The sequence below is a fragment of the Bordetella pertussis 18323 genome (assembly GCF_000306945.1).
GTDB lineage: Bacteria > Pseudomonadota > Gammaproteobacteria > Burkholderiales > Burkholderiaceae_B > Bordetella > Bordetella pertussis.
In genome coordinates, this window is record NC_018518.1 from 564,189 (window position 1) to 621,301 (window position 57,113).

At 68.3% G+C, this 57,113-nt stretch carries 46 protein-coding genes and 9 pseudogenes (2 of these 55 cut by a window edge); 24 read left to right on the plus strand and 31 right to left on the minus strand.

The features are described 5' to 3' along the window. The 3 genes in view from pxpB to BN118_RS02715 are tightly spaced (each overlapping or abutting the next) and all read left to right on the plus strand, a layout consistent with a single transcriptional unit that may run on beyond the window. Positions 1-302, plus strand: partial view of a 5-oxoprolinase subunit PxpB gene (gene pxpB / locus BN118_RS02705; protein ID WP_010929649.1) — the final stretch only. Its footprint begins 427 nt before the window's first position; the window shows 302 of its 729 coding nt (coding positions 428-729); the start codon falls outside the window, past its left edge; the stop codon is at positions 300-302. Beyond that, the gene (locus BN118_RS02710; protein ID WP_010929648.1) at positions 299-1,279 is read left to right on the plus strand and encodes a 5-oxoprolinase subunit C family protein; all 981 of its coding nucleotides are present in this window, start codon (positions 299-301) and stop codon (positions 1,277-1,279) included. Before pxpB ends, BN118_RS02710 begins: the two co-directional genes overlap by 4 nt. Further along, positions 1,276-2,034 carry a LamB/YcsF family protein gene (locus BN118_RS02715; RefSeq protein WP_014905493.1) on the plus strand — a complete coding sequence of 253 codons (759 nt, stop codon included), beginning with the start codon at positions 1,276-1,278 and terminating at the stop codon, positions 2,032-2,034. The genes BN118_RS02710 and BN118_RS02715 overlap by 4 nt, the downstream gene beginning before the upstream one ends. A 10-nt stretch (positions 2,035-2,044) precedes the next feature. On the opposite strand, the gene BN118_RS20640 is transcribed toward BN118_RS02715, so the two are convergent. Continuing rightward, positions 2,045-2,401 (minus strand): IclR family transcriptional regulator, encoded by a 357-nt coding sequence (locus BN118_RS20640; protein ID WP_230306696.1) that lies wholly within the window; start codon positions 2,399-2,401, stop codon positions 2,045-2,047. Then, positions 2,305-2,883, minus strand: coding sequence for an IclR family transcriptional regulator (locus tag BN118_RS02720; RefSeq protein ID WP_227915039.1), 579 nt, complete (start codon positions 2,881-2,883; stop codon positions 2,305-2,307). Before BN118_RS02720 ends, BN118_RS20640 begins: the two co-directional genes overlap by 97 nt. 118 nt (positions 2,884-3,001) lie before the next feature. Between BN118_RS02720 and BN118_RS02725 the strand changes: the two genes are divergently transcribed. From BN118_RS02725 to BN118_RS02750, 5 genes and pseudogenes are all read left to right on the plus strand, one after another. Next, positions 3,002-3,973 (plus strand): tripartite tricarboxylate transporter substrate binding protein, encoded by a 972-nt coding sequence (locus BN118_RS02725; protein ID WP_010929647.1) that lies wholly within the window; start codon positions 3,002-3,004, stop codon positions 3,971-3,973. A 68-nt stretch (positions 3,974-4,041) separates the two neighbouring features. Next, positions 4,042-5,262: pseudogene (locus BN118_RS20645) on the plus strand (FAD-dependent monooxygenase). Between the two features lie 20 nt (positions 5,263-5,282). After that, a complete protein-coding gene (locus BN118_RS02740; protein WP_003817676.1) occupies positions 5,283-6,095 on the plus strand; it encodes an enoyl-CoA hydratase in 813 nt (270 codons plus the stop codon). 5 nt (positions 6,096-6,100) lie between these two features. Further along, the gene (locus BN118_RS02745) at positions 6,101-7,033 is read left to right on the plus strand and encodes an alpha/beta hydrolase fold domain-containing protein (RefSeq protein ID WP_010929646.1); all 933 of its coding nucleotides are present in this window, start codon (positions 6,101-6,103) and stop codon (positions 7,031-7,033) included. After that, positions 7,017-8,240 (plus strand): CaiB/BaiF CoA transferase family protein, encoded by a 1,224-nt coding sequence (locus tag BN118_RS02750; RefSeq protein ID WP_010929645.1) that lies wholly within the window; start codon positions 7,017-7,019, stop codon positions 8,238-8,240. The genes BN118_RS02745 and BN118_RS02750 overlap by 17 nt, the downstream gene beginning before the upstream one ends. A gap of 87 nt (positions 8,241-8,327) precedes the next feature. Here BN118_RS02750 and BN118_RS02755 read toward each other — a convergent pair whose 3' ends face one another. The 3 genes and pseudogenes from BN118_RS02755 to BN118_RS02765 form a co-directional block, all read right to left on the minus strand. Continuing rightward, entirely contained in the window at positions 8,328-9,110 is a 783-nt protein-coding gene (locus BN118_RS02755; protein ID WP_010929644.1) for a GntR family transcriptional regulator, read from the minus strand. 52 nt (positions 9,111-9,162) lie between these two features. Beyond that, positions 9,163-13,125: a DUF3683 domain-containing protein gene (locus tag BN118_RS02760; RefSeq protein ID WP_041166130.1), complete on the minus strand. Its 3,963-nt coding sequence runs from the start codon at positions 13,123-13,125 to the stop codon at positions 9,163-9,165. Positions 13,126-13,248: 123 nt separating this feature from the next. Further along, positions 13,249-13,776 (minus strand): annotated as a pseudogene (locus BN118_RS02765) (YqaA family protein). Positions 13,777-13,862: 86 nt separating this feature from the next. Here BN118_RS02765 and ilvA point away from each other — a divergent pair. Beyond that, complete coding sequence (gene ilvA, locus BN118_RS02770) at positions 13,863-15,371, plus strand: threonine ammonia-lyase, biosynthetic (protein ID WP_003815155.1); 1,509 nt, start codon at positions 13,863-13,865, stop codon at positions 15,369-15,371. A gap of 48 nt (positions 15,372-15,419) precedes the next feature. On the opposite strand, the pseudogene BN118_RS02775 reads toward ilvA, so the two are convergent. Then, a pseudogene (locus tag BN118_RS02775) lies at positions 15,420-15,695 on the minus strand (porin); the annotation flags it as partial. A gap of 95 nt (positions 15,696-15,790) precedes the next feature. Between BN118_RS02775 and BN118_RS02780 the strand changes: the two are divergent. Beyond that, the gene (locus tag BN118_RS02780) at positions 15,791-16,741 is read left to right on the plus strand and encodes an IS481-like element IS481 family transposase (RefSeq protein ID WP_005012067.1); all 951 of its coding nucleotides are present in this window, start codon (positions 15,791-15,793) and stop codon (positions 16,739-16,741) included. Here BN118_RS02780 and BN118_RS02785 read toward each other — a convergent pair. Both BN118_RS02785 and BN118_RS02790 read right to left on the minus strand, forming a co-directional pair. After that, positions 16,736-17,575, minus strand: a pseudogene (locus BN118_RS02785) (porin); the annotation flags it as partial. The gene BN118_RS02780 and the pseudogene BN118_RS02785 overlap by 6 nt on opposite strands. Positions 17,576-17,796: 221 nt before the next feature. Further along, positions 17,797-18,063 (minus strand): annotated as a pseudogene (locus BN118_RS02790) (DUF4148 domain-containing protein); the annotation flags it as partial. A 243-nt stretch (positions 18,064-18,306) separates the two neighbouring features. Here BN118_RS02790 and BN118_RS02795 point away from each other — a divergent pair. Beyond that, positions 18,307-19,193 (plus strand): annotated as a pseudogene (locus tag BN118_RS02795) (LysR family transcriptional regulator). Positions 19,194-19,205: 12 nt separating this feature from the next. On the opposite strand, the gene BN118_RS02800 reads toward BN118_RS02795, so the two are convergent. The 9 genes from BN118_RS02800 to BN118_RS02840 all read right to left on the minus strand — a co-directional run bounded on the left by BN118_RS02800 (position 19,206) and on the right by BN118_RS02840 (position 28,308). Beyond that, on the minus strand, positions 19,206-19,754 hold the full coding sequence (locus BN118_RS02800; protein WP_010929716.1) for an adenine phosphoribosyltransferase: 549 nt from the start codon (positions 19,752-19,754) through the stop codon (positions 19,206-19,208). A 62-nt stretch (positions 19,755-19,816) separates the two neighbouring features. Further along, on the minus strand, positions 19,817-21,496 hold the full coding sequence (gene cydC, locus BN118_RS02805) for a thiol reductant ABC exporter subunit CydC (RefSeq protein WP_014905495.1): 1,680 nt from the start codon (positions 21,494-21,496) through the stop codon (positions 19,817-19,819). After that, positions 21,493-23,244: a thiol reductant ABC exporter subunit CydD gene (gene cydD, locus BN118_RS02810; RefSeq protein WP_014905496.1), complete on the minus strand. Its 1,752-nt coding sequence runs from the start codon at positions 23,242-23,244 to the stop codon at positions 21,493-21,495. The genes cydC and cydD overlap by 4 nt, the downstream gene beginning before the upstream one ends. Continuing rightward, positions 23,241-23,366, minus strand: a complete 126-nt coding sequence (gene cydX, locus BN118_RS02815; protein WP_003817696.1) for a cytochrome bd-I oxidase subunit CydX — start codon at positions 23,364-23,366, stop codon at positions 23,241-23,243. Before cydX ends, cydD begins: the two co-directional genes overlap by 4 nt. 13 nt (positions 23,367-23,379) lie before the next feature. Further along, complete coding sequence (gene cydB, locus BN118_RS02820; protein WP_004567834.1) at positions 23,380-24,534, minus strand: cytochrome d ubiquinol oxidase subunit II; 1,155 nt, start codon at positions 24,532-24,534, stop codon at positions 23,380-23,382. 15 nt (positions 24,535-24,549) lie between these two features. Then, complete coding sequence (locus tag BN118_RS02825; RefSeq protein WP_010929713.1) at positions 24,550-26,169, minus strand: cytochrome ubiquinol oxidase subunit I; 1,620 nt, start codon at positions 26,167-26,169, stop codon at positions 24,550-24,552. An 83-nt stretch (positions 26,170-26,252) separates the two neighbouring features. Beyond that, positions 26,253-26,798 carry a GbsR/MarR family transcriptional regulator gene (locus BN118_RS02830; protein WP_010929712.1) on the minus strand — a complete coding sequence of 182 codons (546 nt, stop codon included), beginning with the start codon at positions 26,796-26,798 and terminating at the stop codon, positions 26,253-26,255. Positions 26,799-26,971: 173 nt separating this feature from the next. Next, a complete protein-coding gene (locus tag BN118_RS02835) occupies positions 26,972-27,469 on the minus strand; it encodes a TonB-dependent receptor domain-containing protein (protein WP_077274091.1) in 498 nt (165 codons plus the stop codon). After that, complete coding sequence (locus BN118_RS02840; RefSeq protein ID WP_005012067.1) at positions 27,358-28,308, minus strand: IS481-like element IS481 family transposase; 951 nt, start codon at positions 28,306-28,308, stop codon at positions 27,358-27,360. The genes BN118_RS02835 and BN118_RS02840 overlap by 112 nt, the downstream gene beginning before the upstream one ends. A gap of 214 nt (positions 28,309-28,522) precedes the next feature. Between BN118_RS02840 and BN118_RS02845 the strand changes: the two genes are divergently transcribed. The 3 genes from BN118_RS02845 (at position 28,523) to BN118_RS02855 (ending at position 32,190) form a co-directional block, all read left to right on the plus strand. After that, positions 28,523-29,218: a FadR/GntR family transcriptional regulator gene (locus tag BN118_RS02845; protein ID WP_003818947.1), complete on the plus strand. Its 696-nt coding sequence runs from the start codon at positions 28,523-28,525 to the stop codon at positions 29,216-29,218. A 16-nt stretch (positions 29,219-29,234) separates the two neighbouring features. After that, entirely contained in the window at positions 29,235-30,647 is a 1,413-nt protein-coding gene (locus BN118_RS02850) for an FAD-binding oxidoreductase (protein ID WP_014905497.1), read from the plus strand. Between the two features lie 112 nt (positions 30,648-30,759). Next, a complete protein-coding gene (locus tag BN118_RS02855; protein WP_010929684.1) occupies positions 30,760-32,190 on the plus strand; it encodes an aldehyde dehydrogenase family protein in 1,431 nt (476 codons plus the stop codon). Between the two features lie 41 nt (positions 32,191-32,231). Here BN118_RS02855 and thiC read toward each other — a convergent pair whose 3' ends face one another. Beyond that, positions 32,232-34,145: a phosphomethylpyrimidine synthase ThiC gene (gene thiC, locus BN118_RS02860; protein WP_010929683.1), complete on the minus strand. Its 1,914-nt coding sequence runs from the start codon at positions 34,143-34,145 to the stop codon at positions 32,232-32,234. Between the two features lie 318 nt (positions 34,146-34,463). Here thiC and BN118_RS02865 point away from each other — a divergent pair, with 318 nt between their 5' ends. Together BN118_RS02865 and BN118_RS02870 are read left to right on the plus strand one after the other, a co-directional pair. Then, positions 34,464-35,030, plus strand: a complete 567-nt coding sequence (locus BN118_RS02865) for a SecDF P1 head subdomain-containing protein (protein ID WP_010929682.1) — start codon at positions 34,464-34,466, stop codon at positions 35,028-35,030. 91 nt (positions 35,031-35,121) lie between these two features. Then, entirely contained in the window at positions 35,122-36,123 is a 1,002-nt protein-coding gene (locus tag BN118_RS02870) for a HindIII family type II restriction endonuclease (protein ID WP_014905498.1), read from the plus strand. Between the two features lie 12 nt (positions 36,124-36,135). Here the strand turns inward: BN118_RS02870 and BN118_RS02875 are convergent, their stop codons facing one another. From BN118_RS02875 to BN118_RS02890, 4 genes and pseudogenes are all read right to left on the minus strand, one after another. Beyond that, positions 36,136-37,077 carry an IS481 family transposase gene (locus BN118_RS02875; protein ID WP_041166247.1) on the minus strand — a complete coding sequence of 314 codons (942 nt, stop codon included), beginning with the start codon at positions 37,075-37,077 and terminating at the stop codon, positions 36,136-36,138. Beyond that, positions 37,050-38,000 carry an IS481-like element IS481 family transposase gene (locus BN118_RS02880; protein WP_014905499.1) on the minus strand — a complete coding sequence of 317 codons (951 nt, stop codon included), beginning with the start codon at positions 37,998-38,000 and terminating at the stop codon, positions 37,050-37,052. Before BN118_RS02880 ends, BN118_RS02875 begins: the two co-directional genes overlap by 28 nt. 98 nt (positions 38,001-38,098) lie before the next feature. After that, a complete protein-coding gene (locus BN118_RS02885) occupies positions 38,099-38,896 on the minus strand; it encodes an SDR family oxidoreductase (RefSeq protein ID WP_010929700.1) in 798 nt (265 codons plus the stop codon). Then, positions 38,893-39,718: pseudogene (locus tag BN118_RS02890) on the minus strand (N-acyl homoserine lactonase family protein). Before BN118_RS02890 ends, BN118_RS02885 begins: the two are co-directional and overlap by 4 nt. Positions 39,719-39,845: 127 nt before the next feature. On the opposite strand from BN118_RS02890, the gene BN118_RS02895 reads away from it, so the two are divergent. From BN118_RS02895 to BN118_RS20655, 3 genes and pseudogenes are all read left to right on the plus strand, one after another. Then, positions 39,846-40,256, plus strand: a complete 411-nt coding sequence (locus BN118_RS02895) for a carboxymuconolactone decarboxylase family protein (protein WP_003814363.1) — start codon at positions 39,846-39,848, stop codon at positions 40,254-40,256. Between the two features lie 105 nt (positions 40,257-40,361). Beyond that, positions 40,362-40,739: pseudogene (locus tag BN118_RS20650) on the plus strand (NAD(P)-binding domain-containing protein); the annotation flags it as partial. Positions 40,740-40,842: 103 nt separating this feature from the next. Beyond that, positions 40,843-41,259 carry an NAD-binding protein gene (locus BN118_RS20655; protein WP_227915036.1) on the plus strand — a complete coding sequence of 139 codons (417 nt, stop codon included), beginning with the start codon at positions 40,843-40,845 and terminating at the stop codon, positions 41,257-41,259. A gap of 16 nt (positions 41,260-41,275) precedes the next feature. On the opposite strand, the gene BN118_RS02905 is transcribed toward BN118_RS20655, so the two are convergent. Together BN118_RS02905 and BN118_RS02910 are read right to left on the minus strand one after the other, a co-directional pair. Beyond that, a complete protein-coding gene (locus tag BN118_RS02905; RefSeq protein ID WP_229131159.1) occupies positions 41,276-41,920 on the minus strand; it encodes a GntR family transcriptional regulator in 645 nt (214 codons plus the stop codon). Between the two features lie 142 nt (positions 41,921-42,062). Continuing rightward, the gene (locus BN118_RS02910; RefSeq protein WP_014905500.1) at positions 42,063-43,106 is read right to left on the minus strand and encodes a TRAP transporter substrate-binding protein; all 1,044 of its coding nucleotides are present in this window, start codon (positions 43,104-43,106) and stop codon (positions 42,063-42,065) included. Positions 43,107-43,276: 170 nt separating this feature from the next. Here BN118_RS02910 and BN118_RS19265 point away from each other — a divergent pair, with 170 nt between their 5' ends. From BN118_RS19265 to BN118_RS02925, 3 genes and pseudogenes are all read left to right on the plus strand, one after another. Next, positions 43,277-45,379 carry a TRAP transporter large permease gene (locus BN118_RS19265; RefSeq protein ID WP_003814355.1) on the plus strand — a complete coding sequence of 701 codons (2,103 nt, stop codon included), beginning with the start codon at positions 43,277-43,279 and terminating at the stop codon, positions 45,377-45,379. After that, a pseudogene (locus BN118_RS02920) lies at positions 45,376-46,754 on the plus strand (MmgE/PrpD family protein). Before BN118_RS19265 ends, BN118_RS02920 begins: the two are co-directional and overlap by 4 nt. A 26-nt stretch (positions 46,755-46,780) precedes the next feature. Continuing rightward, a complete protein-coding gene (locus tag BN118_RS02925) occupies positions 46,781-47,737 on the plus strand; it encodes a tripartite tricarboxylate transporter substrate binding protein (RefSeq protein WP_003814351.1) in 957 nt (318 codons plus the stop codon). 18 nt (positions 47,738-47,755) lie between these two features. Here BN118_RS02925 and BN118_RS02930 read toward each other — a convergent pair whose 3' ends face one another. Genes BN118_RS02930 through hda form a run of 4 tightly spaced genes read right to left on the minus strand, consistent with a single transcriptional unit; the run spans position 47,756 to position 50,996 of the window. After that, positions 47,756-48,247, minus strand: coding sequence for a 2-amino-4-hydroxy-6-hydroxymethyldihydropteridine diphosphokinase (locus BN118_RS02930; RefSeq protein WP_010929701.1), 492 nt, complete (start codon positions 48,245-48,247; stop codon positions 47,756-47,758). Beyond that, positions 48,244-49,599: a polynucleotide adenylyltransferase PcnB gene (gene pcnB, locus BN118_RS02935; RefSeq protein WP_010929702.1), complete on the minus strand. Its 1,356-nt coding sequence runs from the start codon at positions 49,597-49,599 to the stop codon at positions 48,244-48,246. Before pcnB ends, BN118_RS02930 begins: the two co-directional genes overlap by 4 nt. Then, on the minus strand, positions 49,600-50,298 hold the full coding sequence (locus BN118_RS02940) for an HAD family hydrolase (RefSeq protein WP_010929703.1): 699 nt from the start codon (positions 50,296-50,298) through the stop codon (positions 49,600-49,602). Then, positions 50,295-50,996 carry a DnaA regulatory inactivator Hda gene (hda, locus tag BN118_RS02945; RefSeq protein ID WP_010929704.1) on the minus strand — a complete coding sequence of 234 codons (702 nt, stop codon included), beginning with the start codon at positions 50,994-50,996 and terminating at the stop codon, positions 50,295-50,297. The genes BN118_RS02940 and hda overlap by 4 nt, the downstream gene beginning before the upstream one ends. 252 nt (positions 50,997-51,248) lie before the next feature. On the opposite strand from hda, the gene purM reads away from it, so the two are divergent. Next, positions 51,249-52,298, plus strand: a complete 1,050-nt coding sequence (gene purM, locus BN118_RS02950) for a phosphoribosylformylglycinamidine cyclo-ligase (RefSeq protein ID WP_014905501.1) — start codon at positions 51,249-51,251, stop codon at positions 52,296-52,298. 43 nt (positions 52,299-52,341) lie between these two features. Here the strand turns inward: purM and miaA are convergent, their stop codons facing one another. Next, positions 52,342-53,283, minus strand: coding sequence for a tRNA (adenosine(37)-N6)-dimethylallyltransferase MiaA (gene miaA / locus BN118_RS02955; RefSeq protein WP_003814337.1), 942 nt, complete (start codon positions 53,281-53,283; stop codon positions 52,342-52,344). Next, on the minus strand, positions 53,280-55,169 hold the full coding sequence (gene mutL, locus BN118_RS02960) for a DNA mismatch repair endonuclease MutL (protein WP_014905502.1): 1,890 nt from the start codon (positions 55,167-55,169) through the stop codon (positions 53,280-53,282). The genes miaA and mutL overlap by 4 nt, the downstream gene beginning before the upstream one ends. An 86-nt stretch (positions 55,170-55,255) precedes the next feature. Here mutL and BN118_RS02965 point away from each other — a divergent pair, with 86 nt between their 5' ends. Continuing rightward, entirely contained in the window at positions 55,256-55,894 is a 639-nt protein-coding gene (locus BN118_RS02965) for a VTT domain-containing protein (RefSeq protein ID WP_003814332.1), read from the plus strand. Between the two features lie 142 nt (positions 55,895-56,036). Here the strand turns inward: BN118_RS02965 and BN118_RS02970 are convergent, their stop codons facing one another. Beyond that, a protein-coding gene (locus tag BN118_RS02970; protein WP_019247543.1) for an N-acetylmuramoyl-L-alanine amidase crosses the window boundary here: on the minus strand, positions 56,037-57,113 show its 3' portion. Its footprint extends 309 nt past the window's final position; only the last 1,077 of its 1,386 coding nucleotides appear in the window; its start codon lies off the right edge, out of view; its stop codon occupies positions 56,037-56,039.

A 57,113-nucleotide genomic window follows, 5' to 3' on the forward strand; every position in this document is an offset into this window, starting at 1 on the left:
TGGTCTACATGCTGGGCTTCGCGCCGGGCCATTCCTATATCGGCGTGCACGACGCGCGCCTGGACCTGCCGCGCCGCGCCACGCCGCGCACGGCGGTGCCGGCCGGCTCGGTCGCCATCGCCAACCGGCAGACCGTCATCTATCCCGCGCGCCTGCCCGGCGGCTGGAACATCATCGGCGCCACGCCGCTGAACCTGTTCGACCCGGGCCGCGAACCCGCCGCGCTGCTGCAACCCGGCGACCGCATCCGCTTCGTGCCGATCGACGCCGCCGAGTTCGATCGCCTGCGGGAGGCGCAATGAGCCTGGCCGTCATCAAGCCCGGCATGCTGTCCACCTTCCAGGACGGCGGCCGCCACGGCTACCAGCACCAGGGCATTCCGGTGGCCGGCGCCATGGACCCCCGCGCGCACCGGCTGGCCAACCTGCTGGCCGGCAACGCCGCCGACACCGCCACGCTGGAGATCACCGTGGCCGGTCCCACGCTGCGCTTCGAGGCGCCGGCCTGCGTGGCGCTGGGCGGCGCCGACCTGGGCGCCACGCTCGGCGGCCTGCCCGCGCCCGTGCTGCGCCCGCTGGTGGCGCGCGCCGGCGACGTGCTGTCCTTCGCCCGGCCCGGCCAGGGCGCGCGCGCCTATCTGGCGGTGCACGGCGGCTACGACCTGCCCATGGTCATGGGCAACCAGAGCACCTACCTGCGTAGCGCCTTCGGCGGCTACCACGGACGCGCCCTGGCCAAGGGCGACCAGGTCGGCCTGCGCCGGCCCCTGGCCGACGACGCGGCGCGCCTGGACGCGCTGGCGCAGCAGCTGTGGCAACTGCGCTTCTATCTTGCCGCCACCCTGAGCAGCCCGCCGCGCGACGTGCTGCGCATACTGCCCGGGCCCCACTGGGCGGCTTTCGACGCCGCCTCGCGCCAGGCCTTGCTGGACCAGGCCTTCCGTATCGGTGCGCAATCCGACCGCATGGGCTATCGTCTGGAAGGGCCGCGGCTGCGGCTGTCCGAGCCGCGCGAGATGCTGTCGGAGGCCACCTGCTTCGGCACGGTGCAGGTGCCGGCCGACGGCGCGCCCATCGTGCTGATGGCCGACCGCCAGACCACCGGCGGCTATCCCAAGCTGGCGCAAGCCATGCCGGGGCAGGCGCTGCGCTTTGCCCTCATCGAGCTTGCGCAGGCGCAACGGCTGGACGCGGCCCGCGAAGCCGCCTTCGCCCAATTGACCGGCCAGCTCGACGCCTTGCGCGGCCTGCTGCGCGACTTCCAGGAGCCCACGCCATGAATCCCGCCATCGACCTGAATTGCGACATGGGCGAAAGCTACGGCGCCTGGCGCATGGGCAACGACGAAGCCGTGCTGCAGTTCGTCACGTCGGCCAATATCGCCTGTGGCTTTCACGGCGGCGACCCATCCACCATGCGCCAGACCGTCGCCGCGGCGCTGGCCCATGGGGTGGCGCTGGGCGCTCACCCCAGCCTGCCGGACCTGGCCGGCTTCGGGCGCCGCGCCATGCAGATCACCCCGCAGGAAGCCTACGACCTGGTGGTCTACCAGGTCGGCGCGCTGGCCGGCGTGGCCGCCTCGCAAGGCGCGCGCCTGCATCACGTCAAGGCGCACGGCGCGCTCTACAACATGGCGGCCAAGGATGCGGCGCTGGCGCGCGCGATCTGCCAGGCGGTGCGCGATGTCGACAGCGACCTGGTGCTGTACGGGCTGGCCGGCAGCGCCTTGATCGACGCTGCCCGCGCCATCGGCCTGCGCGCGGCGCAGGAAGTCTTCGCCGACCGGACCTACCAGGCCGACGGCCAATTGACGCCGCGCAGCCAGCCCGACGCCATGATCACCGACCTGGACCAGGCCATCGCCCAGGTGCTGGGCATGGTGCGCGACGGCAGCGTGCGCACGCCCGACGGACAGACCGTGGCCTTGCAGGCCGATACGCTGTGCATCCACGGCGACCAGCCCGATGCGCTGGTATTCGCCCGCGGCATCCGCCTGGCGCTCGAACGCGACGGCATCGCCATCCAGGCGGCGTAGGGCCGCGCCGTCACGCGTACGGCAGGACCGAGGTCATCTCCAGCAGGGCGGGTCCGACCTCGTTTTCCAATTGGCCGGGCTTGACGAACTGCGAGCCGAGCACGCAGTTGAATACATAGAGCTCGCCGCCGGACGACGGCCGGTACGGCACGCCGACCGTCGCGACGTCCGGCCGGTATTCGCCATGCGAATAGCAGAACCCGTGCCGCCCCCAGAACTGGATCATGTCCAGCGCCGATTCGCCCCAGCGCTCCCAGTGCTCGGGCGTCTTCACACGGATCTGGTTGAACAGCGTATTGCGCTCGTCCGCGCTGCACGCGGCGAGATAGGCGCGGCCATTGGACGTGGCGATGATGGGGTGCGACATGCCGATGTCGGAGGATAGGCGCGGCCATTGGACGTGGCGATGATGGGGTGCGACATGCCGATGTCGGAGTAGCGCTGCGCGCGCAGCGAGCGCGACCGGCTGGTCTCCACATACACCATGCTCAGGCGTTCCCGCATGCACAGCGACACCGAGCAGCCCAGCCGTTCGGCCAGTTCGCGCATCGGCGAGCGCACGACCTGCCGCAGCGCGATGTTGGCCAGCAGCGGATAGGACAGCGTGAGCACGGCATTGCCCAGCTGGAACTTGCCGGAAACCGGGTCGACCTTGAGATAGCCCAGTTCGATCAGCGTGTAGGTGTAGCGCGACACCGTCGGCTTGGACAGCCCCGACAGCTCGGACAACTGGCGGTTGCTCAGGACCGCCGCCTCCGGCGTGAAGCATCTGAGCAACTGCAGGCCATGGGCCAGCGTGCTGGCGAACTGCCTGTCCCGCGCTGGGCGACTTGCTTTCGGCGCGCTCATTCTTGTCTCCTGTGCCGCCCTGGGTGTTTTGCATGTCAAAACAGTGTGCAGCATAGCAAGGTTTGTCTCCCATTCTAAACAGGCCGGATTAGCATTCGGGCCTTCGAGGAGACAAACCATGAAACCATTCAGCTTGCTGCGCCGTATCGCCACGATTGCACTGCTCATGGCGGCCTCGTCGGCGCACGCCGATACCTTCCCCAGCCGGCCGATCCGGCTGATCGTGCCATTCGGCCCGGGCGGCATCACGGACCTCATCGCGCGCCAGGCCGCGCTGGGCATGGCGGAGAAACTGGGGCAGCCGGTCATCATCGAGAACAAGCCCAGCGCCGGCCACATCGTGGCCATGCAGACAGTGGCCCAGGCCACGCCCGACGGCTACACGATCCTGCTGGGTTCGAACACCGGTTTTACGGTCGCCCCGCACATGTACAAGAACCTGCCCTTCCGGATCGACACACTGCAGCCGATCGCGCCGATCAACACGGCGCCCACGGTGCTGCTGGCCAGGCCCGACTTCCCCGCCAACAACCTGACCGAACTGATCCAGTACATCAAGGACAACCCCGGCAAGCTGAACTATGGCTCGTTCGGCATCGGCACCAGCGCGCATCTGGGCATGGAGATCATGAAGAGCGATCTGGGCCTGAACATCATGCATATCCCCTACCGCGGCGATGCGCAGGGCCTGCTGGCCCTGAAGGCCAAGGAAGTGGACATCGCCTATATCACGCTGTTCTCGGCCCAGGCGCGCATCCGGGCCGGAGAATTCAAGGCGCTGGGGGTGCTGCAGAACGACCGCCTCACGGCCTTTCCCGACATCCAGACCACCGTCGAAGTCGGCTCGAAGAACTCGGGCATGCCGGTCTGGATCGCCTTCTTCGCCCCGCCCGGCACGCCTGACGCCGTCATGCGCAAACTGGAAAGCGCCACGCGCTCGGCCAGCACCGCGCCCGCGTTCGTGGAATTCCTGCACAACAACGGCGTGGAGCCCTGGAATCCGTCGAACCAGGACCTGATGCGCTTCATCCAGGATCAGCTGAACCGCTCCGGGCCCATCATCCAGGAAATCGGCCTGCAGCCCCAATAGGGCGACTGCGCCCGCGCGGCGGCCCGGCCGGGCCGTCCCCCCCCCCCCCCACACAACAGGACAAGACTATGCGAGTCATCATCGCAGGATGCGGTATTGGCGGCGCCGCGCTGGCCGTCGCCCTGGAAAAATTCAAGATCGATCACGTCGTGCTGGAACAGGCCCCCCGCCTCGAAGAGGTCGGCGCTGGCGTACAGCTCAGCCCCAACGGCGTGGCCGTGCTGCAGCACCTGGGCGTGCACGAGGCCTTGAGCAAGGTCGCCTTCGAGCCCCGGGAGCTGCTCTACCGCGACTGGCAGTCGGGCCAGGTGCTGATGCGCAACCCGTTGATGCCGACGATCAAGGAACACTTCGGCGCGCCCTATTACCACGCGCACCGGGCCGACCTGCTGGGCGTGCTGACCGAGCGCCTGGACCCGGCCAAGCTGCGGCTGGGCAGCCGGATCGTCGACATCGACCAGGACGCGCGACAGGTCACGGCCACGCTCGCCGACGGCACCCGGGTACAGGGCGACATCCTGGTCGGCGCCGACGGCATCCACTCCCTGGTGCGCGGCCGCTTTTTCCAGGCCGACCAGCCCCAGGCCTCCGGCTGCATCGCCTGGCGGGGCATCGTCGACGCGGACGCCGCCCGGCACCTGGACATCTCGCCCAGCGCCCATCTCTGGCTCGGGCCCGAGCGCAGCGCCGTCATCTACTACGTCTCGGGCGGCCGGAAGATCAACTGGATCTGCATCGGCAGCCGTCCGGGCGACCGCAAGGAATCGTGGTCGGCGACCACCACCGTGGACGAGGTGCTGCGCGAGTATGCCGGCTGGAACGAGTAGGTCACCGGGCTCATCCGGTTGACCGACAAGCCCTTCGTCACCGCGCTGTACGACCGCGCGCCGCTGGACTCCTGGATCAACGGCCGCATCGCGCTGCTGGGCGACTCCGCCCACGCCATGCTGCCGTATCACGCCCAAGGGGCGGTGCAGAGCATGGAGGACGCCTGGGTGCTGGCCCGCACGCTGCAGCAGTCCGGCGGCGACATCCCGCCCGCGCTCGAGCGCTACCAGTCCCTGCGCAAGGACCGCACCGCCCGCGTGCAGGCCCAATCGCAGCTGGCGGAAAAACGCTTTCACATGAGCGATCCCGAACAGGTCGCGCGGCGCAACCAGAAGTTCCTCCACTACGACGCCCAGTATCAGGGCACCTTCCTGCCGCAGCAGGAATGGCTGTTCGGATACGACGCCGACAAGGCGGCCCTGGGCACCGACGACGCCTGGCGCGCCCTGCGCGCCTGGTAACCCGACACACGAGAGCAACCATGAACAAATCCGACTCTTTCGAACTCATCGAGTACCAGGCGGCCGACGGCATCGCGCGCATCGCCCACAACCGCCCGCAGGCGCGCAACGCGGAAAGCCAGGGGCTGCTCGAGGAACTGGACCAGGCGCTCGGCCTGGCCGTGCGCGACGCCTCGGTCAAGGCCATCGTGATCTCCGGCAAGGGCGACCACTTCTCGGCGGGCCACGACCTCAAGGAGGCCGCGGCCAAGCGCAGCAATTTCACGGTGGAACAGCGCTGGGAGTTCGAGCAACGCTACTACCTCGGCTACGCGATGCACATCTACGACTGCCCCAAGCCGACGATCGCGCAGGTAAGCGGAGCGTGCATCGCGGGCGGATTCATGGTGGCCAACATGTGCGACCTCATCGTCGCCTCCGACGACGCGTTCTTCTCCGACCCGGTCTGCCAGACGCTCGCCACCGCGGCGGTCGAGGTCATGATCCACCCCTGGGTCATGGGAGCCCGCAAGGCCAAGGAATTCCTGTTCCTGGGCGAACGCATGAGCGCCCGGGAAGCGCTGGCCATCGGCATGGTGAACAAGGTCGTCGCGCGCGCCGAGCTGCAGGCCGAGACCGAGCGCATGGCGCAACGCATCGCCGCGTGCGACCCGTTCGCGCTGCGCCTGGTCAAGCGCTCGATCAACCGCGGCCTGGAAATGCAGGGCTTGCGCAGCGCGATCGACGCGCACTTCGACACGCACCAGCTCAGCCATCTGTCGGAAGGCTTCAACCGCGCGCGCGCCCAGGGCCTGGGCAATGCCATCCAGGCGGCCGCCGCCGGCAGCCGCTGACGGCCATAGCATCGGCACAGCTGGCGACGCTCTCGGCCCAGGTCCGGCAACTGTACGCCGGCTGGGACCCGAACACGGACATCGCGCGGATACGGCGCGACTGGGACGCTTTCTTTGGCGCCGTGCGCCTGCCCGCGCGCGTCACGCCGGTCGATGCCGGCGGCGTCCCGTGCCATTGGATCGAAGCCCCGGCATCGACCCGCGATCGCGTGGTCGTCTTCATCCATGGCGGGGGCTACCAGATCGGCTCGCATCGCTCGCACCACAACCTGATGGCGCGGCTGTCCGCCTGGTCCGGCCGGGCGGTGCTGAGCATCGGATACCGCCTGGCGCCGCAGGCGCGCTGTCCGGCCGCGCTCGAGGACGTCGACGCGGCCCATGCCTGGCTGGCCGGCCAGGGCTGGTCTGCGCGGCAGACCGCCTTGTGCGGCGACTCCGCCGGCGGCGCGCTGGCCGTGCTGCTGCTTGCGCGGCTGCGCGCGCGCGGCGCCGCATTGCCCGCCGCATGCGCCGTGATGTCGCCCTGGATCGACCTGCAGGCCCGGGGCGAGAGCTACACCGCCAATGCCGCGTCCGACCCCATCGCCAACCGCGCCACCGTGCTGCGCATGGCGCGCGCCTACCTCGGCCGCGACGGCGACCCCGAAGCGCCCGCCGTCTCGGCGCAGCACGCCGATCTGCGCGGGTTGCCGCCGCTGCTCGTGCAGGCCGGCTCGGCCGAGGCGCTGCTCGACGACGCGCGGGCGCTGGCCGCGCGCGCCGCAGCAAGCGGCGTCGCGGTGCGCCTGAGCGTGTGGCAGGACATGCCGCATGTATTCCAGCTTTTCGCCGCACGGCTGGATGCCGCCGATGCCGCCATCGCGGAACTCGCGGATTTCATCAATCACCCATTGCGCGCCCCCACCGGCGCCGAGCCCCGTCATGAAACAAGCACTTGAGCACATCAAGGTCGTGGACCTCACCCGCGTCCTGGCCGGCCCCTGGGCCACGCAGATCCTGGCCGACATGGGCGCCCGGGTCATCAAGATCGAGCGCCCCGGCGCGGGCGACGACCTGCGCGGCTGGGGGCCGCCGTTCCTGAAGAACGCGCACGGCGAGGAAACCACCGATGCCGCCTACTTCCTCAGCACCAACCGGGGCAAGGAGTCGGTGACGCTGGACATCTCCAGCGCCGAAGGCCAGGAGATCGTCCGCCAGCTCGCCAAGGACGCGGACGTGCTGGTCGAGAACTACAAGGTCGGCACGCTGGCGCGCTTCGGCCTGGACTATGAGTCGCTGCGCAAGATCAATCCGCGGCTCGTGTATTGCTCGGTGACCGGGTTCGGCCAGACCGGCCCGCACGCCCACCTGCCCGGCTACGACTACATATTCCAGGGCATGGGCGGACTGATGAGCATCACCGGCCTGCCGGACGCCGAGCCCGGCGGCGGTCCGCTCAAGACCGGCATCCCGATCACCGATGTGGTCACGGGCATCTACGCCTCGACGGCGATCCTGGGCGCGCTGGAGCACCGCAACCTCAGCGGCGAAGGACAGGCCATCGACATCTCGCTGCTCGATTGCCTGGTCAACGTCACCGGCTGCGCCGTCATGAACTACTTCCTGTCGGGCAGGATTCCGCAGCGGCTGGGCAACACGCACTCCAACATGGTTCCGTACCAGGTGTTCCGTTGCAAGGAAGGCGACGTGATCGTGGCGGTCGGCAACGACACCCAGTTCGTGACGTTCGCCGGATTGATCGGCATGCCGCAGCTGGCCACCGACAGCCGCTTCTCGACCATGGCGCAACGCAGCCGCAACCGCGAAACGCTGATTCCCATCATCGCCCAGGCCATGCAGGCGCGCACCATGCAGGAATGGGTGTCCCTGCTCGAGGCCGCCAACGTGCCGTGCGGGCCCATCAACAATCTGCAGCAGGTGTTCGAGGACCCGCAGGTGCAGCATCGCGGACTCAAGCTGTCGCTGCCGCATGGCTCGGGCGTGGACGCGCCGGGCGTCGCCAGCCCGATCCGCTACTCGGCCACGCCCATCGCCTATGGCAGGGCCGCGCCCTGCCTGGGAGAGCATACGGACGACGTACTGCAATCGGAGCTCGGCATGGCGCCGGCGGCGATCGGCGCGCTGCGCGCGCGCGGCATCGTCTGAGGCCCAGGCTGGCCGTCGCGTGCGCTCCCTCGCGCCGGCAGGGTGCGCAGGTCCCGGGCGGTCCGGGGATGTCGTGAGGAGAAAGGCCTACGCGACGCGCAGGCGGTCGTCGCCCGGCTCGTCGCCGGCGTCGCCCGCCCATTGTTCGTAGGCGCTGAGGATGCGCGGCAGCATTTCGCGCACCAGGACGTGCGCCTGGCGCGCCGCGCCGGCCAGATCGCGCTGCGCCAGCGCCGGGACGATGCCGCGGTGGTACTGGTCGGCGGGCGTGGCCGCCAGCGTGCGCCGCACCAGGTTGTAGCGCAGCGGCTCGACCTGCTCGTACAGGCGGCTCAAGGTGTCGGCAAGCGGAACGTTGCCGGTAAAGCGCGCGCTGGCCAGGTAGAAGTCGCGCAGCGCGCCGATATAGCCGCGCACGTCGGCATCGGCCTGCGCCTGCGCGATGCGCGCCTCGTGCCGGCGCAGGTCATCGAGCAGGGGCGAGTCGGCGGCCTCCGACAATTGCATGATGCTGTAGGCCTCCAGTTCGGCGTACAGCATGTAGACCTGCCGGATTTCAGTCTGGCTGTAGCGGCGGATGCGGAAACCCTTGCGCTGCAGGTGCACCACCAGCCCGCCCCGCTCGAGCAGGCGCAAGGCCTCGCGAATCGGGCTGCGGCTGGTGCCGAAGCGCTGTTCGAGGTCCTGTTCACGTAGGGGCTGCCCCGGCCTGAAGGTGCCGTCGACGATGAGTTCCCGTATCTGCTCTTTCAGGAAGTACGGGATCGTGGCGGGCGCTTTGACGTCCAATATGAATTCCTTGGCCGCAGGGCGCCGGAGTTTGCAAATATAAGATAATACTAGATAAACATTGAAACATAAATAGCGCAATGCGGCGCCCTGGATCCGTCCCGCGGGGCCGCGGCCCCGCGGGATCGCGGCCTCAGACCAGCACGTGCTCGATACCGCCCGTGTTGGCGCGGCGCACGTAATCCTCCATCCAGGTTTCACCCAGGATGTGGCGCGCCATCTCGACCACGATGTAGTCGGCGTCCATGCCGGTCTCGCCTTCATAGCGCGACAGGCCTTGCAGGCACGACGGGCACGAAGTCAGGACCTTGACGTCGCCGCTGAAGCCGTCGGCGCGCATCGCGGCCTGGCCTTGGTCCAGTTCTTCCTGCTTGCGGAAACGCACCTGGGTCGACACGTCGGGACGGCTCACCGCCAGGGTGCCCGACTCGCCGCAGCAGCGGTCGCTCTTCTGGGCGCCCTCGCCCACCAGCGAACGGACGGTCTTCATCGGATCCTGCAGCTTCATGGGGGTGTGGCAGGGGTCGTGATACATGTAGCGCACGCCCTGCACGCCGTCCAGCTTGATGCCCTTCTCCAGCAGATACTCGTGGATGTCGATCAGGCGGCAGCCGGGGAATATCTTCTCGAATTCATAGCCGGCCAATTGGTCGTAACAGGTGCCGCAGCTGACCACCACCGTCTTGATATCCAGGTAGTTCAGCGTATTGGAGACCCGGTGGAACAGCACCCGGTTGTCGGTGATGATCTGCTCGGCCTTGTCCGTCATGCCGTTGCCGCGCTGCGGATAGCCGCAGCACAGGTAGCCCGGCGGCAGCACGGTCTGCACGCCGGCATGCCACAGCATGGCCTGGGTGGCCAGGCCCACCTGCGAGAACAGCCGTTCCGAGCCGCAGCCCGGGAAGTAGAACACCGCCTCGGTATCGGCCGTGGTCGTCTTGGGGTCGCGGATGATCGGGACGTAGTTGGCGTCCTCGATGTCCAGCAGCTTGCGCGCGGTCTGCTTGGGCAGTCCGCCCGGCATCTTGCGGTTGACGAAATGCACCACCTGTTCGCGCAGCGGCGCGCGCCCGACCGTGGCCGGCGGATGCGCGGCCTGCTTGCGCGAGACGCTGGCCAGCAGGTCGTGCGCGGCGCGCTGCACCTTGTAGCCCACGCCCACCATGGCCTTGCGCGTCGCATTGATCGCGGCCGGATCCTTGGCGTTCAGGAAGAACATGGCCGCGGCCGTGCCCGGATTGAACGATTTGCGGCCCATGCGGCGCAAAAGCGCGCGCATGTTCATCGACACGTCGCCGAAATCGATGTCCACCGGACAGGGCGTATAGCACTTGTGGCACACCGTGCAGTGGTCCGCCACGTCCTCGAACTCTTCCCAATGCTTCAGGCTGATGCCGCGGCGGGTCTGCTCTTCGTACAGGAAGGCTTCGACCAGCAGCGAGGTGGCGAGGATCTTGTTGCGCGGCGAATACAGCAGGTTGGCGCGCGGCACGTGGGTCGAGCACACCGGCTTGCACTTGCCGCAGCGCAGGCAGTCCTTGACCGAATCGGCGATCGCGCCGATGTCGCTTTGCTGCATGATCAGCGACTCGTGCCCCATCAGGTTGAAGCTGGGCGTCCAGGCATGGCGCAGGTCGGCGCCCGGCATCAGCTTGCCGGCGTTGAAGTGGCCGTTGGGGTCGACGCGCCGCTTGTATTCCTGGAACGGCGCCAGCTCGGCCTCGGTCAGGAACTCGTACTTGGTCAGGCCGATGCCGTGCTCGCCGGAGATCACCCCGTCTAGGTCGCGGGCGATCTGCATGATGCGCTCGACCGCCTGGTTGGCTTCGCGCAGCATGCCGTAGTCGTCCGAGTTGACCGGAATGTTGGTGTGCACGTTGCCATCGCCGGCGTGCATGTGCAGCGCCACGAACACGCGGCTCTTGAGCACGCGGGCGTGGACGGCGACCAGCCCCTCGAGGATCAGCTTGCCGGCGTTGCCCGAGAACACCCCCTGCAGCGCCGGCAGCACTTCGGTCTTCCACGAAATGCGTACCGTGTGGTCCTGCACCACGTCGAAGACGCGGGCCTGCGGCTGTGCCTGCACGCGCCCGGCCAGCGCCTCGCGCTGGGCGGCCATGTCCAGGCCGTCGAGCTCGGGCAGCGCCTGGGCCAGCGGCAGGTCCAGGTTGTCCAGCAGCCACTGCCAGCGCCGGCGCGTGCGCGCCAGGTGTTCGATGGCCTGGCGCGTGCGCTCGGCCAGCACCTCGGCGCGCGTCAGCGCGACATCCTCGGCGTCCTCCACCTTGCCCATGGGCAGCGGCTCGGCCAGATAGACATCCAGCTCGTCGAGCAGGCGCAGCTTGTTGCGCGTGGACAGCTCGATGTTGATGCGTTCGATGTGATCGGTGTACTCGCCCATCCGATCCAGCGGAATCACCACGTCCTCGTTGATTTTGAAGGCGTTGGTGTGGCGGGCGATGGCGGCCGTGCGCGAACGGTCCAGCCAGAATTTCTTGCGCGCCTCGGCGCTGACCGCCACGAAGCCCTCGCCGTGGCGCGTATTGGCCAGGCGCACCACTTCGCTGGCGGCGGTGGCCACGGCATCCTCGTCGTCGCCGACGATGTCGCCGATCAGCACCATCTTGGGCAGCATGCCACGCTTGCTCTTGGTGGCATAGCCCACCGCGCGCAGGTAGCGCTCGTCCAGGTGCTCCAGGCCGGCCAGGATGGCGCCGCGCGCCTTGCCCTCGCCGTCCAGGTAGCCCTTGACCTCGACGATGGACGGGATGGCGTCGCGCGCCTGCCCGAAGAATTCCATGCAGACCGTGCGGGTGTGGCGCGGCATGCGGTGCAGCACCCAGCGCGCCGACGTGATCAGGCCGTCACAGCCTTCCTTCTGCACGCCCGGCAGGCCGGCCAGGAATTTGTCGGTCACGTCCTTGCCCAGGCCGGCCTTGCGGAACTTGCGCCCCTCGATATCCAGGCGCTCGGTGCGCAGCAGCTTCTCGCCGGGCTTGCCGGCGCCGTCGAACCATTTCAGTTCGAAGCTGGCCACGTCGACGTCGTGGATCTTGCCCAGGTTGTGCGCCAGCCGGGTCACTTCCAGCCAGTTGCCGTCCGGATCCACCATGCGCCACCAGGCCAGGTTGTCCAGCGCGGTGCCCCACAGCACGGCCTTCTTGCCGCCTGCGTTCATGGCGATGTTGCCGCCCACGCAGGATGCCTCGGCCGAAGTCGGATCGACAGCGAACACGAAGCCGGCGCGCTCGGCGGCCTCGGCCACCCGCTTGGTGACCACGCCGGCGCCGGCGCGGATCACGGCGGCCGGCTCGGTCATGCCCGGCAGCACACAGGACTCGACCTCGCCCAGGGCCTCGAATTTCTCGGTATTGATGACGGCCGACTTCCAGGTCAGCGGAATCGCGCCGCCCGTGTAGCCCGTACCGCCGCCGCGCGGCACAATGGTCAGGCCCAGCTCGATACAGGCGCGCACCAGCGCGGCGATCTCGTCCTCGGCGTCGGGCGTGAGCACCACGAACGGGTATTCGACCCGCCAGTCGGTGGCGTCGGTAACGTGCGATACGCGCGACAGGCCGTCGAACTTGATGTTGTCGCGCGCGGTGATGCGACCCAGCACCCGCTGCGCCTGCCGGCGCAACTGCGCGGTCTGGTCGAACTGGCCCTCGAACGCGGCCACCGCCGAGCGGGCGCGCGCCAGCAGCTCGACCACCTTGGCGTCGCGGCGCGGATCATGGCCGGCCTCGGTCACGGCGGCCGGCTCGCGGCGCTTGTCGATCTCGCCCAGGCGGTGGTGCAGCGCCTCGATCAGCAGCTTGCGGCGCTTGGGGTTGTCGAGCAGGTCGTCCTGCAGGTAGGGATTGCGCCGTACCACCCAGATATCGCCCAGCACCTCGTACAGCATGCGCGCCGAACGGCCGGTGCGGCGCTCGCCGCGCAGGTCGCTGACCAGCTGCCAGGCGTCTTCGCCCAACAGGCGGCTGACGATCTCACGGTCGGAGAACGACGTGTAGTTGTACGGGATTTCGCGCAAACGCGCGCCGGGTGCGGGCGGTATCGCCGCGGTCAGGATTTGGCTGGCGAGGGGGGCGTTCATGGAAGCAACAAGAGGGGCCCTTAAAGAGCCATTTTAAGACATTGGCAACCCAATCTCCCGAATACCCCCACATCCGCGCGCAAAACCGCGCCAGATATGGGTCGGAAGGCAGACGGCGCATTGTTACATATGGAGCTCCGGCAGCGCCCATAGCAGGGCGCCGGTCAGCAGCGCGTAGCGCAGAAACTTGCCGATGGCCATGTAGGCCACGCAAGGCCAGAAGCTGAGCCGCAGCCAGCCGGCCACCGCGCACAGCGGGTCGCCCACCGCCGGCAGCCAGGACAGCAGCAGCGCCGGCGGCCCCATCCGGTGCAGCTAGATCCGCGCGCGCGCGTTCCAGCGCCCGCCCAGGCGCGACTGGAAGCCGTCCTACCGCTCGTGGGGGTGGCGGGCGCGCCAGCGCTCGACGGCGCGGTGCGCCCACAGCCCCATGTAGTAGCTGATGGCCCCGCCGGCCGTATTGCCGACGGTCGCCACCAGCACGGTGGGCCAGAACATATCGGGCGCCAGCTTGACGAATCCGTACACCGCCGCCTCGGACCCCAGCGGCAACGACAGCAGGCTGACGAGGAAAACCGCGCTCAGGCCCACCTTGGGCAGGGCCAGGAGAGCGAGCAGCCAATGAACGGCATCGAGCAGGCTTTGTTCCATGATGGCCGGTAGTGTAGGGCCAGTCGCCCCGGATGTCCCTGTGGTAATCTGCCCGACGCCTTTTTTTCCCGCGCCGCCGTCCCGCCATGTCCACCGACTACCTCAAACGCATCCTGACCTCCAAGGTCTACGACGTCGCCGTCGAATCGCCGCTGGAGCGCGCGCCCCTGCTGTCGCAGCGCATCGCGAACAACGTGCTGCTCAAGCGCGAGGACACCCAGGCGGTATTCAGCTTCAAGCTGCGCGGCGCCTACAACAAGATGGCCAACCTGACGCCGGCGGCGCGCAGCCGCGGCGTGATCGCCGCCTCGGCGGGCAACCATGCCCAGGGCGTGGCCCTGGCGGCCACCAGGCTGGGCTGCCGCGCGGTCATCGTCATGCCCACCACCAGCCCGCAGGTCAAGGTCGACGCCGTGCGCCGGCTCGGCGGCGAGGTCGTGCTGGCCGGCGACAGCTTCACCGACGCCTACGAACACGCGCAGCAACTGGAAAAGCGCGAAAAGCTGACCTTCGTGCATCCCTTCGACGATCCCGACGTGATCGCCGGCCAGGGCACCATCGGCATGGAAATCCTGCGCCAGCATCCGGGCGAGATCGAGGCGATCTTCGTGGCCATCGGCGGCGGCGGCCTGATCGCCGGCGTGGCCGCCTACATCAAGCAGTTGCGGCCGGAAATCAAGATCATCGGCGTGCAGACCGAAGACTCCGACGCAATGGTCCGCAGCGTACGCGCCGGCCGGCGCGTGCAGCTCAGCGATGTCGGCCTGTTCTCGGACGGCACGGCCGTCAAGCTGGTGGGCGCCGAAACGTTCCGGCTGGCGCGCCAGTACGTGGACGACTTCGTGGTGGTCAATACCGACGCGATCTGCGCGGCCATCAAGGACGTGTTCCAGGACACCCGCAGCGTGCTGGAGCCCGCCGGCGCCATGGCGGTGGCCGGCGCCAAGCAGTACGCGGCCGAGCACAAGCTCAAGGGCAAGACCCTGGTCGCGGTGGCATGCGGCGCCAACATGAATTTCGACCGGCTGCGCTTCGTGGCCGAGCGCGCCGAAGTGGGCGAAATGCGCGAGGCGGTGTTCGCCGTCACCATGCCCGAGCAGCGCGGCAGCTTCCGCCGCTTCTGCGAGCTGGTCGGCAACCGCAGCGTCACCGAGTTCAACTACCGCATCTCCGATGCCGAGCGTGCGCACGTCTTCGTGGGCGTGCAGGTCTCCACGCCAGCCGAGCCGGAAAAGATCGCCGCCAACTTCCGCCGGCACGGCTTCGACACCCTGGACCTGACGCACGACGAACTGGCCAAGACGCACCTGCGCCACATGGTCGGCGGCCATTCGGCGCTGGCGCGCAACGAACTGCTCTACCGCTTCGAATTCCCCGAGCGCCCGGGCGCGTTGATGCGCTTTCTCAACGCCATGAACCCCGACTGGAACATCAGCCTGTTCCACTACCGTAACCAGGGCGCCGACTACGGCAACATCCTGATCGGCATCCAGGTTCCGCCCACCGACAAGAAACTGTTCAAGACCTTCGTCGCCGAACTGGGCTACCCGCACTGGAACGAAACGGACAACCCGGCGTACAGGCTGTTCCTGTAGGCCGGGGGGGAGGAGGTGCCTGTCCCCGCGGGGACAGGCACCCGAGTATCAGAATCTGTGTCTGATCCCCATCGCCACGGCCGTGTCCTTGGCGTCGCGCTGGAATGCATAGTTCTTGCCGTACGAGGCGTAGGCGTACAGGTTGGTGCGCTTGGTGAAGTCGTACGTGTAGCCCAGGCTGTAGACGTTGAACGTGGCGTCGTCGCCGGTCAGCTTGTCGTTGCTGGGCGTGGCGCGTTGCCATGAGCCGAACACCGACGAGCGGCCCAGCGGAACGGTGGCGCCGATCATGTACGAATTGGCGCGAAAACCGTCGGCTACCTGTGAAGATTCAATAGGTTGTATGCATGGTTCATCCGAACCGGATTTGAGAAACTGGAAATCGCCACCCCCCCAGTTCACTCAAGGAGCCCGGCCGGATGAACACCCATAAGCATGCCCGATTGACCTTCCTACGTCGACTCGAAATGGTCCAGCAATTGATCGCCCATCAAGTTTGTGTGCCTGAAGCGGCCCGCGCCTATGGGGTCACCGCGCCGACTGTGCGCAAATGGCTGGGCCGCTTCCTGGCTCAGGGCCAGGCGGGCTTGGCCGATGCGTCCTCGCGCCCGACGGTCTCGCCCCGAGCGATTGCGCCGGCCAAGGCGCTGGCTATCGTGGAGCTGCGCCGCAAGCGGCTGACCCAAGCGCGCATCGCCCAGGCGCTGGGCGTGTCAGCCAGCACCGTCAGCCGCGTCCTGGCCCGCGCCGGTCTGTCGCACCTGGCCGACCTGGAGCCGGCCGAGCCGGTGGTGCGCTACGAGCATCAGGCCCCCGGCGATCTGCTGCACATCGACATCAAGAAGCTGGGACGTATCCAGCGCCCTGGCCACCGGGTCACGGGCAACCGACGCGATACCGTTGAGGGGGCCGGCTGGGACTTCGTCTTCGTGGCCATCGATGACCACGCCCGCGTGGCCTTCACCGACATCCACCCCGACGAGCGCTTCCCCAGCGCCGTCCAGTTCCTCAAGGACGCAGTGGCCTACTACCAGCGCCTGGGCGTGACCATCCAGCGCTTGCTCACCGACAATGGCTCGGCCTTTCGCAGCCGCGCCTTCGCCGCGCTGTGCCATGAGCTGGGCATCAAGCACCGCTTTACCCGACCTTACCGCCCACAGACCAATGGCAAGGCCGAACGCTTCATCCAGTCGGCCTTGCGTGAGTGGGCTTACGCTCACACCTACCAGAACTCCCAACACCGAGCCGATGCCATGAAATCCTGGCTACACCACTACAACTGGCATCGACCCCACCAAGGCATCGGGCGCGCTGTACCCATCTCCAGACTCAACCTGGACGAATACAACCTATTGACAGTTCACAGCTAGCATGAACGAACTCAGCTTGTTGAAGCCATCGGGCGTAGTGCCCATGTTCTGACCCACGAACCAGCCATCGCGCGTCTGGCCGAAAGCCGCGGCCAGCTTGACCACCTCGAAATCGTAAGCGCCGCCGATGGCGTACTGCTGCACCCGCGCATCGGATTTGCCGCCGGCCCGATCGTCGTTGGGGTTGAAGCGATCGTACGTCAGGGCCAGGTTGACCGGTCCGTTCAGGTACTGCAGGCCGGTGGTCAGCACGCGGTTGTTCCCGGCGGTGGCGAAGTTGCTGTCGTCGTCCAGCGTGTCGTCCGCGCTGAACGAATAACCGACGCCGAACTTGAAACCATCCAGGCTGGGCGTCTGGTACAGCACCATGTTGTCCAGGCGCATGGTGTTGGCGGCGCTGAATGTCGTGCCCATGTTCGCCGAGTTGTAGCTCACCGAGAACGGATCGATCGAGCCGAAGAACTTCGACGCCAGATTGGTCTGGCGGCCGAATTCCAGGCGGCCCCACGCATCGCTGTCCAGGCCCACCGTGGCCTGGCGGCCGAACAGGCGGCCGCTTTGCAGCGAGTTGCCGTTGAGCGGGCCGAAGCCGGCCTCCAGGTTGAACACGGCGCGCAGGCCGTCGCCCAGGTCTTCGCTGCCGCGCAGCCCGAAGCGCGAGCCGCTGCTGACGCCTTGCACTGCGCCGATGCGGCTTTGCGACTGGCCCTTGAACTTGACCTGTTCATAACCGAGGCCGGCATCGATGAGGCCATACAGCGTCACCGAGTCGGCAGCCTGCGCGGCACCGGCGAAACCCGTCGCCAGCGCCACGGCCAGTAGTGTTTTTTTCATAGCAGTTCCCTACGGATGGCAAGAAAGACATGCGCCTGGCGCAGCCATGCTGCGCGCGAAGCACTGCCCACAGTGTCCGGCCGGCACCCGCGCGGAGAAACCCCTATTTCGGGGAACACTTTCCCATCAATGGAAGAATGGACGGGCACGGCGGCTGCGGCCGCCCGGTCCGGCGCCCTGCCCGCGCGGGCTGGGCGGGACGGCGCGCCTTACTTGGCGGGCGGGTAGTCCAGTTCGCCGAAGGTGACTTCGCCGGCGGCCTTGGCGGCAGCCAGTTCGGCGCGCACCTGCTCGCGCGTCTTGCCGGCGGCGGGCGCAGCGGCGGGAGCGGGATAGTCCAGCTCGCCGAACGTGACCTGCCCGGCGGCCTTGGCGGCGGCCAGTTCGGCGCGAACCTGTTCGCGGGTCTTGCCATCGGCGTGGGCGGCGGACATGCCCGCCAGCGTAACGGAAACCATGAGTGCAGTGGCCAGGGCGTGGCGTTTCATCGACTTCTCCAATCTTAAATGTTGTTCAGTGCCGTGTGGGGCAATGTGTCAACGCAATGACGACCGGAGAAGTATCAGCGCTTCGAACCTAAGTAAAAACCCTTATTTTGGCGAACTTCATTCCATGAGCGGGATAATGATTAAGCAAGATGTATGTTCCCGCCATTTATTATGGCGGGACTCGCACCGCGCGCATGCGGTGGGCGCGCCCACCCGCCGGCGGCATAAGAACAGAGGTCCAAGATGGATATCCAGCTCAACGACATCGCGCTCTTCGTTGAAGTGGCCAAGCGCAAGAATTTCAGCCACGCGGCCGAAGCCCTCAACATCCCCACCTCCACGCTGTCGCGCCGTGTCAGCGAGCTGGAGCGCGGCCTGGGCATGCGCCTGCTCAACCGCAGCACCCGCCGCATCGACCTGACCGAAGCGGGCGCCCTGTATTTCGAGCGCTGCCGCCATATCGTCGAGGAAGCGCGCGTGGCGCACGAGCAATTGCAGGACATGGCCGCCCAGCCCAAGGGGCGGCTGCGCATTTCGCTGCCCACCAGCCTGGCGCAGCTGTTCCTGACCGACGTGATACCGGAGTTCCGCGGCCTGTATCCCGATATCGAATGCGACTTCGACCTCAGCATGCGCCCGGTCGATCCCATCAGCAATCCGTTCGACCTGGTGCTGCGCTTCGGGCAGCAGCCCGACTCCAGCCTGGTCGCGCGCCAGATCGTGCTGATGACCCAGCACCTGTACGCCGCCCCGCAATACCTGGCCCTGCACGGCGAACCGCGCGTGCCGGCGGACCTGGGGCATCACGAATGCCTGCGCCCCTCCATGAGCGACGCGTTCTCGTACTGGGTACTGCAATCGGGCGACAAGGTCGAGCGGGTCCAGGTGTCGGGCCGGCTGGCGGCCAACAACATCGGCATGCTGGGCCGGCTGGCCAGCCAGGGCCTGGGCATCACGCCGCTGGTCATGAGCGACAGCATGACACGCGCCATCAGGCAGGCCTGGTGCGCGTGCTGCCCGATTGGGCGCTGACGCCGATCCCGTTGTTCGCGCTGATGCCCTCGCGCATGGTGCCCGCCAAGACGCGGGCCTTCCTCGATTTCATCCAGCCGCGCCTGAACGCGGGCTGAGGCGGCGCGCGCTCAGTCGCCTTCCTGGTACTGGCACACGGTGTACAGCGGCGTGCCCGTGGCCGTGATCTGGGCCGAGCCGCCCAGGTAGGGCAGGTCGATGATGGCCGCGGCCTCGACCACGTTGGCGCCCAGCCGCTGCAGCAGCTTGATGGCCGCCAGCATGGTGCCGCCGGTGTCGATCAGGTCGTCGACCAGCAACACGCGCTGGCCGGTGCGCACCGAATCGGTATGCATCTCGACCGCGGCATTGCCATATTCCAGCGAATATTCCTCGGCCACGGTACGGTACGGCAGCTTGCTCTTCTTGCGCACCGGCACGAAGCCGAGGTTCAGTTCGTGCGCCAGCACCGCGCCCACGATGAAGCCGCGCGCATCGACGCCGGCCACCAGGTCGAGGCGCTGGCGCATATAGCGATAGACGAACAGGTCGATCAGGACGCGGAACGTGCGCGGGTCCTGCAGCACGGGCGTGATGTCGCGAAACGTCACGCCGGGCGTGGGCCAATCGGGGACGCTGCGGATGGTGCGCCGGACCAGTTCGGCGTAATCGGTCTGCATGGTGAACGTCCCTGGAAACAAAAGCAAGGCGAACTATAACCGCGCGCCGATGCTTAGGCCAGTCACATGGGCGCGGCGCGGTGCAGCCGGCCTGCTTGCAGCGTGTACACCGTATCGACCGTACCCGGCGGCAGGCGGGCATGCGTGGCGAGCACCACGGTGCGCCCCTGCGTGGCGCGCGCCAGATCCGCCAGCAGCTCGGCCTCGGTGGCCGCGTCCAGGCCCGCGGTGGGCTCGTCGAGCAGGATGGCCGATGCGCCGGTCAGCAACGCGCGCGCCAGGCAAAGGCGGCGCGCCTGGCCGGCCGACAGTCCCGCACCGGTCTCGCCTATCCACGTATCGAGGCCGTGCGGCAGGCCACGCACCACCTCGCCCAGGCGCGCCGCGTCCAGCGCGCGCCACAGCGCCGCGTCGTCGGCCTGCGCGTCGCCGATCAGCAGATTGGTGCGCACGGTGCCGAGAAGCAATGGCGCATCCTGCGACAGCAAGGCCACGCGGCGATGCAGCTCGGCCTGCGCGCACTCGCGCACATCGCAGCCGGCGTAGCGCACCGCGCCGCGCTGCGGGTCCTCCAGGCGCAGCAGCAGCTGCAGCACGGTCGACTTGCCGGCGCCGCTGGCGCCGACGATGGCCACGCGCTGCCCGGGCGCGACGCGCAGGCTGGCGCCGTCGAGCACCGGATGCGGCGCGGCGTCGGGCACGGGATAGGCGAACGTCACGTCCTCCAGCGCCAGTTCGCCCGCCGGCGGCAAGGCGCGCGGCGCGGCCGGATCGCGCAGGTCGGGTTCGCGCGCGGCGATCTCGCCGATGCGCGCGGCGGCGGCGACCGCAGCGCCCAGGCGCGAAACGCCGCGCATGACCGGGCCGGCCACTTCGAAGATGCCGATCGTCGCCAGCAACAAGCCCGCCAGCAAGGGGCCGCCCAGCTCGCCCGCCGCCAGTCCGTCCAGCCCGAACCACAGCACGGCCAGCACCGCCGCGCCGGCGGCCAACTGCGCCAGCCACTGGCCGCGCGCGGCGATGCGCACCTGCGCCGCGCGCGCGCGGGCCGACTGCTCGCACGCGTCGGCGAACTGCGCGCGCGCCTGGGCGCCGGCATGCAGGGCCGCGATGTCGGCATGGCCTTCGACCGCATCCAGCGTCGCCGCGCGCAGGGCCGCCGCGCTTTCCTGCACCGCCGCGCCGGGCCGGCGGCCGGCGCGCGCCAGCCACCAGGGCGCCACGGCACAGCACAGCAGCAAGGCCGCGGCCACCACCAGCGCGGCGGCCGGAATCCAGGCCCCCATGACCGCGGTCAGGATGGCGCCGCCCACCAGCGCCACCGCAACCGGCGCCAGCACGAACAGGAACACCGTATCCAGCGCGTCGACGTCGCTGGTCAGCCGCGCCACCAAGTCGCCGCCGCGGTAGCGCGCCAGTTGGCGCGGCGTCAGGCGCACCAGCGAGCGGAATACCGAGGCCCGCAGATCGGCCAGCAGGCGCAGCGTGGCGGCGTGGCCGGCCAGCCGTTCACCGTAGCGCGAGGCGATGCGGATGAACGACAGGCCGCGCACCAGCGACGACGGCACGAACAGATTGAACACCGCGCCCGCGCCGGCCAGCGCCGCCCCGGTCAGGAACCAGCCCGACACCCCGAGCAGGCCCACGCCCGCCGCCACGGTCAGCAGCGACAGCGCCAGGGCCAGCGCCAGCGCGCCTTTGCGGCGCGCGTACAAGCGGAACAGTAAGCGCCACAGGCTCATGCCGGCTGCAACTCCCGCAGGCGGCCCTGCTCCAGCATCCATTGCCGCGGCAGGCGCCGCGCCACCGCGTCGGCATGCGTGGCCAGCAGCAAGGTGCGTCCCTGCGCGAAAGCCAGGACCTCGTCGAGCACGCGCGCCTGCGTCGCCGCATCCAGGTGGGCGGCAGGCTCGTCCAGCAGGATCAGCCCGGGGTCGCGCAGGAACAGGCGCGCCAGCGCCACACGCTGCGCCTGCCCTCCCGACAGGCCATGGCCGCGGCTGCCCAGCGGCGTGTCCAGGCCGCGCGGCAAAGCCTGCGCGAACTCCATGACGCAGGCGCGGCGCGCCGCCTCCTCGACCAGCGCGGCACTGGCGCCAGGCCGCGCCAGGCGGATGTTGTCGGCGATCGAACCGGCGTACAGATAAGGCCGTTGACCGATCAGCACCACGCGTTCGCGCAGCGCGGCTTCGTCCCAGTCGGCCAACGGCACGCCGTCCAGCGCGATGGCGCCGGCGCCGTCGCGCAAGCGCGCCAGCAACTCCAGCAAGGTCGTCTTGCCGGCGCCGCTGGCGCCGCGCAATGCGACGTGCGCGCCGGCGTCCAGCTGCAGGGCGGCTTCGCGCAGCACCGGCGCGGGGCGGCCCGGCTGCGTCACGGTCAGGCCGCTCGCGGCCAGGCGCGCCGCGCCGCGCGCCAAGGCCGGCGCCTGGGCCGGCGGTGCGGGCTCAACCCCGGGCGAGGGCAGGCCGTCGAAGGTGCGCGCGATCTGCGCCACCGCGGCGCGCGCGGCCGCCCGGTCGTGGTAATGAGCGGCGAACTGGCGCAACGGCCCGTATACCTCGGGAGCCAGCAACAGGCAGAAGAACCCGCCCTGCAAGGTCAGCACCGATGCCCGCACATCGAGAAAGCCCAGGTAGGTCAGGCCGATATAGACCGCCACGCCGGCCACGCCCTGCGCCGCGAAGAACTCCAGCACGGCCGAGGACAGGAAAGCGATGCGCAGCACCGCCATCGTGCGCTGGCGCAAGGCGTCGCTGGCCGCCACGACCGACTGCTCCTCGGCCTCGGCGCGGCCATACAGCTTCAGCGTGGCCAGGCCGCGCAAGCGGTCGGCGAAGAACCCCGACAGCCGCGCAAACGCCTGCAGGTGACGGCGGCTGGCCGCCTCCGCCCCCCACCCCACCAGCGCCATGAACAGGGGGATCAGCGGCGCGCTCACCAGCAGCAGCAGGCCGGTGATCACATCGACCGGCAGCACCACGACCGCGAAGGCGACCGGCAGCACCGCCGCCGCGCCCATGGCGGGCAGGTACTTGGCGAAGAAGGCGTCCAGCGCCTCGACCTGCTCGACCATGGCGCTGGCCAGTTCGCCCGAGGCGCGCTGGCGCGACCATTGAGGGCCCAGGGCCAGCAAGCGCGCGAACAGCGCCTCGCGCACCTGGCGCTTGATGCGCTCGGCCGCCGCGGCGCCGGCGCGCTCGCCCAGCCAGGCCAGCGCGGCGCGCGCCAGCATGAGGGCCGAGATCGCGACAATGGAGGTGGCCAGCTCGGCGCGTGCCGCGCCCTGCACGATGGCCTGGTCCAGCACGCGGGCCAGCAGCCAGGCCTGGATGACCAACAGCACGCCGCCGATCAGCGGCGCGGCGCCGGCAACCGTCAGCGGCACGCGCGCCGCGCGCGCCCGCATCGCCAGCCAGCGCGAATGCTCGCGGGGCGGTTTGTTCAGCGCGGCGGCGGGATCATGCTCGATACCGGAAGCGCCGCTCACTCGTCAGCCGGCTTCTTGTAGGGATCGTGCGCATGGCCTTCGCGCAACTCGAACCACATCGCATTCAGGATGCCGAACGCACACGCCAGGCTCAGGCCAAGAATCCAAGAGAAATACCACATGACTGGCTCCTGATCAGTACGAGTTGGGCGTGCCGTCCACCGAGTCTTCGGTGACCTTGCCGCGCATGACGCGATATACCCAGGCCGTGTAGACCGTGATGATCGGCAGGAAGAACGCCACCGCCAGCAGCATGATCCACAACGTCAGCAGGCTGGACGACCCGTCCCAGACCGTCAGCCCGGCGCCGGGCCGGCTCGACGACGGCATGATGAACGGAAACAGCGCGAAGCCGACCGTGAGGATGATGCCAGCGATCGACACCGACGAAGCGAGAAAGGCGAGTACGTTGGCGCGCGCGCTGAGCAGCACGAAGGCAAGCAGCGCGCCGCCCACGCCCAGCGCCGGGGCGATCCAGGTCAGCGGCCATTTCTCGTAGTTGGCCATCCAGCCGCCGGCCTGCAGCTCCACGGTCTTGAGCATGGGGTTGGACGGCGCATGCATGTCCACCGCGCTGGTGATCACGTGCCCGTCCAGGCCATAGGCCACCCAGAAGCCGCCCGCCACGAACAGCGCGGCCGTGGCCAGCGCCGCCAGGCGGCCCCAGTTGCGCGCCCGCGAGGACACCGGGTCATGCGTGCGCCAGGCCAGCAGCACGCCGCCATGCATCACCATCATCGCCACGCTGACCAGGCCGGCCAGCAGCGCGAAAGGCTTGAAGAGCTGGTAGAAGTGGCCTTCGTATTCGGGCCGCAGCGTCGCCGCGTCGAAGCCGAACGGCACGCCGAGGATGATATTGCCCATCGCCACGCCGAACACCAGCGCGGCCACCACGCCGCAGAAGCACAGCACCGCGTCCCAGCGGCTGCGCCAGCGCGTGCCCTCCATCTTGCTGCGGTACTTGAAACCCACCGGCCGCAGGATCAGGGCGATGAGGACCAGCATCATGGCCAGGTAAAAGCCCGAGAACGAGGCCGCATACAGCAGCGGCCAGGCCGCGAAGATCGCCCCGCCGGCGGTGATCAGCCAGACCTGGTTGCCTTCCCATACCGGGCCGACCACGTTGAGCACCACGCGCCGCTCGACATCGGTCTTGGCGACCAGCGGCAGAAGCGCCGCCACGCCCAGATCGAAACCGTCCATCACGGCGAAGCCGATCAGCAGCGCGCCCAGCAGCAGCCACCAGAGCACGCGCAGGGTGGCGTAGTCGAAAGGAATCAAGCTATCCATGTGCGTTCTCCCCCATCAATACGCATCGACGGCCGCCTGGACCGGATCGGCGCGCCGGCCGGCCGGCTCGCTCGCCTCGCCTTTCGGCCCGGCCTTGACGGCATGCAGCATCACCTTGACGCCTATCACCAGCAGCACCGTATAGAGCACCAGGAAAATGGCCAGGCTGATCGCCAGGTCGGTGATGGTCAGGCCGGATGCCGCATAGTAGGTCGGCAGCACGCCCTCGATCACCCAGGGCTGGCGGCCGTACTCGGCCACGAACCAGCCACTCTCGATCGCCACCCATGGCAGCGGCAGGCTCCACAACGCCACCTTGAGCAGGCCGGGCCGGCTGTCCAGGCGCCCGCGCGAAGCCAGCCAGAACGCCACGCCGAAGAACAGGATCAGGTAGAAGCCCACCGCCACCATGACGCGGAACGCCCAGAACAGCGGCGCCACGTTCGGCACCGTGTCGAGCGCCGCCTGCGCGATCTGTTCGTCGGTGGCCTTGGACAGGTCGGGCTGGTAGCGCTTGACCAGCAGGGCGTAGCCCAGATCCGGCCAGGTGCGCTCGAACAGCATGCGCGCGTCGACGTCCTTGGGATTGGCGCGAACGCGCTGCAGCGCCTCGTAGGCGGTAATGCCCTCGCGGATGCGCACCTCCGCGCGCCGCACCAGGTCGTCGATGCCCAGCAGCGGCGTGGTCAGCGAACGCGTACCGATCAGCCCCATGACGTACGGAATGGAAATCGCGAACTCGTTCCTGCGCTCTTCCTGGTTGGGAATGGCGATCAGGTTGAACGAGGCCGGCGCCGGCTCGGTATGCCACATGGCCTCGATGGCCGCGATCTTCATTTTCTGGTGTTCGGTGGTGAGATAACCGCTTTCGTCGCCCAGCACCACCACAGACAGCGCCGAAGCCAGGCCGAAGCTGGCCGCCACCGCCATCGAACGCTTGGCCAGGTCGATGTGGCGGCCCTTGAGCAGGTACCAGGCGCTGATCGACATCACGAACATCGCGCCCGCCACGTAGCCGGCGCTGACCGTATGCACGAACTTGGCCTGCGCCACCGGGTTGAGCAGCACGGCGGCGAAGTCGGTCATTTCCATGCGCATGGTGTCCGGATTGAACATCGCGCCCACCGGGTTCTGCATCCAGCCGTTGGCGATCAGGATCCAGAGCGCCGAGAAGTTGGTGCCGAACGCCACCAGCCAGGTCACCACCAGGTGGCCGACCTTGGACAGGCGGTTCCAGCCGAAGAAGAACAGGCCGACGAAGGTGGCCTCGAGGAAGAACGCCATCAGGCCCTCGAGCGCCAGCGGCGCGCCGAAGATATCGCCGACGTAGTGGCTGTAGTAGGACCAGTTCATGCCGAACTGGAATTCCATGGCCACGCCGGTGGCCACGCCCAGGGCGAAGTTGATGCCGAACAGCGTGCCCCAGAACATCGTCATTCGCTTCCAGATCTGGCGGCCGGTCATGACGTACACGCTTTCCATGATGGCCAGGATGAACGACAGGCCGAGCGTGAGGGGAACGAACAGGAAGTGGTATAGCGCGGTCGCGGCAAACTGGAATCGCGACAGGTTGACGACATCGAGGTCAATCATGGAGACGCTCCCAGACGGTAGGCCGGCCCGGACAGCCGACATGGCCTCCCGGCTCGCTCGCAGGCCATGATAAGGGCGTTACGTACAACTTCATAGGGATGATCCTCAACAAACAACAGCCAGATTCAATCCTTGCCGCGCAGCTTGCCGGCAAAACCCAGCACTTTCTGCACTTTTGAACCCAGTTTCATGAGATTTTGCAGCGTTTCTGGCGGCAGGCGCTGCACCTCGTCGAACCATCCCGTGGACAGCTCGATCAGCTCCAGCATCTCGTGCATGCGCTGCTGGGCATAGACTTGCGCCTCGTCGGCCGGCCGCTCCAGCAAGGTGTCGCGCAACAGCGTAAGGGTGGGATCGATTTCGCGCTTGCGCTTCTCTTCCATCAGGATGCGGAAAATTTCCCAAACATCCTTGGGCGTCTCGAAGTAATCGCGCCGGTCGCCGACCTGGTGCATCAGCTTGACCAGCCGCCACGACTGCAGCTCCTTCAGGCCCATGCTGACGTTGGAACGCGAAAAGCCCAGCGCCTCGGCGATGTCGTCGGCGTGCAGGGCCTTGGGCGACAGGAACAGCAGGGCATAGATCTGCCCCACGGTGCGGTTCACGCCCCAGCGGCTACCCATTTCGCCAAAATGCAGCACGAACCGTTCGGTTTGGGGAGAAAGCGCCACGACAATATTTGTTACGTTGATTTCAGAAATTCCTGAAATTATCGAACTTCCTGAATGGAAAGGCAAGGCCACGGCCGCGGCCATCTTGGCAGACCCTAGCCTTGCGGGCGCTTGCGCAAACGCAAACGCCGCCTGACGGCGGCGTTTTCCTGGTTCGACTTGGGCTTGCGCCGTCAGAAAACGTACTGCAGCGTGGCAAGCGCGACGCGCGGCTCGCCGTAGCGGATCTGGCCGGCGCTGGTGGCCGAGGCGAAGTAAGTCTTGTCGGCCAGGTTGCGCACCGCCAGCCGCCAGTCCCAGGCTCCGGTGCGGTAGCCGAGCATGGCGTCCAGGCGCCCATAGTCGGGCAAGCGGACCGCGTTGGCATTGTCGGCGTAGCGCGCACCCACGAAGGTCACCCCGGTTTCACCGTACCAGCCCTGTGGCGGCCGGTAGGACAGAAACAGGCTGCCGTTGAGGCGCGCCACGTTGCGCACGCGCTTGCCGGCCTGCCCATTGTTGTCGCGGACGATGGAGGCGCTCTGCACGCCCAGGCCGCCGCGCACGCGCCAGTGCCCGGCTAGCTGTGAACTGTCAATAGGTTGTATTCGTCCAGGTTGAGTCTGGAGATGGGTACAGCGCGCCCGATGCCTTGGTGGGGTCGATGCCAGTTGTAGTGGTGTAGCCAGGATTTCATGGCATCGGCTCGGTGTTGGGAGTTCTGGTAGGTGTGAGCGTAAGCCCACTCACGCAAGGCCGACTGGATGAAGCGTTCGGCCTTGCCATTGGTCTGTGGGCGGTAAGGTCGGGTAAAGCGGTGCTTGATGCCCAGCTCATGGCACAGCGCGGCGAAGGCGCGGCTGCGAAAGGCCGAGCCATTGTCGGTGAGCAAGCGCTGGATGGTCACGCCCAGGCGCTGGTAGTAGGCCACTGCGTCCTTGAGGAACTGGACGGCGCTGGGGAAGCGCTCGTCGGGGTGGATGTCGGTGAAGGCCACGCGGGCGTGGTCATCGATGGCCACGAAGACGAAGTCCCAGCCGGCCCCCTCAACGGTATCGCGTCGGTTGCCCGTGACCCGGTGGCCAGGGCGCTGGATACGTCCCAGCTTCTTGATGTCGATGTGCAGCAGATCGCCGGGGGCCTGATGCTCGTAGCGCACCACCGGCTCGGCCGGCTCCAGGTCGGCCAGGTGCGACAGACCGGCGCGGGCCAGGACGCGGCTGACGGTGCTGGCTGACACGCCCAGCGCCTGGGCGATGCGCGCTTGGGTCAGCCGCTTGCGGCGCAGCTCCACGATAGCCAGCGCCTTGGCCGGCGCAATCGCTCGGGGCGAGACCGTCGGGCGCGAGGACGCATCGGCCAAGCCCGCCTGGCCCTGAGCCAGGAAGCGGCCCAGCCATTTGCGCACAGTCGGCGCGGTGACCCCATAGGCGCGGGCCGCTTCAGGCACACAAACTTGATGGGCGATCAATTGCTGGACCATTTCGAGTCGACGTAGGAAGGTCAATCGGGCATGCTTATGGGTGTTCATCCGGCCGGGCTCCTTGAGTGAACTGGGGGGTTGGCGATTTCCAGTTTCTCAAATCCGGTTCGGATGAACCATGCATACAACCTATTGAATCTTCACACCTAGCCCGCCACTTCCTGATTCAATGGCAGGCATACCGGCGCGGCGGCGCGCCGATCCGCGCATACTGGCCGAAAAAGTTTTCATATAACCTGAGAAATCGGCCTATAATCCCCGCATGCTCCAGCCCACCCCCACGCTTACCGACCAGGTCGCCGGACAACTGGCCCGCGCCATCGCCGATGGCGCCTACGCCGTGGGCGCCAAGCTGCCGACCGGCCGTGCGCTGGCGCAGCAGTACGGCGTGAGCGCCGCGGTCATCCGCGAGGCGACCGAGCGCCTGCGCGCCCAGGGCCTGGTGCAAAGCCGGCAGGGCTCGGGCTGTACCGTGGTGGCCCGCACGCCGGCCGGCGGCTTTCAGGTGCCCGCGGGCGGCCTGGACCGCGCGCATCTGGCGCGGGTGTACGAGCTGCGCATGGAGCTCGAAGGCGGGGCTGCCGCACTGGCGGCGCGCCGTCGCGGCGCCGCCGACCTCGACCGCATGCGGCAGGCCTTGCAGGCGCTGCAGCGCGAGCCCATCGAACCCGAGCAGGGCGTGGTCCACGACGTGGGTTTCCACGTGGCCATCGCCACGGCGACCGCCAATCCCTATTACCTGCAGTTGCTGCAATACCTCAACCTGCAATTGCGCCAGGCGGTGGAGACCGCGCGCGCCAATACGCGGCGCCAGGGCGACCCTGTGCACGCGGTGCACGAAGAACACCTGGCGATCTACCGCGCCATCGAACGCGGCGAGCCCGAGGCGGCGCGCGCGGCGGCGCAACACCATCTGCTGGGCGCGGCGGCGCGCCTGCAGCTCGACATGAACCTTTGACCGTGCGGCCCCGACCATGAGTGCATCCGAATTTCCGCAACGATTGACGCAGGCGCTGGGCGCCGATGTGGTGGCGACCAGCCCGGCCGATATCGAACCCTGGCTGAGCGACTGGCGCGGCATCTACCGAGGCCAGGCCCAGGCGGTGGTGCGGCCGCGCACGACCGACGAAGTGGCGCGCTGCCTGGCGCTGTGCCAGCAGGCGGGCGTGCCGGTGGTGCCGCACGGCGGCAATACCGGCCTGTGCGGCGGCGCCACGCCGGACGCCGCGCAGGCCAACGTGGTGCTCAGCCTGGAGCGCATGAACGCGATCCGCGCGCTGGATACCGTGGCCAACACCATGGTGGCCGAGGCCGGCTGCATTCTGGGCAACCTGCGCCGCGCCGCCCAGGACGCCAACCGCCTGCTGCCGTTGTCGCTGGCGGCCGAGGATTCTAGCCAGATCGGCGGCAACGTCGCCACCAACGCCGGCGGCGTCAACGTGGTGCGCTACGGGATGGCGCGCGAACTGGTGCTGGGCCTGGAGGCGGTGCTGCCCAACGGCGAAGTCCTGCACGGCCTGCGCACGCTGCGCAAGGACAACACCGGCTACGACCTCAAGCAGCTGCTGATCGGCTCCGAAGGCACGCTGGGCGTGATCACCGCAGTGGCGCTGCGGCTGTTTCCGCGCGCCGACACGCGCACGGTGGTGCTGGCGGCGGTCGAGTCGCCGCGCCAGGCGCTGCAGCTGTACGAGCTGCTGTTCGAGCAATGCGGCGCGCGCCTGCAGGCCTTCGAGTACTTCAGCGGCGATTGCCTGGACCTGGTGCTCACGCATGTCGACGGCTTGCACGAGCCGTTCGCGCAGCGCTATCCCGCCTACGTGCTGGTCGAGCTGGCCGACACGATCGACGAGGCCGCGCTCAACGCCCTGGTCGAGGAGGTGATCGGTGCGGCGCTGGAGCGCGAGTTGTGCCTGGATGCGGCCGTGTCGGCTTCGCTGGCGCAATTGCAGACGCTGTGGCGCCTGCGCGAGGAAATCTCGGAGGCGCAGCGCGCCGACGGGCCGCACCTCAAGCACGACGTGTCGCTGCCGATCGAGCGCATTCCCGAATTCATGGAAACGGCCGAGGCGCGCGTGCGCGAACGCTATCCCGATATTCGGCCGTTCATCTTCGGCCATTTCGGCGACGGCAATCTCCACTACAACCTGTCGCGTCCGGCGGGCGCGCCGCGCGAGTGGGCGGCCGAGCAGGGCGATGCCGTGACCGACCTGGTGCTCGACGAGGTGCTGCGCTATGGCGGCAGCATCAGCGCCGAGCATGGCATCGGCCAGCTCAAGCGCGACCACTTCCTGCACAGCAAGGATCCGCTCGAACTGCGGCTGATGCGCGAGATCAAGCGGGTGCTGGATCCGGCCGGCATCATGAATCCGGGCAAGCTGCTGTAGCCCCGCGCGAGCCGCCCGCATGCGGGCGGCGGCCGTCGTACGACTTTGCTGTGCCGGGCGCCCCTTGGGGCGCCCGTTGTCCTACCCGTAGCCCTTACCTTGGAAGAGATCCATGCACGCGAACTTCATTGACGGCGCCTGGCTGGACGGCGTCGACGCTCGGCCCAATATCAACCCCTCCAATCTGGCCGACGTGGTCGGCGACTACGCCCAGGCCGACGCCGCCCAGGCCGGCATGGCGATCGCGGCCGCCAGCGCGGCGGCCCATGCATGGGCCCGCAGCACCGGGCAGCGCCGCGCCGACGTGCTGGATGCCGTGGGCACCGAGTTGCTGGCGCGCAAGGAAGAGCTGGGGCGGCTGCTGTCGCGCGAAGAAGGCAAGACCCTGCCCGAAGGCGTAAGCGAGGTCACCCGCGCGGGCCACATCTTCAAATTCTTCGCCGGCGAGGCCTTGCGCATCCAGGGCGAGAAGCTGCCCATGACGCGCCCCGGCATCGAGGTCGACGTCACGCGCGAGCCGGTGGGCGTGGTGGGCATCATCGCGCCCTGGAATTTCCCGATCGCCATCCCGGCCTGGAAGATCGCGCCCGCGCTGGCCTACGGCAACACCGTGGTGTTCAAGCCGGCCGACCTGGTGCCGGGCAGCGCCTGGGCGCTGGCCGAGATCCTCAGCCGCGCCGGCCTGCCCGCCGGCGTGTTCAACCTGGTGATGGGGCGCGGCAGCGTGGTGGGCCAGGCGATCCTGGACGACCGGCGCGTCAATGCCATCAGCTTCACCGGCTCGGTGGCGACCGGCCGCCGCGTGGCCGAGGCCGCCATCGGCCGCATGGCCAAGGTGCAGCTGGAGATGGGCGGCAAGAACCCGCTGGTGGTGCTGAACGACGCCGACCTGAAGGTGGCCGTCGACTGCGCGGTCAACGGCGCGTTCTTTTCCACCGGCCAGCGCTGTACCGCGTCGAGCCGGCTCATCGTGCAGAAAGGCATCTACCCGCGTTTCGTCGAGGCGGTGCGGGAGCGCCTGCAGGGCCTGAAGGTCGACGATGCGCTGGCGCCGGGCACCGACATCGGGCCGGTGGTCGACCGCAGCCAGTTCGACCAGAACCTGGCCTACATCGCCATCGGACGAGAAGAGGGGGCGCAGCTGGCCTGGGGAGGCGAGCCGCTCAAGCGCGCCAATGAGGGGTATTACCTGGCTCCGGCCTTGTTCGTCGATTGCGACAACAGCCTGCGCATCGCGCGCGAGGAGATCTTCGGCCCGGTCGCGGCGGTGATTCCGGTCGACAGCTACGAGCAGGCGCTGGAAGTGGCCAACGATACGGAGTTCGGGTTGTCGTCGGGCATCGTCACCACCTCGCTGCGGCACGCCACGCATTTCAAGCGCGAATCGCAGGCCGGCATGGTCATGGTCAACTGCCCCACCGCGGGGGTGGACTATCACGTGCCGTTCGGCGGCCGCAAGGGGTCCAGCTACGGGCCGCGCGAACAGGGCCGCCATGCGGCCGAGTTCTACACCTCGGTCAAGACCGCCTACACGGCGGCCTGACCCGCATGGCCCGGCTCGGCGAGCCGGGCCATGCCCGGCGCTCAGGTCCGGTGATAGACCTCGGCGCCCTTCTTGACGAACTCCACCGCCTTTTCCTGCATGCCCTGCTGCAGCGCGTCCTTTTCGCTGACGCCCTGCGCCGCGGCATAGTCGCGCACATCCTGCGTGATCTTCATGCTGCAGAAATGCGGCCCGCACATCGAGCAGAAGTGCGCCACTTTCATCGAGTCCTTGGGCAGGGTCTCGTCGTGGAACTCCTTGGCGGTGTCCGGATCCAGGCCCAGGTTGAACTGGTCGTCCCAGCGGAACTCGAAGCGCGCCTTCGACAGCGCGTTGTCGCGGATGGCCGCGCCCGGATGTCCCTTGGCCAGGTCGGCGGCATGGGCGGCGATCTTGTAGGTGATGATGCCGTCCTTGACGTCCTTCTTGTTGGGCAGGCCCAGGTGCTCCTTGGGCGTCACGTAGCACAGCATGGCCGTGCCGTACCAGCCGATCAGGGCCGCGCCGATGCCCGAGGTGATGTGGTCGTAGCCGGGCGCGATGTCGGTGGTCAGCGGGCCCAGGGTATAGAACGGCGCCTCGTCGCAATGCTTGAGCTGCAGTTCCATGTTTTCCTTGATCATCTGCATCGGCACGTGGCCGGGGCCTTCGATCATGACCTGCACGTCGTGCTTCCAGGCCACCTGGGTCAGCTCGCCCAGGGTCTTGAGCTCGGCGAACTGCGCCTCGTCGTTGGCGTCGTAGCCCGAGCCGGGGCGCAGGCCGTCGCCCAGCGAGAAGCTGACGTCGTAGGCCTTCATGATTTCACAGATTTCCTCGAAGCGCTCGTACAGGAAGCTCTCCTTGTGGTGCGCCAGGCACCACTTGGCCATGATCGAGCCGCCGCGCGAGACGATGCCGGTCATGCGGTCGGCCGTCATGGGGATGAAGGGCAGGCGCACGCCGGCATGGATCGTGAAGTAGTCCACGCCTTGCTCGGCCTGCTCGATCAGCGTATCGCGGAAGATTTCCCAGGTCAGTTCCTCGGCCTTGCCGTCGACCTTCTCCAGCGCCTGGTAGATCGGCACCGTGCCGATCGGCACCGGCGAATTGCGGATGATCCATTCGCGCGTTTCGTGGATGTGCTTGCCGGTCGACAGGTCCATGACCGTATCGCCGCCCCAGCGGATCGCCCAGGTCATCTTCTCGACTTCCTCGCCGATGCCGGAGCTGACGGCCGAGTTGCCGATGTTGGCGTTGATCTTCACCAGGAAATTGCGGCCGATGATCATCGGTTCGATTTCCGGGTGGTTGATGTTGGCCGGGATGATGGCGCGGCCGCGCGCGACTTCCTCGCGGACGAATTCGGGCGTGATGGCCGACGGGAGGGCGGCGCCGAACGACTGGCCGGGGTGCTGGCGCAGCAGGCGCTTGGCCAGTTTCTCGCCATCCGGGCCGCTGGCGCGCAGCGTTTCCAGGTAGTGTTCGCGGCGCAGGTTTTCGCGCAGCGCGATGAATTCCATTTCGGGCGTGACGATGCCGCGGCGCGCATAGTGCATCTGCGTCACGTTGGCGCCGGCGCGCGCGCGGCGCGGGGGGCGCTGCAGGTCGAAGCGCATCGCCGTCAGCTTCGGATCGGTCAGGCGCTCCTTGCCGTAGTCGCTGGTCGGGCCATCCAGCACTTCGGTGTCGCCGCGTTCTTCGATCCAGGCCCGGCGCAGGGCCGGCAGGCCGCGGCGGATGTCGATGCTGGCCTGCGGGTCGGTGTACGGGCCGCTGGTATCGTAGACGGTCAGGGGCGGGTTCTTCTCGCCGCCGAACATGGTGGGCGTGTCGGCCTGCTCGATCTCGCGAAACGGCACGCGGATATCCGGGCGCGAGCCGGTTTCGTAGACTTTGCGGGATTTGGGCAACGGCGCGACGGCGGCTGCGTCGACCTCGGCCGTGGCGGCCAGGAACGTGGGGTTGGCGTTCATGGAAAGCTCCAATCAAGAAGGTTTGGAGCCGAATCGGGATGGATTCCGCGCTGGCGCAAGGGCCGGCAACTGGAATACGCTCCCAGCATCGGCATTATCCGTACTGGTACGAAGGGACTCTCTCAACACGCTGCCGGCCTTGAAGGCGGGACAGCGAGTACCCCTGCGTGATCCTGGAGTATAGGCCGTATTGCGTCTTTACATCTGGAAGCAGTCTCGACTATCGGCCTTGCGTGGGGACCTGTACACTTTTTTGTAACGCCGTGGCCAGCGCGTCCGGCGCGTCAGCCTCTCTGCAAACTGAAGAAGGAAACCATCATGCAACTGACCATTCGCAAACTGGCTTACACGCTGGCTTTTTCCACGCTGGTGCTGGCCGGATGCACCACCGCGTCCAAGAAGACCGACGGCCAGGCGGCCACGCCGGCGGACCAGGCTTCCTCGCAGCAGGCGAGCGCGGCGTCGGTCGAGTTCTACGTGGCTCAGGCCAAGGCCGGCGACGGCCTGATGGAAGTCAAGGTGCCGGATGGTTCGCTCTACATGCAACGGCAGCCGGTCCTGACTCGCGCCGATCTCACCGAGGCGGCCGCGCTGGTCGACCGCCAGGGCCAGAACTTCGTGGGCCTGCGTTTCACCGAGGCGGGCGCCCGCAAGCTGAATGACATCAGCAGCAAGAATATCGGCAATATGCTGGCATTGGTGATCGATCGCGAACTGGTCGCCGCCCCGCGCATCGCCGAGCCCCTGAACCGCGGCGTGCTGGCCTTCGGCGTGCCGTCGGCCAAGGCGGCCTCGGAAATCGCCGCCAAGATCCGTGGCGACGCCGGCGCGCCCGCGGCCGGCGTGCCGGCCGCGCCGGCCCCCAAGCCGGCTCCCAAGCCTTGAGCCCGGGCCGGCCGTTCGCGGCCGGCCGGCGCAAACCGGGACAGCCTTGCGGGGCTGCCTTTTTCATGGATGGGCAAGCCGTGGGGCGGCCGTGCCCGTCGCCCGCCATGGCGTCGGCGAGCGTGTTGTACAGTGCCCCCCTATGCTTACCACCTCTGATCCCTTGCCCCATCCCTTGCCCCATCCCTTGCTGCACGATGGCGTCGTGGCGGCCGTGGTGCGGCTGTGCGCCGACGCCACCCTCGACTTTCCCGCGCGTTGCGCCCGCCTGGAAGCGGCCATCCGCGCCTGCACGCGCGACCAGATCATCGAGCACCTGCAGCACGGCGGCGTGATTTCCGAATGCATCGGCCACGATTCGTCGGAAGAGAAACTGCTGGCCAAGTACAGCGATGTGCTGCTGGCGTGCGCGCTGGGCGAGCTCGGTTTCCAGGCCCGGGTGCTGGCCGAGCGCAGCGATGCCGCGGACGTCTATGCGGAATGCGGCGACCAGCGCATCGTGGGCGATGGCAAGATCTTCCGCCTGAGCCGCACGGCCCTCAATCCCAAGGACTACAAGGTGCCGTCGCTGAAGAAGTGGCGCCAGGGTGTCGGCTACAGCGCCGATTATTCGGTGCTGCTGGCGCCGTCGTTCCAGTATCCGTTGAGCCGCAGCCAGCTGTACGCGCAGGCGATTGACAACAATGTGCTGCTGCTGTCGTTCGAGCAACTGGCATTCCTGGTGCGGCACCACCAGCCCGGCCGCGATTATCGTCCGCTGTGGGAGTACGCAGGCACGCGCGCAGGCCAGGATACGGCGGCCTGGAAAGAGGCGCGTCAGTACTGGCATGGGCTGAACCAGCTGGTGGCCCGCCTGGCGGGCCAGACCGAGCAGGCGCTGCGCGACAGCTATGCCGCGCGGCGCCAGCTGCTGCAGCGCCAGTTCGACGACGAGATCGCCCACTGGGACGCCGAGGCGCAGCGCATACGCGGTCTCAGCCGCGAGCAGGCCATTGCGGAACTGCTGGTCAGCAAGAAGATCCAGGCCCGCGTGGACCTGATGCGCGGGGCGCAGCGCCAGCTGACCCTGCAACTGGACGATGCGCGCGCCTAGGCGCGCCTGGCGCTAGTTGTCGATTCTCAATAGGTTATTCACATCTGGGATACGCGTGATGGGTGGCTGATGTCCGAGAGCGGAGTGTGGCCGATACCAGTTGTAGCGGTCAATGAAGGGCTGCAAGGCAGCCTGTCGTTCGGCTGAGCTCGTGTAGGGCCTGGCGTATGCCCACTCCCGTAAGCAGGTCTGCACGAGGCGCTCGGCCTTGCCGTTGGTCTTGGGGGTGTAGGGGCGGGTGCGGATGTGACGGATTCCCAGCTCCACGCACACCGCCCGAAAGGTCCTGGAGACGTAGCCGCTGCCGTTGTCGGTCATCACGCGGTCGATGCGCACGCCCAGACTGGCGTAGTAGGCGGTGGCTTGGCGCAGGAACTCAGCGCACTGATCGCCGCCTTCATCGTCGAGGATGCGAGCAAAGGACACGCGCGAGAAGTCATCGATGGCCAGGTGCACAGCGTCCCAGCCAATGCCGCGGTTGCGGTTCTGGGCCCGATCGCCGGTGATGCGATGGCCCACGCCCCGGATGCGGCCCAGCCGCTTGGTGTCGATGTGCAGCAGCTCGCCTGGGCTGGCGCGTTCATAGCGGCGCACCGGCGCCGGCGGCTCCAACGAGGCGAGTCGACTCAGGCCGATGCGTTCCATATACCGCGCCACGGTGGCCAGGCTGCGGCCGGCTTCACGCGCGATGCGCCACAGCGGCAGACGCTGGCGGCGCTGCTGGGCGAAGTGCTCAACCTGCTCGGGCGCACAGGCCTTCGGGCTGCGGTGCGGGCGAGAACTGCGGTCAAGCAGGCCGTCCAGACCTTCGCTTCGGAAGCGGGCAAGCCACTTGTAACCGGTGCGCAGGCTCACCCCTGCCGCCTGGCTGGCCTGCCTCATCGTCCAGTTCTGTTGCATCACCCTGTTAACAAGAAGGGCTCGACCTAGTTGTGAACTGTCAATAGGTTGTATTCGTCCAGGTTGAGTCTGGAGATGGGTACAGCGCGCCCGATGCCTTGGTGGGGTCGATGCCAGTTGTAGTGGTGTAGCCAGGATTTCATGGCATCGGCTCGGTGTTGGGAGTTCTGGTAGGTGTGAGCGTAAGCCCACTCACGCAAGGCCGACTGGATGAAGCGTTCGGCCTTGCCATTGGTCTGTGGGCGGTAAGGTCGGGTAAAGCGGTGCTTGATGCCCAGCTCATGGCACAGCGCGGCGAAGGCGCGGCTGCGAAAGGCCGAGCCATTGTCGGTGAGCAAGCGCTGGATGGTCACGCCCAGGCGCTGGTAGTAGGCCACTGCGTCCTTGAGGAACTGGACGGCGCTGGGGAAGCGCTCGTCGGGGTGGATGTCGGTGAAGGCCACGCGGGCGTGGTCATCGATGGCCACGAAGACGAAGTCCCAGCCGGCCCCCTCAACGGTATCGCGTCGGTTGCCCGTGACCCGGTGGCCAGGGCGCTGGATACGTCCCAGCTTCTTGATGTCGATGTGCAGCAGATCGCCGGGGGCCTGATGCTCGTAGCGCACCACCGGCTCGGCCGGCTCCAGGTCGGCCAGGTGCGACAGACCGGCGCGGGCCAGGACGCGGCTGACGGTGCTGGCTGACACGCCCAGCGCCTGGGCGATGCGCGCTTGGGTCAGCCGCTTGCGGCGCAGCTCCACGATAGCCAGCGCCTTGGCCGGCGCAATCGCTCGGGGCGAGACCGTCGGGCGCGAGGACGCATCGGCCAAGCCCGCCTGGCCCTGAGCCAGGAAGCGGCCCAGCCATTTGCGCACAGTCGGCGCGGTGACCCCATAGGCGCGGGCCGCTTCAGACACACAAACTTGATGGGCGATCAATTGCTGGACCATTTCGAGTCGACGTAGGAAGGTCAATCGGGCATGCTTATGGGTGTTCATCCGGCCGAGCTCCTTGAGTGAACTGGGGGGTTGGCGATTTCCAGTTTCTCAAATCCGGTTCGGATGAACCATGCATACAACCTATTGAATCTTCACACCTAGGCCGCGGTCCAGCCGCCGTCGATGGGCAGGGTGGCGCCCGTGATGTCGCGTCCGGCATCGCTGCACAGGAAGGCGACCAGGGCCGCCACGTTTTCCATGGCGACGAAGCGGCCGGTGGGTTGGCGCGCGGCCAGGTATTCGCGTTCGGCCTGTTCCTGCGCGACGCCGTCGCGCCGCGCGATCTCGGTGATGCGGCCGACGATGGCCGGCGTGGGCGCGGTTCCCGGCGCGACGGCGTTGCTGGTGATGCCGCTGGCGGCGGTTTCCACGGCCAGCGCGCGGGTCAGTCCCAGCAGGGCGGTCTTGGTGGTGACGTAGCCGACCCGGTTGGCCGCGGCTCCCGCGCCATAGACCGACGACAGATTGATGATGCGGCCCCAGCCCTGCGCCAGCATGCCCGGCAGCGCCAGGCGGGCGAGGTGGAACGCCGCCGACAGGTTGACGGCCAGCGACTCGTCCCAGTGGGCGCGCGGCAGTTCATGGGCCGGCTCGAAATGGCGCACCACGGCGTTGTTGACCAGGATGTCCAGGCGCGGCAGCTCGGCCAGCGCCTGGGCCGCCATGGCCTCGATCTGGTCCACGTCCCGCAGGTCGGCCTGCAGCAGCAGCACCCGCACGCCGTGCTCGCGCGCCAGGGCGGCTTGCGCCTGGCGGGCGCTTTCGTTGGCCTGCAGGCAGTGCATCACGATGTCGGCGCCGGAACGGGCCAGCGTATCGGCGATGGCCAGCCCCAGTCCGGCCTCGGCGCCGGTGATCAGGGCGCAGCGCCCGTGTAGCGGGCGGGCCGGGTTCATGCCGCCTCCGGCACGAGCCCGTCGGGCGTGGGAGCGACGTCCAGCCGCACCACCTTGCCATGCAGCTCGGGCGAAGGCGCGGGGTAGCGCTGCATCACCTGTGGATCATGGCCCGGCACGATATGCGCCTCGGAGTCCGCCAGCCGCCGGACGGTGTGGTAGCCCTCCAGCATGTCGCCCACGTGGTAGACCGCCGGGAAGGGCGCGTCGTGGCCGATATTGCCGTAGAGATGGCTGGCATCGGAAGCCAGCACGCCAGCCGCGCTGCGTCCAGACGCGCACGATCTGCAGGCCGCCGGTGTGGCCGCCGACCAGGTGCAGCGACAGCCCGGGCGCCAGTTCGGTCTGGCCGTTGTGAAAGCTGACCCGGCCGGCATAGACCTTGCGCACGAACCCGACCACGTCCTCGACGTCGTAGGGGTGGCGCAACGGCCCATGGCACATGCAGCGCCCGGTGGCGTAGGCCGGCTCGGCGTCCTGCACATGGAAGGTGGCGGCGGGGAAGTCGCCCAGCGTGCCCGCGTGGTCGTAGTGCAGGTGGGTGAGGATCACGTCGCGCACCTGTGTCGCGTCGATGCCGATGAGGGCCAGGCCCTGCGCCGGGCGCATCAGCAGCTCGCGGCCGCGCTGGCGCGCCGCGTCTTCGGCGAAGCCGGTGTCCACCACATAGACCTCGTCGCCGCGGCGCAGCGCCCACACGTAGTAATCGAGATCGGATTCGGCATCGTGGAAATCCACCTTGCCCAGATAGTTGTCGGCCGCGATCCGGCCGCTATGGCGCGCGTAGCGGATGGCGTACACGTCAAAAGGCGCACAGTTCAAGGTGTCTCCTCCAGGCTGGATGACGTTTGGGATCTTATAAATATAATAGGATTGTATTATAGTAGTACGAAGTGCGGTAGCAAGTGGATGTTCCAACGCGCCGCTTTTCACTCAATGGAGACACACCATGGCATTACGGCCTGAGTTTCAAACCGAGCAGTTCCAAAAAGGCCTGGCAGTTCGCCGCGCGGTGGTCGGCGACGCGTATGTGGATAAATCGCTCAATAGCGCCGATGACCTCACGGCTTCCCTGCAGAAGCTGGTCACCGAATATTGCTGGGGCGAAGTCTGGACGCGTCCCGGCCTGGAGCGCAAGACCCGCAGCTTCCTGAACCTGGCCATGCTGATCGCTTTGAACCGGCCCAACGAGCTGCGCCTGCACCTGCGCGGCGCGATCAACAATGGGGTGACCAAGGACGAAATCGTCGAGGTCGTGCTGCAGGCGGCGATCTACTGTGGCGTACCCGCCGCGCTGGACGCCATGAAGGCGGTGCGCGAAGTGGTGGAGACGATGGAGAAAGAAGGGGCCTTCGCCTGACGCGTTGGCGAGGACAGGCCAGTGCCTGGACGCGCTGGCCGACAAGGAGACATCATGCAGAAACACAAGATCGCATTTCTCGGCCTGGGCGCGATGGGCCTGCCCATGGCCTGCAACCTGGTCAAGGGCGGCCATGCCGTCACCGGCTACGACCTGAATCCGTAAGCGCTGGACGCCCTGGCGCAGGCCGGCGGCCAGCGCGCCGCCAGCGCGCGCGAGGCGGCGGCCGGGGCCGCCCTGGTCATCGCCATGCTGCCAACCGCGACGCATATCCAGGCGGCGCTCGAAGGCGCCGACGGCGCCCTGCAGGGCATGGGCCCGGGCGCGCTGTTCATCAACATGTCCACCATCCTGCCCCAGGAAACCGACCTGATCGCGCAGCGCCTGGCCGAGCGCGGCATGCGCATGCTGGATTCGCCGGTCGGCCGCTCCGCCATGGAGGCGCAGCGCGGCACGCTGCTGATCCTCGCCAGCGGCAGCGCGCAGGACAAGGCGCGCGCCCGCGATGCGCTGCTGTGCATGGGCAACCAGGTCATCGATTGCGGCGAAGTGGGCGGCGGTTCGCGCGTGAAGGTGGTCAACAACTATGGGTATTTCGCTCAATGCCCTGACGGCCGAGGCCCTGACCCTGGCCGAGGCCAGCGGCCTGAGCGTCGAGCTGGCCCTGGAGGTCATGCGCGGGACCATCGCCGGCCTGGGGCATATGAACATCACCTATCCGAACAAGGTGCTGCGCGGCGACCTGTCGGCGGGTTTCCAGGTCGACCTGGCGCACAAGGACCTGGGCCTGGCGCTCGAACTGGCGGCGCGCAGCCGAGCCTGCGTACCGATGGGCAGCGCGGCATTCCAGTCCTATACGGCGGCGCGCGCGCAGGGCCGTGGCGGACAGGATTACAGCGCGATCTACCCGGTCATGCGCAGCCTGTCGGGATTGCCCGAGGCGTTGCCTTACCAGGTGGATACGCCGGTCGAGGCCGATCCGTTCGGGGCGGCGGCACGCTGAGCGCGCCGCGCGGGGCTTACTCGGCCGTCGCGGCAGCGTCGGCCAGCGAGTCCTGCAGGATGGCGATGGCCACGCTGGCGGCATTGCGCACGTGCAGGCTGCCCGCCTTGCGGGCAGCCTTGCCGTCGCGCGCCACCAGGGCCTGCAGCAGGTTCGACAGCTCGGCCACGCTGTGCTTGGCGCGGCCCGGCGCCTGCATGGACGTCGAGCGCAGCAGCATGACGCGCGAGTTGAGCAGACGCAGGGTGGTGGTCAGCGCCTCGTTGCCGGCCCCGTCGAGCAGCTGCTGGTAGAACGCGTTCTTGGCGGCGATCTGCTCCAGCGGCGTGCCGCGCGTGAGGGCGCGCTTGAGCGCCTGGAAGGCCTCCTGCAGGGCGGCGAGCTGGGGTTCGGTGGCGTGTTCGGCGAACAGCTGGCAGGCCAGGCCTTCCAGTTCCTCGCGCACCTGGTAGATGCCGCGCGCCTGTTCGGGCGACAGCCGCTCGACCACCGGGCCGCGGTGCGGAATGACGACGATCAGGCCTTCGGATTCGAGCTGGCGCAGCGCTTCGCGCACCAGGGTGCGGCTGACGCCGGTCATTTCGCAGAGTTCGCGTTCGGGCAGGCGTTCGCCCGGGCGGAACCGGCCAACCAGGATGGCGTTGCGGATGCTCTCGGTCACGCTATGGCGCAGTACGGAAGCGACACGCTGGACCTTGAATTCACCTTCTGGCGCTGCGGGAGATGTCATGCGGTTCGTATTGCAAAATGGGAAAGGCATCCGGTGCGTGCGAGCGCACCGGACACCATTGGACGGCCTGCGATCAGTTCGAGGCGCTCTTGCCGAGCGTCGTGCGCACGCGATCGAGATAGGCCGGGCCATCGAACCCGACCTGCTTGGCGCGCTTGTTCCACGCCTCGTAGGAAGGACCGATATATTGCTGCTGCATTAGTTTAGCCCGTTCCTCCTCGGGGGCTACCCAGAAGGTCACGCCCTTCTTCATCATCTCCTGCTGGGCGTTGCTGACGAAGGTGTCGTAATTGCCGAAGGCCTCCTGCTGCAGGGCATCCATCGCGCCCTGGACCTGCTTCTGCACGTCGGCCGGCAGCTTCTGCCAGCTGTCGGGGTTGGCCAGGATGGCCCAGCCGTTGATCGGGCCGAGGCTCCAGTTCTGCACGTTCTTGGCGATGCGCCAGAATTCCAGCGAGCCGCCCACGCAGGTCGAGATGAACAGGCCGTCGATCACGCCACGCTCGAGCGCGGGGAAGATCTCCGTGGTGGGCATTGCGACCGGCTTGCCGCCCAGCGCGTTGACGACTTCGGCGGTCTGCGGATTGTGCACGCGCAGCCGCTTGCCCTTGAAATCCTCGACCTTGTGGATCGGATCCTTGGAGAAGAGCTGCTGGGTGCACCACGCGCCTTCGGCCAGGACGATGGCGTTCCACTTGTCCTTCCAGATCTTGCGGGTGTCCTCGCACCAGAAGGCGTCGCACACCTGCTTGTATTCCTGGATGTTGTTGATCAGGCCGGGCAGGTTGAAGATGCCCATGCGCGGCTCGTCGGCCGCCAGGTAGGTGTGCAGGGCGGCGCTCATGTCCACGCGGCCTTCGCGCACGGCGGTGGCGATTTGCGCCGGCGGCACGAGTGAATCGCTGACCGTGACCTTGACCTTGCCGTCCGTGGCCTTGGCCACCCGTTCGGGCACCGAGGCCGTGAGGATGGAATAGCCGTCGCCGGGCGAAGTGATGACGGCCATGGTCAGGTCATAGGTCTGGGCGGCGGCGCCGCCGCTCCAGCTGGCCGTGCATAGGGCGGCCGCTGCCAGGGCGGCCTGGAATCCGCGTGGTAGCGGGAAACGTTGGGACATGTTGCTCCTCCTAGGTTGGTGTTGCGGCGCGGTGCGCTGTTAAAATTCCAAGCATTCAATCATACAATATGCCTATAATACCGTCATAACATCATTCTGGGAGGAGCTTGCCGGCTCTCTCAGGGAAAACACCATCGCGCGGCCGCGCCGCGTGTGTCGAGGAGACAGCTATGAGCAGTATCGAGATGCCGGCACCTGTCATGCCGATCGAGCCGGCGGAGCTTGCGGGCGCTTCCCCCTACCCCCTGGCGATCGATCAGGACTTCTGCCTGATCCGCTGGATGGCGGCGATCTCGCGCGCCTGCGGCGCGCTGGCGACGGTGGCGCTGCTGCTTATGGCCTTGTCGATGTGCTATGAGATCTTCTCGCGCTACCTCTTCAACGCGCCCACGGCATGGGCGACCGAGATCTCCGGCTACCTGCTCGTGGCCACCGTGTTCTTCGGCCTGGCCGCGGCGCAGGCCTCCAACTCGCATGTCCAGGTCGAACTCTGGATCGACCGCCTGTCCGCGCCCGTGCGCCTGCGGGTGGAATTGCTGTGCCAGTGGCTGGCGTTGCTGTTCTGCGTGGTGCTGGGCTGGCAGATGGCCAGTTTCAACGTGCGCGAGTACCTCAACGACACGCGCGACTGGGGCTTGCTTTCCACGCCGCAGTGGATGCCCGAGCTGGCGGTGTCGGTGGGAATGGTGGTTTTCTGCATGTCCATCCTGGTGGACATCTATCGCCTGAGCCCGCCTGCCCAGGCCTGGCGGCGCTGGCTGACGCCGGCGCTGCTGGCCTTGCTGGCGGCCGCGCTGGTGGCCCTGGGCGCCAATGCGGTGCCGATGGCGGCCGGCGGCCGCTTCGACTGGGGCATGGCCCTCATCGTCGCGGCCCTGCTGGCCTGCGCATGGGCGTGGAGCGGCGTGCGCACCCTGGCGCACGTCGTGCTGGTCGTCGGCGGCTGCGCCGTCCTGTATGGCCTGGCGCGCGGACAGTCGCTGGGCTGGGTCGCCTTCCTGCTGGTAGCCAGCATGATGCTGCTGCTGTTTCTCGGCGTGCGCATCGGGGTCGCGTTGGGCCTGGTGGGCCTGTTCGGCGTGTATTTCCTGCTGTCGCGTCCGCAACTGTCGCTGCTGGCCGAGCGCGCCTGGAGCAGCACCAATACCTTCACGCTGACGGCCGTGCCCATGTTCATCTTCATGGGCGGACTGTTGCTGCGCAGCGGCATTACCGCGGGCATGTTCGACGCGCTGGTGCGCTGGTTCGGCCGCGCGCCCGGCGGCCTGGCGCACGCGTCGGCGGGCGCCTCGGCCGTGTTCGCGGCGGTGTCGGGCTCGAGCCTGGCCACGGCCGCCACGCTGGGCAAGGTGGCCTGCCCGGACATGATCGAACGCGGCTACAGTCCGCGCCTGACCTACGGGGTAGCGGCGGCCGGCGCGACGCTCGGCATTCTCATCCCGCCCAGCATCCCGATGATCATCTATGGCACGACCGTGGGCGCGTCGGTCACCCATCTCTTTCTGGCCGGCATGTTGCCGGGCCTGCTGCTGATGGCCTGCTTCATGCTGGGCGCGCTGGTCTGGGCGCTGGCGGTGCCGGGCTCGGCGCCGGTGGCGCGCGCCTACACGCTGCGCGAGAAGCTGAGCGCGTCGCGCGGCATGGTGCCTTTCGTGGCGATCATCGGCGCGGTGCTCGGTTCGATGTACACGGGCGTGGCCACGCCGACCGAGGCCGCCGCCATCGGCGCCGTCAGCGCCTTCGTGCTGTGCCTGGTGCGTCGCCAGTTGAGCTGGCGGGCGTTGTTCGAGATCGCGCACGACTCCGCCAAGGTGACGGCGCTGTTGCTGCTGATCGTCGTGGGCGCGGGCATCTTCAGCTGGGTGTTCGATTATCTGCGGCTGCCGCGCGAGGTGGTCAACCTGATCCAGGGCGCGGATCTGTCGCCGGCGCTGATCGTCGCCGCCATGGTGCTGGCCTATCTGGTGCTGGGCATGTTCGTCGAGTCCATCGCGATGATGCTGATGACCCTGCCGGTGACATACCCCATCGCCATGTCGCTGGGCCTGGACCCCATCTGGTTCGGCGTCTTCCTGGTGCTGATGATCGAGCTCGGGCTGATCACGCCGCCCGTGGGCATGGTTCTGTTCGTGTTGCGCAGCATGAACGAGAAGGCGCGTTTCACGGATATCATCCGCGGCGCCTTGCCCTTCGTGCTGATCATCCTGCTCTTCCTGTGCCTGATCTACATTTATCCGCAGATCGTGATGTGGCTTCCCCAACAAGTGAAATGACCATGAATCAAGCTGTCTCGCCGCTCGCCGGCACGCCCGCGGTCAGCGCGGAACTGGCGCGCTTCGCGGCCACCAGCCGCTGGGAGGATGTGCCGCAGGCGGTGCGCCACGAAGGCCGGCGCAGCCTGTTGAATTACTTCGCCGTGGCGCTGGCGGCCGCGCGCGATCCCGTCCTGGATACCGCCACGCGCACCTATGCCCGGTTCGCCTCGGACGCGCGGGCGTCGCTGGTGGGCCGCGCGCGGCGCCTGGACATGCTCAACGCGGCCGCGCTCAATGCCATGGCGGCCAATGTCTACGATTTCGACGACACGCATCACCCCACCATCATCCATCCCACGGCGCCGGCCCTGTTCGCGCTGGCCGAAACCCGGCCGCTGAGCGGCGCGCAGCTGCTGCATGCGTTCGTGCTCGGCGTCGAGGCGACCTGCCGCATCGGCAACGCCATGTCGCCGGGGCACTATGCGCGCGGCTGGCATATCACGTCGACCTGCGGCGTATTCGGCGCCGCGCCGCGCGCTGCCTGGGACTGCCGGGCGACGCCATGGTGGCGGCACTGGGTTGCGCGGCGGTGCAGGCAGGCGGGCAGGTGGAAACGCTGGGCACCGCGGCCAAGAGCATCAGCGTGGGCAATGCGGCGCGCAACGGGCTGCTGTCGGCCCTGCTGGCGGCGGAGGGTTTCGACGGACCGCCGCAACCGCTGGAGGGCGTGCGCGGCTATCTGCGCGTGGCCGCCGACGCGCCCGATATCGCTGCGGTCAGCGCCGGCCTGGGCGAACGCTGGGAGGTGCTGAACAACACGTACAAGCCGTATCCCTGCGGCGTGGTGCTCAATCCGGTGATCGACGCCTGCCTGGCGCTGGCGGCCGATCCCCGCATCGCCGGCGGCGGCTGGGCCGCCATCGAGCGCATCGAACTGACCGGGCATCCGCTGTTGAAACAGCGCACCGACCGGCCGGGCGTCGCCACCGGCCGGCAGTCGCAAGTCAGTGCCCAGCATGCCGTGGCCGTGGCGCTGGTGCGCGGCCGCGCCGGGCTGCCCGAGTTTTCGGACGAGGCGGTCGCCGACGCCGGGCTGCGGGCATTGGGCCTGCGGCTGGGCTTTCGCGACGATGCCAGCATGTCGGTCGACGCCGTGAAGGTGCGCATCGCGTTCCAGGACGGCACGCTGCTCGAGCGCGAGGTGCAGGCCGCGCGCGGGTCGCGGGAGCGGCCGCTGCAAGACGACGAGATCGAGGAAAAACTGCGCGAACTGTGCCGCCATGGCGGCGCGCGCGTGGATGCGGACCGGCTGATCGAGGCGGTCTGGACATTGGATGAGGCGGGCGATGCCGCCGCCGTCATGCGACTGGCGGCGGAACAGCCGGCCGCCTGAATGCACGTGCAACATAGGAGACATACGTGAAGAAGAGAATCTGGGGAACGCTGCTGGCCGCGGCGATGACGGTGGGAAGCGGCGCGGCGCATGCCGGCTACCCCGACAAGGCGGTGCGCATCGTGGTGCCGTTTGCCGCGGGCGGCGGCGTCGATGCGCTGGCGCGTCCCTTCGCCAAGGAGCTTGGAGATATCCTGGGTCAGAGCATCGTGGTCGAGAACAAGCCCAGCAACACCGGGCAGATCGGCGCCACCGACGTCGCGCGGGCCGCGGCCGACGGCTACACGCTGCTGCTGAGTTCGGCCGCCTTCGCCACGACGCCGGCGTTCTATCCGCAGGTGCCGTACGACCCGGTCAAGGATTTCTCTCCGGTCATGATCATGGCGGCGGCGCCCCAGGTGCTGGTGGCCAGCAACAGGTTCAAGGCGGCGTCGCTGCCGGACGTGCTGGCGCAGGCCAGGCAGTCGGACCGCATCAATTTCGCCCTGAGCGCCAGCACCGGCATCCAGGCGCTGGCCACCGCCATGCTCGCCGGGCAGGGCGGGGTGACGTTCATGACGATTCCCTACAAGGGGGCGGGCGCGGCGTTCATGGACCTGATCAGCGGTGAAGTGGACCTGATGATCGACAACCCGGCTTCGTCCCTGGTCCACGTGCGCGCGGGCAAGCTGCGCGTGCTGGCGACCACGGGGTCCAAGCGCATGGCCATCCTGCCCGACGTGCCGACCGTGGCCGAGACCCTGCCGGGCTTCGAGGCCCGCAACTGGTTCGTGCTGGCCGCGCCGCAGGGCACGCCGCCGGCGGTGATCCAGAAGCTGAACGAAGCGTCGGCGCGCGCGCTGAACACGCCGGCCATGCGCCAGATGCTCGAGCGCGACGGTATCGATCTGGTGGCGGACAGCCCGGCGCACGCGGCGGCCTTCCTGCAGGACGAGATCGCCAAGTGGGGCAAGGTGGTCAAGGAAGGCAATCTGCAGCCCTGACCAGGGGAGCCGCTGCCCTCAGCGCAGCGGCTCGATGGCCTGGTCTTCCAGCGCGGCCAGCAGCGCCGCGCAGTCGCCTTGCGCCAGGCGCAGGGCGGGGACCAGTTCGCACAGCGGCGCCAGCACGAAGGCGCGTTCATGCATGCGCGGATGCGGCACGCTCAGGCGGGGATGGTCGATGGCCTGTTCGCCATACAGCAGCAGGTCCAGGTCCAGGGTGCGCGGCGCATTGCGGTAGGGCCGCTCGCGGCCATGGCGCTGTTCCAGCGCCTGCAACAGGTCCAGCAGGTCCAGCGGCGCCAGCGTGGTGTCGAGCGCGGCGACCGCGTTGACGAAGTCGGGACCCTGGGCCTCGACGGGCGCCGTCCGGTACAGGCGCGAAGCCTTGCAGGCGAGGATGCCTGGCGCGGCGGCCAGTTCGGCAAGCACGCTGCGCAGCGTGGCGGCCGCGTCGCCCAGGCTGGCTCCCAGGCCGACGTATGCCAGGGTGGAAGCCGGGCTGCCGTTCATTGCGGTTCGCGCGGGCGGTTGGACGGGCGGCGGCGCGGACGGCGGCGCTTTTGCGCCGGCGCGTCGCCCGTTTCGCGCGGCAGGTGGGCGGTTTCCTCGATCATTTCGGCGCGCGTGGCATCGTCGCCATTGGCCAGGTCCATCCACCACTGGGCCAGCACGCTGTCGAACTCGCCGGCGGCGGCGCGCAGCTGCAGGAAGTCGCAGGCGGCGCGAAAGCGCGGCTGCTCCAGCATGCGGTAGATGGTCTTGCCGGCGCGGCGCTCGAAGCGCGGCTGCATGAACCAGATCTCGCGCATATCGGACGAGAAGCGGCGCTGGATGGCCAGTTTCTCGGTCTGTTCGTCCAGCACCGAGTCGGCGGCCTGCACCAGCGCGGGGATGTTGTGCTCGCCCTGGGCCCGCAGCTGTTTCCAGCGCACGTCGACCAGTTGCCACAGCAGCGCCGCGAACAGGAAGCTGGGGCTGATGGTCTTGCCGGCGCGCACGCGCGCATCGGTGCGCTCCAGCGCCAGTTCGACGAAATTCTCGCCGCCGGGCTGCTCGAGCACGACGTCGAGCAAGGGCAGCAGGCCGTGGTGCAGGCCGTCGTTGCGCAACTGCCGCAGGCAGTCCATGGCGTGGCCGCAGGTCAGCAGCTTGAGCATTTCGTCGAACAGGCGCGAGGCCGGCACGTTCTCGATCAGGCTGGCCATGGTGCGGATCGGCTGCCGCGTGGCGGTATCGATGCTGCCGTTCAGCTTGGCGGCGAAGCGCACCGCCCGCAGCATGCGCACGGGGTCTTCGCGATAGCGCTTGACCGGATCGCCGATGATGCGCACCTGGCGCTTTTTCAGGTCCTGCACGCCCTGGTGGTAGTCGATGACTTCCTCGGTGTGCGGGTCGTAGTACAGCGCGTTCATGGTGAAGTCGCGGCGCGCCGCGTCTTCTTCCTGGCTGCCGAATACGTTGTCGCGCAGGATGCGGCCGTGCTCGTCGGTTTCCTGGTCGTCCGAGGCCGGCGCGCGGAAGGTCGAGGTTTCGATGATTTCCTGGCCGAACACCACGTGCACCAGCTGGAAGCGCCGGCCGATGATGCGGGCGCGGCGAAACAGCGGCCGGATCTGCTCGGGCGTGGCATTGGTGGCCACGTCGAAATCCTTGGGCTCCAGGCCCACGATCAGGTCGCGCACCGCGCCGCCGACGATATAGGCTTCGTAGCCATGCTGGCGCAGGACGTCGCAGACTTTGATGGCGTGGCGCGAGACATTGCGGCGATCGATGCCATGGCGTTCCGCGCCGATGCGCTGTGGGCCGCGCAGGGCCGGCGCGAACAGCCGGCCGACAAATTTTCTTATGGTTTCGGTAATCATTTAGGACTTCGCATCTTCGAGGTGGTCGAACAGGTCGATCACCTGCCATCCGCGCGCCTGGGCGATTTCGCGCAGGCCCGGGCTGGGATTGGCGGCGATAGGCCGTGTTACCGCTTCCAGCAAGGGAACATCGTTGACCGAATCGCTGTAGAAGTACGACTCGGCGAAATCGCCCAGCGCCAGGCCCATGCCGGCCAGCCACTGGTTGACCCGCACCACCTTGCCTTCGCGGAAGCTGGGCGTGCCTTCGATGCGACCAGTGTACCGGCCGTCGCGGTATTCCGGGTCGGTGGCGATCAGGTGCTGCACGCCGAAGGCGCGCGCGATCGGGGCGGTGACAAAACTGTTGGTGGCGGTCACCAGCGCGCACAGGTCGCCGGCCGCCAGGTGTCCGCGCACCACGTCCACCGCCTGGACCGTGAGGCTGGGGCGGATCACATCGCGCATGAATTCCTCGTGCCAGGCGGCCAGCTCCACCGGCGAGTGCGCCGCCAGCAGGCCCAGCATGAACTCGGCGGCCTGCTCGGCGGTCAGTTCGCCGCGGTTGTAGCGCTCCATCAGGTCGTCGTTGCGCCGGCGCGCCTCGGCGGGATCGCCGGCGCGGCCGGTGCGGGCCAGGAAGTCGGCCCATTGGTAGTCGCTGTCCAACGGCAACAGGGTGTGGTCGAGGTCGAACAGGGCTAGGCGTCGGGTCGTCATGTCGCTTGCGAGTGAGGGTCTGCCAGCATGGCGCGAAGCAGGGGAATGGTAATGGGCCGGCCGGTGGCCAGCGAATAGCGGTCCAGCGCGTCCAGCAAGGCGGCCAGCTTCCGGATGTCGCGTTCGTGGTGGGTGAGCATCCAGTTGATGACCTCGGGCGCCAGCTGCAGGCCGCGCTCGGCGGCCTGGGCGGTCAGCGCGGCCAGTTTGTCCGCGTCGGACAGGGGGTCGAGCCGGAAGACCAGGTCCCAGCCCAGCCGGGTGCGCAGGTCTTCGCGCAGCGGCAGCGACATCGGGGCGCGGTCGCCGGAGACGGCCAGCGCGAAGGCCCGGCCGGTGGCGGCCGATTCGCGCCAGCGATTGTACAGGGCGAACAGGCCGGCCTGCCGCGCGTCGTCCATGCGGTGCACGTCGTCGACGGCCACCAGCCGCGGCATGGGCGCGGTGGAGTCGGCCTCGGCCAGCTCGCGCAGCGACTGCGCCGCGCGCGCGGCGTCGATGTAGATGGCCTCGGGCCGGGCGCTCAGGCCGCGCAGCAGGTGCGTACGGCCGCAGCCGGCCGGCCCCCACAGGTAGATGGCCCGCCCGGCCGTCAGGGCGTGCGCGGCCGCCAGCGCCTGGCCGTTGGGACCGGCAATGTAGTTGTTCAGCGCAGGCGCAGGCGCAGGAAGAACGTCAAGCAGCAGCTGGCGGTTCATGTATGGCGATAAAACAGGCTTTCCGGATCGCGGCGCGCGGCGCATGGCATGCCCCGGCGCGGCCAACCCTGCATTAAACCACTGCGGGCCGGGCAGTGTCGCGCAATGGCGAACGCGCAGGGGCGAAACCCGGCGGGCGGAGCATTTCGGAGCATTTCCAGGGGTTTGCGGCCAGGATCGCGCCCGGCGTCGTAAAATCCCGGACGTACCACCCAAAATCCCGCAATTGTTACATACCCCACGGTTTTTCACATGACTAATCAACATTCCGCTCCCTTGACCTATCGCGATGCCGGGGTCGACATCGATGCAGGCGACGCGCTGGTCGACCGCATCAAACCCCTGGCCGCGCGCACCATGCGTCCCGGAGTGTTGGCAGGCATCGGCGGCTTCGGCGCCCTGTTCGAGGTGCCGAAGAAATTCCGCGAGCCCGTGCTGGTGTCCGGCACCGACGGCGTGGGCACCAAGCTGCGCCTGGCGTTCGACTGGAACCGCCATGACACCGTGGGCATCGACCTGGTCGCCATGAGCGTCAACGACATCCTGGTGCAGGGCGCCGAGCCGCTGTACTTCCTCGACTACTTCGCCTGCGGCAAGCTGTCGGTGGACACGGCGGCCGCGGTGGTGGGCGGTATCGCGCGCGGCTGCGAACTGGCCGGCTGCGCGCTGATCGGCGGCGAAACCGCCGAGATGCCGGGAATGTATCCCGACGGCGAATACGATCTGGCGGGCTTCGCGGTGGGCGCGGTCGACAAGTCGGCCATCATCGACGGCAAGTCGATCCAGCCGGGCGACGTGGTGCTGGGCCTGGCTTCCAGCGGCGCGCACTCGAACGGCTATTCGCTGGTGCGCAAGATCCTCGAGCGCGCCGGCGCGCGCCCCGACCAGGACTTCCACGGCCAGCCGCTGGTCGACGTGGTCATGGCGCCGACCCGCATCTACGTCAAGCAGGTGCTGGCGGCCCTGGATCGCCACGGCCCGGCCATCAAGGGCCTGGCGCATATCACCGGCGGCGGCCTGCTCGACAACGTGCCGCGCATCCTGCAACCCGGCATGGCCGCGCAATTGCAGCGCGACGGCTGGGAAATGCCCAAGCTGTTCCAGTGGCTGCAGCAGCAGGGCAGCGTGGCCGATGCCGAGATGCACCGCGTGTTCAACTGCGGCATCGGCATGGTGCTGGTGGTCGCGGCGGACCAGGCCGACGCCGTCGCCGCCACGCTGCGCGAGCAGGGCGAGATCGTCAACCAGATCGGCGAAATCGTGCCGCAGCAGGACGGCATGGCCCAGACCGTCGTGGTCTGAGGCAGGGTTCGGTGCCTGTCCCCGCGGGGACAGGCACCCTTGCTCAGTCGGGCAGCGCCCGCGCCATCGCGTCGACGGTGCGCGCCACGGCGTCGCCGGCCAGGCAATCGATGATCACGCGCTCCGGCTGCGCGCGCAGCCAGGTAAGCTGGCGCTTGGCCAGCTGGCGCGTGGCCGCCACGCCTTGTTCGCGCGCGGTATCCAGGTCGATATCGCCATCCAGGTACGACCACATCTGCCGGTAACCGACGCAGCGCACCGACGGCAGCCCCGGGTGCAGGTCCGGTCGCGCGTGCAGGCCGCGTACTTCCTCGACCAGCCCGGCCGCCAGCATGGCGTCGAAACGCTGCGCGATGCGCGCGTGCAGCGCCGCGCGCTCGGAGGGCTCCAGGCTGAGCGTGACGTAGCGGTAGGGCGATGGCGCGTCGCCGCGCCGTTCGCCTTGCAGCAGGGCCGACATAGGTTGGCCGGCCAGGCGGCAGATTTCCAGCGCGCGCTGGATGCGCTGGCTGTCGTTGGGCGACAGGCGCGCCGCGGTGGCGGGGTCCAGCAACGCCAGCTCGGCATGCAGCGCAGGCCAGCCCAGCCGCGCGGCGCGCGCCTCGAGTTCGGCGCGCAGCGCCGGATCGGCCTGCGGCAAATCGTCCAGCCCTTCGCGCAGCGCCTTGTAGTACAGCATGGTGCCGCCGGCCAGCAGCGGAATGCGGCCGCGCGCGTGGATCTCTGCGATCAGCCGCAGCGCGTCGGCGCGAAATTCGGCGGCCGAATACGATTGCGCCGGATCGCGGATATCCAGCAGGTGCTGGGGAACCTGGGCGCGCTCGGCCGCCGACGGCTTGGCGGTGCCGATGTCCATGCCGCGGTAGATGGTGGCCGAATCGACGTTGATGATTTCGAGCGGCCAGCGCTGCGCCAGCGCGAGGGTCGAAGCGCTCTTGCCGGCCGCCGTGGGGCCGGCCAGGCAGATGATGGCGCGCGGGGTCATTGGCCGCGCAGGAACAGTTTGTCGAGGTCGTTGACCGACCATTGCACCCAGGTGGGGCGGCCGTGGTTGCACTGGTCGGCGCGCTCGGTGATTTCCATCTGGCGCAGCAGCGCGTTCATTTCCTCCAGCGTCAGGCGCCGGTTGGCGCGCACCGAGCCATGGCAGGCCATGGTGCTCAGCAGCTCGTTGCGCTGCTCGGTCAGCAGGCGCGACACGCCCACCGCGCCCAGGTCGCGCAGCACGGCGCGCGCCAGGCTTTCGATGTCGCCGCGCGCCAGCAGGGCCGGCACGCTGCGCACCGCGATGGAGGCGGGGCCGGACGGGCGCATCTCGAAACCCAGCTCGTTCAGCTGGGTCTCGTGCTCTTCGACCAGCGCCACGTCCTTCTCGGCGGCGTGGAACACGACCGGCACCAGCAAGTCCTGGCGCGGCAGCGCCCGGTCGTCCAGGGCGCGCTTGAGCTGTTCGTAGACCACCCGCTCGTGCGCGGCGTGCATGTCGACCAGCACCAGCCCGCGCGAGTTCTGCGCCAGGATGTAGATGCCGTGCAGCTGCGCCAGGGCCTGCCCCAGCGGATGCTCGTCGGCCGTCGGCAGCGGCGTGGCGGGGGCGGCGCGCAGTGCCGTGGCGGCCGGCGCCGCATCTCCGGGCAGGGGGCGGTACAGGCTTTGCCAGTCGGTCGCGGGTATGCCGGCGGGTTCGCCGTGCAGGCGGAACGGCACCTGCGTGTGCGGCCGTGCCGGCGACCCTTGATAGGGCGACTGGCCCGGCGACGGATACGCAGCGGGATAGGGCGCGCGCGGCTCGGCCAGGCCGGGCGCGGCGGCGGCCGGCTCGCCGGCGTAGGCCGCGTCGGGGGCGGCGCCGTCCGGGACGCCGGCCGGCACCGCTTCGGCCCCGCCGGTCTGCGCCAGCGTCTGGCCCACCACCTGCGAAACGAACCGGTGCACCGCGCCGCTGTCGCGAAAGCGCACTTCGTGCTTGGCCGGGTGCACGTTGACGTCGACCGCGCCCGGGTCGATGTCCAGATACAGCACATAGGCGGGTTGCCGGTCGCCGTGCAGCACGTCGGCATAGGCGCTGCGCAAGGCATGGCTGACGGTGCGGTCGCGCACGAAGCGGCCATTGACGTACAGGTACTGGCGGTCGGCGCGCGCCCGCGCGGCGGTGGGCCGCGTCACCATGCCCATCAGGGCGATGGCGCCGGCGGCCGCCAGCACCGGCAGCACATGGCCGACGAATTCGGCGCCCAGCACGTCGCGGATGCGCTGTCCATGGTCGGCCGGCAGCCATTGGCGCTGCGCGCGGTCGTGGTGGAACAGGCGGAAAGCGACTTCGGGATGGGCCAGCGCGATGCGTTCCATGGCGTCGACGCAATGGCCGAATTCGGTGGCTTCCGAGCGCAGGAACTTGCGCCGCGCCGGAACGCGGTCGAACAGCTGGCGTACGTCTATCGTCGTGCCTGGCGGCCCCGAGGCCGGGCTGACCTGCAGGCTGCCGCCGTCGATCTGCCAGGCGTGCTCGGCGCCGCGCGTGCGCGAGATGATGGTGAGGTCGGCCACCGAGGCGATCGACGCCAGGGCCTCGCCGCGAAACCCCATCGAGGCCACCGACTCCAGTTCGTCGAGCGAGCGGATCTTGCTGGTGGCATGGCGCGTGAGCGCCAGCGGCAGTTCCTCGGGCGGGATGCCGCTGCCGTCGTCGGTGACGGCGATGCGGCGGATGCCGCCGCCTTCCAGGCGCACCTCGATGGCGCGCGCGCCGGCGTCGATGGCGTTTTCAAGGATTTCCTTGAGCACCGACGCCGGCCGTTCGATCACCTCGCCGGCGGCGATCTGGCTGATCAACAGGTCGGGCAGGGTAGCAATCGGGCGGCGATCGGACATGGAGGGGCGGCAAACGGAATAGGCAATAATGGCGATTTTAGCCCTACGCTACCGCCCGGCGGCCGGCCTCGTATCCACGGACCCTCATGCTCGACTTCTTCAATATGGTGCTCCACATCGACCAGACCCTAGGCATCTGGGTCGAACAGTATGGCGTGTGGGTGTACCTGGTGCTGTTTCTCATCGTGTTTGCCGAGACCGGGCTGGTGGTGCTGCCGTTCCTGCCCGGCGACTCGCTGCTGTTCATCGCCGGCGCGTTCGGCGCCACCGGCCACATGGACCCGGTGCTGACGGCAGCGCTGCTGATCGTGGCGGCCATCAGCGGCAATACGGTCAACTACACGATAGGGCGCTACATCGGGCCGCGCGTGTTCTCGATGAACCTGCGCTTCCTGGACCGCAATGCGCTGATGCGCACGCATGCGTTCTACGAGAAGCACGGCGGCAAGACCATCGTCATGTCGCGCTTCATTCCCGTGATCCGCACCTTCGCGCCGTTCGTGGCCGGCGTGGCGGACATGCGCCTGGCGCGCTTCCAGCTGTTCAACATCGGCGGCGCGCTGCTGTGGGTGATCAGCCTGGTGGCCGCGGGCTATTTCTTCGGCAACATTCCGCTGGTGCGCGAACACCTGAACACCATCGTGCTGATCGGATTGGGCGCGGCCATCGTGCCCGTGGTGATCGGCGCGCTGGTGCGCCTGCTGCAGGTACGGCGCGGGCAGTGAGAAGCGGGCGCCCGTCCCCGTTGGGGAGGAGCGACACCCGCGGCAAGGGTGCCTGTCCCAGCCGGGACAGGCACCCTGCTGTACGCCATCGACGCTTGACGGCCAAGGCGGTATCTGTCTCTGCCGGGGCAGGCGCCCTGGCTCAGCTCACGTCGCCTACGCGCGCCAGCGGCGGGTTGGCGGTGAAGTAGCGGTCGATGCCGGTCATCATGGCCTGCGCCAGCTTTTCCTGGTGCGCCGCGCTGCGCAGCAGGGCTTCTTCCTTCGGATTGCTGATGAAGGCCGTCTCGACCAGGATGGACGGGATATCGGGCGCCTTCAGTACCGCGAAGCCCGCCTGCTCGACCCGGTTCTTGTGCAGCCGGTTGATCTTCTTGATCTCGTCCAGGAAGGCGCTGCCGACCTTGAGCGAATCGTTGATCTGCGCCGTGGTGGACAGGTCCAGCAGCACCTTGGCCACCTGGCGGTCGTGGCTGCCGAGGTTGACGCCGCCGATCAGGTCGGCCGCGTTCTCCTTGTCGGCCAGCCAGCGCGCCTGCGTGCTGGATGCGCCGCGTTCGGACAGCGCGAACACCGACGAGCCGTTGGCCGTGGGCTTGATGAAGGCGTCGGCGTGGATGGACACGAACAGGTCGGCGCGCACGCGCCGCGCCTTCTGCACGCGCACGTGCAGCGGCACGAAGTAATCGTCGTCGCGCGTCAGATAGGCGCGCATGTACGGCTGGGCGTCGATCAGGGTCTTCAGCCGCCGCGCGATGCGCAGCACCACGTCCTTCTCGCGCAGGCCCGAGCGGCCGATGGCGCCGGGGTCCTCGCCGCCATGTCCGGGATCGAGCGCGATGGTCAGCATGCGCTTGCGGCTGGCCGAGCGGCCGGGCGCGGGAAGCGGCTTGATGGGCGGGGCGGGCAGCGCGGGCGCCGGCTCCTGGCCGCGGGCCAGCGGCGCGGCCGGCTGGTCGGGCGCGGGCTGGTTGCGCGCGATCTCGTCGAGCACGCGCGCCAGCGGGTCGTCGACATCGGGCCCGGACTGCTTGTTCAGGATCGCCATCAGCGGGTCCTGCGCCACCTTCGGGTACAGGTCCAGCACCAGGCGGTACTGGTAGTCGGCCACCGGCTTGAGGGTGAACACCTGGGGCGCCACCGACTGCTTGAGGTCGAATACCAGGCGCACCACGTTGGGCCGGTTCTGCGCCACGCGCAGGCCCTGGATGTACGGGTC

Bases quoted from the DNA above. Each gene is read 5' to 3' on its own strand.
- BN118_RS02710 (WP_010929648.1), top strand. From the start codon at position 299: ATGAGCCTGGCCGTCATCAAGCCCGGCATGCTGTCCACCTTCCAGGAC.
- BN118_RS02715 (WP_014905493.1), top strand. From the start codon at position 1,276: ATGAATCCCGCCATCGACCTGAATTGCGACATGGGCGAAAGCTACGGC.
- BN118_RS20640 (WP_230306696.1), bottom strand. From the start codon at position 2,401: ATGTCGCACCCCATCATCGCCACGTCCAATGGCCGCGCCTATCTCGCC.
- BN118_RS02720 (WP_227915039.1), bottom strand. From the start codon at position 2,883: ATGAGCGCGCCGAAAGCAAGTCGCCCAGCGCGGGACAGGCAGTTCGCC.
- BN118_RS02725 (WP_010929647.1), top strand. From the start codon at position 3,002: ATGAAACCATTCAGCTTGCTGCGCCGTATCGCCACGATTGCACTGCTC.
- BN118_RS02740 (WP_003817676.1), top strand. From the start codon at position 5,283: ATGAACAAATCCGACTCTTTCGAACTCATCGAGTACCAGGCGGCCGAC.
- BN118_RS02750 (WP_010929645.1), top strand. From the start codon at position 7,017: ATGAAACAAGCACTTGAGCACATCAAGGTCGTGGACCTCACCCGCGTC.
- BN118_RS02760 (WP_041166130.1), bottom strand. From the start codon at position 13,125: ATGAACGCCCCCCTCGCCAGCCAAATCCTGACCGCGGCGATACCGCCC.
- ilvA (WP_003815155.1), top strand. From the start codon at position 13,863: ATGTCCACCGACTACCTCAAACGCATCCTGACCTCCAAGGTCTACGAC.
- BN118_RS02780 (WP_005012067.1), top strand. From the start codon at position 15,791: ATGAACACCCATAAGCATGCCCGATTGACCTTCCTACGTCGACTCGAA.
- BN118_RS02800 (WP_010929716.1), bottom strand. From the start codon at position 19,754: ATGCAGACCGATTACGCCGAACTGGTCCGGCGCACCATCCGCAGCGTC.
- cydC (WP_014905495.1), bottom strand. From the start codon at position 21,496: ATGAGCCTGTGGCGCTTACTGTTCCGCTTGTACGCGCGCCGCAAAGGC.
- cydX (WP_003817696.1), bottom strand. From the start codon at position 23,366: ATGTGGTATTTCTCTTGGATTCTTGGCCTGAGCCTGGCGTGTGCGTTC.
- cydB (WP_004567834.1), bottom strand. From the start codon at position 24,534: ATGGATAGCTTGATTCCTTTCGACTACGCCACCCTGCGCGTGCTCTGG.
- BN118_RS02825 (WP_010929713.1), bottom strand. From the start codon at position 26,169: ATGTCGGCTGTCCGGGCCGGCCTACCGTCTGGGAGCGTCTCCATGATT.
- BN118_RS02840 (WP_005012067.1), bottom strand. From the start codon at position 28,308: ATGAACACCCATAAGCATGCCCGATTGACCTTCCTACGTCGACTCGAA.
- BN118_RS02845 (WP_003818947.1), top strand. From the start codon at position 28,523: ATGCTCCAGCCCACCCCCACGCTTACCGACCAGGTCGCCGGACAACTG.
- BN118_RS02850 (WP_014905497.1), top strand. From the start codon at position 29,235: ATGAGTGCATCCGAATTTCCGCAACGATTGACGCAGGCGCTGGGCGCC.
- BN118_RS02855 (WP_010929684.1), top strand. From the start codon at position 30,760: ATGCACGCGAACTTCATTGACGGCGCCTGGCTGGACGGCGTCGACGCT.
- thiC (WP_010929683.1), bottom strand. From the start codon at position 34,145: ATGAACGCCAACCCCACGTTCCTGGCCGCCACGGCCGAGGTCGACGCA.
- BN118_RS02865 (WP_010929682.1), top strand. From the start codon at position 34,464: ATGCAACTGACCATTCGCAAACTGGCTTACACGCTGGCTTTTTCCACG.
- BN118_RS02880 (WP_014905499.1), bottom strand. From the start codon at position 38,000: ATGAACACCCATAAGCATGCCCGATTGACCTTCCTACGTCGACTCGAA.
- BN118_RS02885 (WP_010929700.1), bottom strand. From the start codon at position 38,896: ATGAACCCGGCCCGCCCGCTACACGGGCGCTGCGCCCTGATCACCGGC.
- BN118_RS02895 (WP_003814363.1), top strand. From the start codon at position 39,846: ATGGCATTACGGCCTGAGTTTCAAACCGAGCAGTTCCAAAAAGGCCTG.
- BN118_RS20655 (WP_227915036.1), top strand. From the start codon at position 40,843: ATGGGTATTTCGCTCAATGCCCTGACGGCCGAGGCCCTGACCCTGGCC.
- BN118_RS02910 (WP_014905500.1), bottom strand. From the start codon at position 43,106: ATGTCCCAACGTTTCCCGCTACCACGCGGATTCCAGGCCGCCCTGGCA.
- BN118_RS19265 (WP_003814355.1), top strand. From the start codon at position 43,277: ATGAGCAGTATCGAGATGCCGGCACCTGTCATGCCGATCGAGCCGGCG.
- BN118_RS02930 (WP_010929701.1), bottom strand. From the start codon at position 48,247: ATGAACGGCAGCCCGGCTTCCACCCTGGCATACGTCGGCCTGGGAGCC.
- pcnB (WP_010929702.1), bottom strand. From the start codon at position 49,599: ATGATTACCGAAACCATAAGAAAATTTGTCGGCCGGCTGTTCGCGCCG.
- BN118_RS02940 (WP_010929703.1), bottom strand. From the start codon at position 50,298: ATGACGACCCGACGCCTAGCCCTGTTCGACCTCGACCACACCCTGTTG.
- hda (WP_010929704.1), bottom strand. From the start codon at position 50,996: ATGAACCGCCAGCTGCTGCTTGACGTTCTTCCTGCGCCTGCGCCTGCG.
- purM (WP_014905501.1), top strand. From the start codon at position 51,249: ATGACTAATCAACATTCCGCTCCCTTGACCTATCGCGATGCCGGGGTC.
- miaA (WP_003814337.1), bottom strand. From the start codon at position 53,283: ATGACCCCGCGCGCCATCATCTGCCTGGCCGGCCCCACGGCGGCCGGC.
- mutL (WP_014905502.1), bottom strand. From the start codon at position 55,169: ATGTCCGATCGCCGCCCGATTGCTACCCTGCCCGACCTGTTGATCAGC.
- BN118_RS02965 (WP_003814332.1), top strand. From the start codon at position 55,256: ATGCTCGACTTCTTCAATATGGTGCTCCACATCGACCAGACCCTAGGC.